Annotated in this window: 44 protein-coding genes and 1 pseudogene (1 of these 45 running past the window's edge); 19 read left to right on the top strand and 26 right to left on the bottom strand. The window is 67.2% G+C overall.

The genetic code is table 11. From position 1 onward, the window contains the following. From rplM to JWN03_RS27740, 3 genes are all read right to left on the bottom strand, one after another. Window positions 1-175: the 5' portion of a 50S ribosomal protein L13 gene (rplM, locus tag JWN03_RS27750; RefSeq protein ID WP_297621223.1), read on the bottom strand. Its footprint begins 269 nt before the window's first position; the window shows 175 of its 444 coding nt (coding positions 1-175); it begins with the start codon at window positions 173-175; its stop codon lies beyond the left edge, outside the window. A 211-nt stretch (window positions 176-386) separates the two neighbouring features. Continuing rightward, the gene (locus tag JWN03_RS27745) at window positions 387-2,468 is read right to left on the bottom strand and encodes a hypothetical protein (protein WP_297621221.1); all 2,082 of its coding nucleotides are present in this window, start codon (window positions 2,466-2,468) and stop codon (window positions 387-389) included. 64 nt (window positions 2,469-2,532) lie between these two features. After that, window positions 2,533-5,202, bottom strand: a complete 2,670-nt coding sequence (locus tag JWN03_RS27740; protein WP_297621219.1) for an FHA domain-containing protein — start codon at window positions 5,200-5,202, stop codon at window positions 2,533-2,535. Window positions 5,203-5,432: 230 nt separating this feature from the next. On the opposite strand from JWN03_RS27740, the gene JWN03_RS27735 reads away from it, so the two are divergent. After that, a complete protein-coding gene (locus tag JWN03_RS27735) occupies window positions 5,433-6,878 on the top strand; it encodes a metallopeptidase (protein WP_297621265.1) in 1,446 nt (481 codons plus the stop codon). Between the two features lie 63 nt (window positions 6,879-6,941). Here the strand turns inward: JWN03_RS27735 and JWN03_RS27730 are convergent, their stop codons facing one another. Next, window positions 6,942-8,351 (bottom strand): FHA domain-containing protein, encoded by a 1,410-nt coding sequence (locus JWN03_RS27730; protein ID WP_297621217.1) that lies wholly within the window; start codon window positions 8,349-8,351, stop codon window positions 6,942-6,944. 157 nt (window positions 8,352-8,508) lie between these two features. Between JWN03_RS27730 and JWN03_RS27725 the strand changes: the two genes are divergently transcribed. From JWN03_RS27725 to JWN03_RS27705, 5 genes are all read left to right on the top strand, one after another. After that, entirely contained in the window at window positions 8,509-10,074 is a 1,566-nt protein-coding gene (locus tag JWN03_RS27725) for a serine/threonine-protein kinase (protein WP_297621215.1), read from the top strand. 33 nt (window positions 10,075-10,107) lie between these two features. Next, window positions 10,108-11,328 carry a DUF7373 family lipoprotein gene (locus tag JWN03_RS27720; RefSeq protein WP_297621213.1) on the top strand — a complete coding sequence of 407 codons (1,221 nt, stop codon included), beginning with the start codon at window positions 10,108-10,110 and terminating at the stop codon, window positions 11,326-11,328. 15 nt (window positions 11,329-11,343) lie between these two features. Beyond that, window positions 11,344-12,555, top strand: a complete 1,212-nt coding sequence (locus tag JWN03_RS27715; RefSeq protein ID WP_297621211.1) for a DUF7373 family lipoprotein — start codon at window positions 11,344-11,346, stop codon at window positions 12,553-12,555. Between the two features lie 193 nt (window positions 12,556-12,748). Next, a complete protein-coding gene (locus tag JWN03_RS27710) occupies window positions 12,749-13,078 on the top strand; it encodes a WXG100 family type VII secretion target (RefSeq protein WP_297621209.1) in 330 nt (109 codons plus the stop codon). A 32-nt stretch (window positions 13,079-13,110) separates the two neighbouring features. Next, the gene (locus JWN03_RS27705; protein WP_297621207.1) at window positions 13,111-13,413 is read left to right on the top strand and encodes a WXG100 family type VII secretion target; all 303 of its coding nucleotides are present in this window, start codon (window positions 13,111-13,113) and stop codon (window positions 13,411-13,413) included. Window positions 13,414-13,825: 412 nt separating this feature from the next. On the opposite strand, the gene eccCa is transcribed toward JWN03_RS27705, so the two are convergent. Beyond that, window positions 13,826-17,851: a type VII secretion protein EccCa gene (eccCa, locus tag JWN03_RS27700; RefSeq protein ID WP_297621205.1), complete on the bottom strand. Its 4,026-nt coding sequence runs from the start codon at window positions 17,849-17,851 to the stop codon at window positions 13,826-13,828. Between the two features lie 165 nt (window positions 17,852-18,016). On the opposite strand from eccCa, the gene eccD reads away from it, so the two are divergent. Further along, on the top strand, window positions 18,017-19,477 hold the full coding sequence (eccD, locus tag JWN03_RS27695) for a type VII secretion integral membrane protein EccD (protein WP_297621203.1): 1,461 nt from the start codon (window positions 18,017-18,019) through the stop codon (window positions 19,475-19,477). A 17-nt stretch (window positions 19,478-19,494) separates the two neighbouring features. Further along, a complete protein-coding gene (gene mycP / locus JWN03_RS27690) occupies window positions 19,495-20,976 on the top strand; it encodes a type VII secretion-associated serine protease mycosin (RefSeq protein ID WP_366914477.1) in 1,482 nt (493 codons plus the stop codon). 12 nt (window positions 20,977-20,988) lie between these two features. Here the strand turns inward: mycP and eccB are convergent, their stop codons facing one another. Next, the gene (gene eccB / locus JWN03_RS27685) at window positions 20,989-22,464 is read right to left on the bottom strand and encodes a type VII secretion protein EccB (protein ID WP_297621201.1); all 1,476 of its coding nucleotides are present in this window, start codon (window positions 22,462-22,464) and stop codon (window positions 20,989-20,991) included. Window positions 22,465-22,578: 114 nt separating this feature from the next. Here eccB and eccE point away from each other — a divergent pair, with 114 nt between their 5' ends. Then, a complete protein-coding gene (gene eccE / locus JWN03_RS27680) occupies window positions 22,579-24,225 on the top strand; it encodes a type VII secretion protein EccE (RefSeq protein WP_297621199.1) in 1,647 nt (548 codons plus the stop codon). Here the strand turns inward: eccE and JWN03_RS27675 are convergent. From JWN03_RS27675 to JWN03_RS27660, 4 genes and pseudogenes are all read right to left on the bottom strand, one after another. Beyond that, a complete protein-coding gene (locus tag JWN03_RS27675) occupies window positions 24,213-24,767 on the bottom strand; it encodes an NADPH-dependent FMN reductase (RefSeq protein WP_297621197.1) in 555 nt (184 codons plus the stop codon). The two genes, eccE and JWN03_RS27675, sit on opposite strands and share 13 nt — an antisense overlap. A 312-nt stretch (window positions 24,768-25,079) precedes the next feature. Then, window positions 25,080-26,204 carry an NAD-dependent epimerase/dehydratase family protein gene (locus JWN03_RS27670; protein WP_366914479.1) on the bottom strand — a complete coding sequence of 375 codons (1,125 nt, stop codon included), beginning with the start codon at window positions 26,202-26,204 and terminating at the stop codon, window positions 25,080-25,082. After that, window positions 26,202-26,465, bottom strand: a pseudogene (locus JWN03_RS27665) (NAD-dependent epimerase/dehydratase family protein); the annotation flags it as partial. The pseudogene JWN03_RS27665 and the gene JWN03_RS27670, both read right to left, overlap by 3 nt. Before the next feature lie 103 nt (window positions 26,466-26,568). Continuing rightward, a complete protein-coding gene (locus JWN03_RS27660; RefSeq protein ID WP_297621195.1) occupies window positions 26,569-27,384 on the bottom strand; it encodes an S-methyl-5'-thioadenosine phosphorylase in 816 nt (271 codons plus the stop codon). A gap of 70 nt (window positions 27,385-27,454) precedes the next feature. Here JWN03_RS27660 and JWN03_RS27655 point away from each other — a divergent pair, with 70 nt between their 5' ends. Beyond that, on the top strand, window positions 27,455-27,811 hold the full coding sequence (locus JWN03_RS27655) for a metal-sensitive transcriptional regulator (RefSeq protein ID WP_441343066.1): 357 nt from the start codon (window positions 27,455-27,457) through the stop codon (window positions 27,809-27,811). A 9-nt stretch (window positions 27,812-27,820) separates the two neighbouring features. Here JWN03_RS27655 and JWN03_RS27650 read toward each other — a convergent pair whose 3' ends face one another. The 15 genes from JWN03_RS27650 to JWN03_RS27580 all read right to left on the bottom strand — a co-directional run bounded on the left by JWN03_RS27650 (window position 27,821) and on the right by JWN03_RS27580 (window position 41,597). Continuing rightward, window positions 27,821-28,804, bottom strand: coding sequence for a nitrilase-related carbon-nitrogen hydrolase (locus JWN03_RS27650; RefSeq protein ID WP_297621191.1), 984 nt, complete (start codon window positions 28,802-28,804; stop codon window positions 27,821-27,823). Between the two features lie 113 nt (window positions 28,805-28,917). Then, complete coding sequence (locus JWN03_RS27645) at window positions 28,918-29,880, bottom strand: helix-turn-helix domain-containing protein (RefSeq protein WP_297621189.1); 963 nt, start codon at window positions 29,878-29,880, stop codon at window positions 28,918-28,920. A 141-nt stretch (window positions 29,881-30,021) separates the two neighbouring features. After that, window positions 30,022-30,897 carry a nitrilase-related carbon-nitrogen hydrolase gene (locus JWN03_RS27640; protein WP_297621187.1) on the bottom strand — a complete coding sequence of 292 codons (876 nt, stop codon included), beginning with the start codon at window positions 30,895-30,897 and terminating at the stop codon, window positions 30,022-30,024. Between the two features lie 68 nt (window positions 30,898-30,965). After that, window positions 30,966-31,949 (bottom strand): AraC family transcriptional regulator, encoded by a 984-nt coding sequence (locus JWN03_RS27635; protein ID WP_297621185.1) that lies wholly within the window; start codon window positions 31,947-31,949, stop codon window positions 30,966-30,968. 430 nt (window positions 31,950-32,379) lie between these two features. Beyond that, window positions 32,380-33,345: a helix-turn-helix domain-containing protein gene (locus JWN03_RS27630; RefSeq protein WP_297621183.1), complete on the bottom strand. Its 966-nt coding sequence runs from the start codon at window positions 33,343-33,345 to the stop codon at window positions 32,380-32,382. 271 nt (window positions 33,346-33,616) lie between these two features. Next, the gene (truA, locus tag JWN03_RS27625) at window positions 33,617-34,531 is read right to left on the bottom strand and encodes a tRNA pseudouridine(38-40) synthase TruA (protein ID WP_441343065.1); all 915 of its coding nucleotides are present in this window, start codon (window positions 34,529-34,531) and stop codon (window positions 33,617-33,619) included. A gap of 17 nt (window positions 34,532-34,548) precedes the next feature. Then, on the bottom strand, window positions 34,549-35,058 hold the full coding sequence (gene rplQ, locus JWN03_RS27620) for a 50S ribosomal protein L17 (protein ID WP_297621179.1): 510 nt from the start codon (window positions 35,056-35,058) through the stop codon (window positions 34,549-34,551). 51 nt (window positions 35,059-35,109) lie between these two features. Then, window positions 35,110-36,168, bottom strand: a complete 1,059-nt coding sequence (locus JWN03_RS27615) for a DNA-directed RNA polymerase subunit alpha (protein ID WP_297621177.1) — start codon at window positions 36,166-36,168, stop codon at window positions 35,110-35,112. A 113-nt stretch (window positions 36,169-36,281) separates the two neighbouring features. Further along, window positions 36,282-36,887, bottom strand: a complete 606-nt coding sequence (gene rpsD / locus JWN03_RS27610; protein WP_297621175.1) for a 30S ribosomal protein S4 — start codon at window positions 36,885-36,887, stop codon at window positions 36,282-36,284. Between the two features lie 25 nt (window positions 36,888-36,912). Then, entirely contained in the window at window positions 36,913-37,326 is a 414-nt protein-coding gene (gene rpsK / locus JWN03_RS27605; RefSeq protein ID WP_297621173.1) for a 30S ribosomal protein S11, read from the bottom strand. 9 nt (window positions 37,327-37,335) lie between these two features. Next, window positions 37,336-37,707, bottom strand: coding sequence for a 30S ribosomal protein S13 (rpsM, locus tag JWN03_RS27600; protein ID WP_297621171.1), 372 nt, complete (start codon window positions 37,705-37,707; stop codon window positions 37,336-37,338). A gap of 232 nt (window positions 37,708-37,939) precedes the next feature. Beyond that, complete coding sequence (gene rpmJ, locus JWN03_RS27595) at window positions 37,940-38,053, bottom strand: 50S ribosomal protein L36 (protein WP_067561702.1); 114 nt, start codon at window positions 38,051-38,053, stop codon at window positions 37,940-37,942. A gap of 120 nt (window positions 38,054-38,173) precedes the next feature. After that, window positions 38,174-38,395: a translation initiation factor IF-1 gene (infA, locus tag JWN03_RS27590; RefSeq protein ID WP_297621168.1), complete on the bottom strand. Its 222-nt coding sequence runs from the start codon at window positions 38,393-38,395 to the stop codon at window positions 38,174-38,176. Between the two features lie 1,276 nt (window positions 38,396-39,671). Further along, window positions 39,672-39,842 (bottom strand): hypothetical protein, encoded by a 171-nt coding sequence (locus tag JWN03_RS27585; RefSeq protein ID WP_297621166.1) that lies wholly within the window; start codon window positions 39,840-39,842, stop codon window positions 39,672-39,674. A gap of 1,437 nt (window positions 39,843-41,279) precedes the next feature. Then, on the bottom strand, window positions 41,280-41,597 hold the full coding sequence (locus tag JWN03_RS27580; protein WP_297621271.1) for a hypothetical protein: 318 nt from the start codon (window positions 41,595-41,597) through the stop codon (window positions 41,280-41,282). Between JWN03_RS27580 and JWN03_RS27575 the strand changes: the two genes are divergently transcribed. Together JWN03_RS27575 and JWN03_RS27570 are read left to right on the top strand one after the other, a co-directional pair. After that, window positions 41,569-42,987 carry a nucleotide-binding protein gene (locus JWN03_RS27575; protein WP_297621259.1) on the top strand — a complete coding sequence of 473 codons (1,419 nt, stop codon included), beginning with the start codon at window positions 41,569-41,571 and terminating at the stop codon, window positions 42,985-42,987. The genes JWN03_RS27580 and JWN03_RS27575 overlap by 29 nt on opposite strands. A 161-nt stretch (window positions 42,988-43,148) precedes the next feature. After that, the gene (locus JWN03_RS27570; RefSeq protein ID WP_297621163.1) at window positions 43,149-46,244 is read left to right on the top strand and encodes an NAD-glutamate dehydrogenase domain-containing protein; all 3,096 of its coding nucleotides are present in this window, start codon (window positions 43,149-43,151) and stop codon (window positions 46,242-46,244) included. Here the strand turns inward: JWN03_RS27570 and JWN03_RS27565 are convergent. After that, window positions 46,228-47,754 (bottom strand): PucR family transcriptional regulator, encoded by a 1,527-nt coding sequence (locus JWN03_RS27565; RefSeq protein ID WP_297621161.1) that lies wholly within the window; start codon window positions 47,752-47,754, stop codon window positions 46,228-46,230. The genes JWN03_RS27570 and JWN03_RS27565 overlap by 17 nt on opposite strands. A 141-nt stretch (window positions 47,755-47,895) precedes the next feature. Between JWN03_RS27565 and JWN03_RS27560 the strand changes: the two genes are divergently transcribed. The 7 genes from JWN03_RS27560 to JWN03_RS27530 all read left to right on the top strand — a co-directional run bounded on the left by JWN03_RS27560 (window position 47,896) and on the right by JWN03_RS27530 (window position 57,463). Next, a complete protein-coding gene (locus JWN03_RS27560) occupies window positions 47,896-49,326 on the top strand; it encodes an aminobutyraldehyde dehydrogenase (protein WP_297621158.1) in 1,431 nt (476 codons plus the stop codon). 42 nt (window positions 49,327-49,368) lie between these two features. Next, complete coding sequence (gabT, locus tag JWN03_RS27555; RefSeq protein WP_297621155.1) at window positions 49,369-50,709, top strand: 4-aminobutyrate--2-oxoglutarate transaminase; 1,341 nt, start codon at window positions 49,369-49,371, stop codon at window positions 50,707-50,709. A 13-nt stretch (window positions 50,710-50,722) separates the two neighbouring features. Continuing rightward, window positions 50,723-52,180, top strand: a complete 1,458-nt coding sequence (locus JWN03_RS27550) for an NAD-dependent succinate-semialdehyde dehydrogenase (protein ID WP_297621153.1) — start codon at window positions 50,723-50,725, stop codon at window positions 52,178-52,180. 139 nt (window positions 52,181-52,319) lie between these two features. Next, on the top strand, window positions 52,320-53,882 hold the full coding sequence (locus tag JWN03_RS27545) for an APC family permease (protein ID WP_297621149.1): 1,563 nt from the start codon (window positions 52,320-52,322) through the stop codon (window positions 53,880-53,882). Window positions 53,883-53,931: 49 nt separating this feature from the next. Beyond that, on the top strand, window positions 53,932-54,897 hold the full coding sequence (locus tag JWN03_RS27540; protein ID WP_297621145.1) for a nitrilase-related carbon-nitrogen hydrolase: 966 nt from the start codon (window positions 53,932-53,934) through the stop codon (window positions 54,895-54,897). After that, on the top strand, window positions 54,897-55,940 hold the full coding sequence (locus tag JWN03_RS27535; RefSeq protein WP_297621142.1) for an agmatine deiminase family protein: 1,044 nt from the start codon (window positions 54,897-54,899) through the stop codon (window positions 55,938-55,940). Before JWN03_RS27540 ends, JWN03_RS27535 begins: the two co-directional genes overlap by 1 nt. Before the next feature lie 161 nt (window positions 55,941-56,101). Continuing rightward, complete coding sequence (locus tag JWN03_RS27530; protein ID WP_297621139.1) at window positions 56,102-57,463, top strand: flavin monoamine oxidase family protein; 1,362 nt, start codon at window positions 56,102-56,104, stop codon at window positions 57,461-57,463. The last annotated feature ends 208 nt before the right edge of the window (window positions 57,464-57,671 follow it).

Here is a 57,671-nt window from a genome sequence, read left to right as displayed (position 1 = left end):
CGTTGATGATGATGACGAAGTCGCCACCATCGACGTGCGGAGCGTAGGTCGGCTTGGTCTTGCCGCGCAGCAGGTTCGCTGCCTGAACGGCGAGACGGCCGAGGACTACGTCAGTGGCGTCGATGACGTACCACTGGCGGGTCACGTCACCCGCCTTCGGGCTGTACGTAGGCACAGTCGTTCCCTGTCTGTCGTATGTGGTGCCAGCCAGGCATGTGGTCGAGTGATCCCCGGCGGCTGGTGGAGACCCGGGGCTCGCGCGACAGCCAGGAATGAACCCGGCCGTACCGCACGCCAACGAGCCACAGTACCAGCGCCGCCCCGCGGACCTGAAACCGGCCGTGGACCGACCGGCCGGAACCGGGCTCCGGCCGGTAGTAGCCCGGTCAGATCTGCATGGGAGGGCCCGGGTCCACACCGCGGACCGGGCCCGGAATGGTGTAGCGGAGCGTATCGATGCCGAGCGTGAGGCAACCTAGGTGCTGCGGATCATCGATGCTGGAGATGCCCGGCAGCGGTGTACCCGACGCCCACGGGGTCAGCGCGCAGACCTGATCGATCAGGTGGGTGTCGAGTCTGTCGGAGACACCGAACTGCCCGGACGCGAGCTGCACCGATTCGGCATCGGAATGCATCATGCCCATGGCCCCCAGCGCGGCGGCGCCGATGATGATGGGCGCACCGAACAGGTTGCCCTTCACCTTGTTCCACAGCTTGCCCTTGCGCTTCCCGTCACCACCGGAATCCGAATCAGGCTGTCCGGCACCTTCTTCCGGCGGCTGCGGATTCGGCTGACGCGACCCACTCTGCGGCATCGACCCACCGTACATCGCACCGGCCTGACCAGGAGCGTTTCCGGAAGGACCCGCAAAGTTCGCACCCGGGCCGCCGTAGTTGCCCGGGCCGTATCCGGCGGGCGGAGCACCGTAACCGCCCTGTCCCGGCTGGCCGTACTGGCCCTGCGCGGACCCGTCCTGCGGACCCGGGCCGTAGCCGGGTTGCCCCTGCTGCCCGTAACCGGGCTGTCCCTGCTGTCCGCCGGTCGGACCGTAACCCGGGCCGTACTGCACCGCAGGTGGATTCGGCTGACCCGCAGCAGGATTCGGCTGACCGGCAGCGGGATTCTGCTGCCCTGCACCAGGATTCGGCTGCCCGGGACCATAACCCTGCGGCGTATGACCCATCACAGCCGTCATCTGATCATCGGCCGGAGTCCCCGGCGGCCGGGTGAAACGTCCACCCACGCCCGCCAGCCCCGGCGGCAGTCCACCGCGCGACGCGGTCGGAATCTGCGCGAGATCCTCCGCCGTCACCCGCCGGGTTTCCCCGGCGCCCGCCGGATCGACCACCGGTTGCGCTCCGGTGACCGGACCTGCCGCATGCGGAGATTCGGTACGCGGGGCACCGGATTCGCTCGGCGGCACCACATTTCGCGGCCCCTGATCCACCGGCCGCGCCTCTGCGCCGACGGGTTCGGGCACAGCCGGGCTCTGCGGCACGACCTGTCCGTGCCGCGGGAACTCCCCGGTCGAGGGCCCGACCCGGCCACCGTGGTCCGCATGCCGTGGCGTATTCGGAGCCGAACCCTGTTGCGGCATCTGCGTTTCCGAGCGAGCCGCCATCGCTTCCGCGGTGAGCTCGCTGTCATTGACCAGTAGATGCGTAGCGCCGAGCACCAGCGCGTGCATCGGATGCTCCGCCACGTGGAACCGGTGCCCGAGATGGTTCTGGAAGGCCAGCCGCAGCGCGTCGTTGAAGCACACATTGCCGGCCAGCAGCACGGTGGAGGTATCGGCGCCGACGCCGCGCGCGGCCGCCATCACCTCGATGACCACATTGTCGGCGGCCCGCGCCTGGTGCAGGGCGTCGGCGGTAATGGCCACGCTCACCGATTCGGTGGGCTGATCGTCATCGCCGTGCACGGCCACCACCAGCACTTCGCGTCCATCGGAGTAGACGCCGGTGGCGCCGACACCCGGCCCGCGACCGGTGCCGCGCACCAGGCCGAGCGCGCGAATGTATCCGGAGAGCGCCACCGATTCCGGCAGCGCCTCGGCGACGACGCCGAGATTCTCGACCAGGCGCACGAATTCGTCGACCTTGGGGTCGGGCCACTCATCGGGGAAGGGCAGTGCGAGCACGTCGGGCTGCCCGCCCAGATGTTTGATCACCGCCGCCAGCGGATTGAACATGCGGGCCCGGAACACCAGGTCCGCGGGCCAGGTCGCCCCGGCCACCACGATCTGCGGATGCCCGAGGATGTCGCGCACATCGGAGATGGCGATACCGACGTCGGGACGCCGGTCCACACCTGCGGTATGCAGTCGGCCGGATGAATCCGCCAGCAGATAGGCGGGCGGCGTATATGTGCCCTCGACCTGGACAGGACGTATCGACGCACCACCGCCACCGGCGGCCACCGATACCACGTCCCAGCCCAGATGCACTGCCCCAACTCGAGCTGTCACAGCCATCAGTGTGCCTGCTCGCCGAGGGAAGCGCGCGACTCCCCGTCCAACCGGGCCCCGGGCCTCATGTCGCGGACTTCTTCAGCCGCAGCCGCGACCAGGTGAACAGCGTCAGAATGACGGTGAGCACCAGCAGCATGCCGATATCCAGATACCAGATATTCGCCGCGTGCTTCCACAGCCGATCGGGCTGCGCGGTGGCGAAGAGTTCGCGAATATTGACCGTCGACGCCCCCGAGGCATAACCCCAGCGCGCCGGGAACAGCCACGAAACCTGTTCCAGCACAACACGGCCGGTGACCGGGATCATGCCGCCCGCCATGACCAGCTGCGCCATGATGGTGACCACCAGCAGCGGCATCACCTGCTCGTTGGATTTGGCGAGCGTGGACAGCAGCAGACCGACCACCACGCAGGTCACCGCGGTCAGCGCGATATCGATGTACAACTCGGCACTGCCCGCGGAGATCACCGCCCCCGGTCCGGGCCGCTTCTTGGCCGCCAGCACGATGCCCATCATCACGCCGGACTGCAGCAGGGCGGCGAAGCTGAACACCACGACCTTGGACATCAGGTAAGCGCCGGAACGCAATCCGACCGCGCGCTCGCGGTGGTAGATCGGACGCTCGCCCACCAGATCACGCACCGTCAGTGTTGATCCCATGAAGCAGGCGCCGAGTATCAGCACCACCAGCAGCGATTGCGCCTCACTGCCGCCGGTGGCAACGAAGGAGCCGTCGGGCATCTGGGTGAACCCGCCCTTCTGGAAGCCGTTCTTACCCGGCACCACCAGGGACAGCCCGCCCAGCACGAACGGAAGTATCAGCAGGAAGGCGAGATACCCGCGATCGGCGAGCACCAGCCGGAACTGCCTGCGCGACAGCGTCGAGAACTGCTTGAGGGCACTGGATTTCGGCGGCTTGGCCTTTCCGCCCTGCTGCACGGCCGGGGGTGGTGGCGCAAACGCCTGCCGGGAGCGGAAATTCGCGAAGGCGCGATCGGGATCACTGGCGACACGGGAGAAGATCTCCGCCCAGTCGCTGGTGCCGAGGAAGTCGCGCACACTGCCCGGATGCCCGCAGAACGCGGTCTTGCCGCCGGGCGCCAGCAGCAGCACCTGGTCGCACATGTCCAGGCACGCAACGGAATGCGTGACCACGATGACGGTGCGGCCGGCGTCGGCGAGCTCGCGCAGCATGGTCATGACCTGACGGTCCAGCGCCGGATCCAGGCCGGAGGTGGGCTCATCGAGAATCAGCAGCGACGGGCCGGTGAGCAGTTCCATGGCCACCGAGGCGCGCTTGCGCTGACCACCGGAGAGCCGATCCACCCGGGTGTCGGCATGCTGGGTGAGCGAAAGCTCGTCCAGCACACCGTCGATGACGCGCTGCCGGTCGGCCCTGCTGGTATCGGGTGGCAGTCGCAGCTGCGCGGCGAAGCCGAGCGCCTGTTTGACGGTGAGCTGCCGGTGCAGCACATCGTCCTGCGGCACCATGCCGATGCGCGAGCGCAGCGCTTCGTATTCGGCATGCAGCCCGCGGCCCTCGAAGGTGACCACACCCGAGGACGGTTGTGTCGTTCCCGCAATGAGTTTCGACAGTGTCGACTTGCCCGCACCCGACGGGCCGATGAGCGCGGTCAGCGTGCCCCGCCCCGCCTGCATGTTCACATCGACGAGCAGTTGCTTATTGCCCTCGACGGTGAAACTGACCCCGTGCACGTGCAGACCCTGCTCGGCGGGCGGGCGCTCCCGGCGCACCAGAGTGCCCTGCTGGACCTCGAAGTCGACATTGCCGACGGTGATGATGTCGCGGTCGCGCAGCACCGAACGCTGCTCACGACGGCCGTTGACGAAGGTGCCATTGGCCGACCCGAGATCCTCGATGGCCAGATTGCCGCGATCGGACAGCAGTCGGGCATGCCGGCGCGAGGCCAGCGGATCATTGACGACGATCTGATTGTCACTGGTACGGCCGATGTTCAAGCCGCCCGGCGGAATTCGATCCGCACGCGCGGCCGGACCGGTAGCCGAGCGGGCCCGCACCGGCGGCGCCGCCGAAATGCTGGCCTTGGCAGTCATATTCAGATTGTCCGGAGCGTCCGGGTGCAGCGGCACCGACGGTTGCACCGGCTGCGGCCGCGACTGCGGCTGGACCGGATGCTGCTGTCCGGACTGCGGCTGGACCGGATGCTGCGGCCCGGACTGCGCAGGACGCGACGGTACGTGCACCGGCGGCTGAGCCCCGCTGACAGGCGGACGTCCACCTTGCACGGGCGGCTGCTGCCCGGACACCGGCGGGCGCTGCTGCTGCGGCGTGGGTGGCCACTGCTGCGGAGGCTGCGGAGGCTGCGGGCGATTCTGTGCCGGCGGCACCCAGCGCTGCTGTGGCTGCGGCTGCGACGGCGGTCCCTGCGGAGCCACCACCCGCGGAATCAGGTGCAGCAGTGGACCGGTGATGGCATCACCGAGCCGGACCTGGGTCGGCCGGTCGATCGGGATCGGCTGGCTCAACCGGCGGGCGTCCACGAAGACGCCATTGGTGCTGCCGTTATCGGAGAGCACCCAGCTGTTCCCGCGCCAGGCCAGGGTCGCATGCACGCGGGAAACCAGCGGGCTGTCGACAAAAACTGTGACTTCCGGGGCCCGGCCCATAGTGATCTGCTGGCTCGCGTCGAAGACCCGATCGGTTCCTTCATGACGCACGGTGATCTGCTGCGCCCCCGGTAAAGACATGGCCCGGATACTACCGGCTGCATCGCCGCGGACCCGGGGAGTATCGGCCCGTCCGCGCAGAGCCCCGGCGGTAGGCATCGATACGGTCGCAACCGCCCGGAACCGCAGGTAACCCGCACGCCGCAATGGCGGCCCGGCAGATAATATGCGTGGGGCTCGGGCAGCGCGGTATGCCGCAATGTCCGATCCGGGGTGGATTTATGGTCGGCCGTGAGGGAGTAGACGTGGGGATGCGCGGGCGCCGGGCGACAGTGGCATTCGCTGTTCTCACCTTGATCGCGGTGCTGTTGACCGGATGCACACGAAATATCGGCGGCCGGGCGGTCTCGATCTACGACGATCCGTTCAAGGTGGCCGGGCTGCCCACCACCAGCGGTCCGAACGGACCGCGCGCCGGGGTGCCGGATTCGACGCTGACAGCGCAGAATTCCGACGGCGGGCCGATCGACAAGCTGGTACTCAATGCCCTCGACGATATTCAGACCTATTGGCAGGGTGAGTATCCGAAGGAGTTCGACGGCGCCTTCACACCCGTCGACAAGTTCATCTCCTGGAGCGCGAAGGCCCCGCGAGCGCAGTCCGTGCAGTTCTGTCAGGAGAGCACCTACCGGCTCGTCAATGCCGCGTTCTGCAGTCTCGACGGCTCCATCGGCTGGGACCGTACGGTGCTGCTGCCGACCGTGCAGGACACCTTCGGGAAGATGTCGGTGGTGACGGTGCTGGCGCACGAGTACGGCCACGCCATCCAAACCATGGCCAATATCGTCAATCGCAAGACCCCGACCCTGGTCAAGGAGCAGCAGGCCGACTGTTTCTCCGGCGCGTTCATTCGCTATGTGGCCGAGGGCAAAGCAAAGCATTTCACCATCAATACCTCCGACGGTTTGAACGCCATCCTGGCCACCACCGTCGCCATTCGGGATGAGAATCCGAGCGATCCGGGCAGCGTGCACGGTTCCGCGTTCGAACGCGTCACCGCCGTGCAGGTCGGCTTCACCGACGGGCCCAAGGGCTGTAAAGGCATCGATACCAAGGAGATCGAGCGCCGGCGCGGCAATCTGCCGCAGTCGCTGGGCAGTGAGACCACCGACAATGCAGCGGATGTGGACCAGCCGCATCTCGATCAGCTGACCAAGGAGATGGCCGCCATCATGCCGATCTCCAAGGAGCCGAAATACAGCTACGACAGCGCGAAGATGAGCTGCCGCAACGGAAAAGACACCGAGCCTGTCACCTACTGCCCGGCCACCAACACCATTGGCACCGATCTGCCCGCGCTGCACGATCGCGGCGTGGCCAATACCGATGAGCAGGACGGGTTGCCGGTCAAGGTTACCGGCGCCTTCACCGCCTACGTGGTGTTCATCTCCCGCTATGCGCTGGCGGTGCAGCAGAGTACCGGGCAGACGCTCAAGGGCGCGAAGACCGGTCTGCGCGCGGCCTGCCTCTCCGGCGTGATCACCGGAAAAATGGCCGACCCCAGCCGATCCAAGACCGACGGCGATATAGGTCTGTCCTCAGGCGATCTGGACGAGGCGGTGTCGGGCCTGCTCACCGACGGGCTGGCGGCCAGTGACACCGATGGAAACACGGTGCCCAGCGGCTTCTCCCGAGTAGACGCGTTCCGCGCCGGCGTCCTGGGAAACCAGAACACCTGCACCTCGCGCTATTCATAGGTCACTCGCCCTCCCCTACGAGGCCCCGTCATCCCGGCATGCTTTTGGCCGGGATCCACAGCATCACCCGAACGGCGGCGGTGCGACCGGCTCCAGCCTGAGCAGCCGATTACCGAGCATCATCTCGGTACCAGGAACCAGCGTCATAGGCTGATTCGGTTGCAGCCGAACCCAATCCCGATATCCGGGCAGCCGCGCCCGCGTGCCATTGGTCGACCCCCGATCCACCAGCGTGACATCCCAGTTCACCAAGCGGATTTCGGCGTGCGCCCGGGACATGCCACCGGAATTGTCGTCGATCTTCAAGGGCACCAGCCCCGCCCGCGCCGCCTCGGACTGCTCCGGGTCGCGGCCCACCACGGCATCGGCGGCCAGCATGTAGGTCATACCGTCGTCGAGCACCAGCATGCCCAGTGGTGGCCGGATCACCTCGGCCACCGGCTGGGTCTGATCCACCGGCATCCCGCACACACTGCAGAACGCGGACCGGGGATCGCTGGGATGCGCTCGCGCACACTTGAATCCGAGCACCTTGACGGTGAGCGCGGTGGCCTTGGCCGTTGCCTCGAGCCGGCGCTGCAGATCCGGATCGGGCTTCGGCGCCGGATTGGTGCCGCCTGTTTCGGCCGGTCGTGCGCCCATCTCGGTGGGCGCACGATGCGGGTCGTAATCGTCGGCGGGCTCGACCAGCGGATCGTAACCAGCTGTAGCGGGAGGTGATTCGAGCTGCCGTTCGTCGCTCACCGCGGGCGGTAGATACAGCCCGGCGGGAACACTGGTCGAGGTGCGGGTCGGAGTCAGGTTGGGATCCAGCGGAATCGGCCGCGAATCCGATTCGTAGGCGGCGGTCGGCGGCGGATCCGGCTCCTGCGGCTGTGCACCACTTCCGGCCAGCGGTTGCGCACCGCCCCCGGATAGTAGTGACCCTGCCGGCACCGCGGGTTCCCCGTCGAACCACACCACCGCGCCCCCGGCCTGCGCGACACCGGCCACGAGCGAACCGATTCCGCGTTCGGGTAGCGCCGGCACCCGGCGCTTGCCGTCCTCGACGAACAGCGCCGCCGCCCGCGCGGGATGCTCGGCGACCCGGTCCACGGTGAACGCGGCATCACTGCCGCGGTAGTACTCGACTGCCTGCCCGGCCAGTACCACGGTCACCGAACCGTGCAGGAAGATCGCGAGGCCACCGGTCTCGGCGGTGGTCAGGATGCCGAACTCGACCGGCTGTCCCGGCGAAATCCGCTCGGCGTCCTTCATGAGCCAGCGCGTGGCCTGCCGCGCCACCAGCAGGCCCGGACCCGCGGGCGACTGCCCGGCCGCCTCACTCACCAGATCGGCCAGCGCATTCGCCGCCGCGATGGCACGCGAACCCGAGGTCAGACGCTCCCGTTCCCGGTGCGCGACCAGCAGCACCGCCCCCGCGACCCGTATGAGCACATGGTTGCCCGCGACAACCTCGACCTGCCGATCCATCAACGGAACCGGCCCCTGGAATACGCGCGGCGCGGGACGTTCAGCACACGGACCAGGTTACGTGCACGCGCCTCCGCCAGGTCATCCCGGAGCGGGCGCAGTCGGTAAGCTCCGGCTGGCAGCCGCCCGTACCACCGAGTCGATCAGGAGTCCCAGCATGGCGATGAGTCCCGGCACCATCGTCGGCGGCTACCGGATCGTCCGGGTGCTCGGCTCCGGCGGTATGGGCACCGTCTATCTCGGCAAGCATCCGAGCCTGCCGCGCATGGATGCGCTGAAGGTGCTGTCCGCGGACCTGTCCCGCGACCAGGAGTTCCGGGCGCGCTTCGAACGCGAAGCCAATCTTGTTGCGGGCCTGGACCATCCGAATATCGTCTCGGTGCACAATCGGGGCGAGGAGAACGGCCAGCTGTGGATCGCCATGCAGTATGTGGAGGGCACCGACGCCTCCGCCGAAGCCAAACGCGATCCGGCCGCCATGACTCCGCTGCGCGCACTGAGCATTACCACCCAGGTCGGCAAGGGCCTGGACTACGCGCACCGGAAGGGCCTGCTGCACCGCGATATCAAGCCCGCCAACTTCCTGCTCTCCAGTGTGGACGGCGAGGACGAGCGCGCCCTGCTGGCCGATTTCGGTGTCGCCAAATCCACCGAGGACACCACCGAACTCACCCAGACCGGCAGTTTCGTGGCGACCATCGCCTATGCCCCGCCGGAACAGCTCTCCGGCGGCGCCCTCGACCATCGCGCCGATATCTACAGCCTGGCCTGCTCGTTCTACAAACTGCTGGTCGGCCAGAACCCTTATCCGGCAACACAACCGGCCATGGTCATGATGGGCCATCTACACGAGCCGCCGCCCCGCCCGACCGCGATCAATCCGCATCTGCCGGTGGCGCTGGACTATCTCTTCGCGCGCGCCCTCGCCAAGAATCCCGCCGATCGCTTCAACAGCTCCCGGGAATTCACCGATGCGGCGGCGAATGCGCTGACGCCGGGCTACAACCCGGTCTCCACCCTCACCTCGCCCACCTATCCCATTCAGGTGGCATCGCCCGGCATGCTGCACGCACCGGACAGTGCCGCAGTCACTTCCAAGACCTCGGTGACCGAGCGCAAGAGCCGCAAACGCATCTACATCGGCGCCGGAGCCGGAGCGGTGGTGCTGGCACTGGCCGCCGGGGTCGGCATCTTCGCCCTCAGCGGCAGCGACCACACCGACCCCGTGGCCGCGCCCACTTCGATAAACGCCGCCCCCACCTCGGCGAACAGTGGCCTGACGCCGATAGCCCAGGCGCGCAACAACAATCCCGCCTTCCAGGGCAAAGTCATCACCCTGGTGGACGTCAATCAGCAGGGCTCGACCCTGGGCCACTACTCGATCTATCTGACCGGCAGCCAGCAGGCGAAGTTCATGGAGAGCCTCGGCTTCGTCTACAACGTCGCCTACTCCCCCAATGGCGATGAGACCTCACCCCGGGCCTCGGACGGCTGGGGTTCATTGCAGGTCTCCGACAACTCCTACGTCGTCGCCGTACGCAGTGACGAAAAGGCCGGTGGCGGTGGACTACTCGGCCTGCCGAGCGAAATCACCAGCTCACGAGCCGTCGTGGTGCCACTCGACGATCCCGCCGCCGTCGCCGCCATGCGCAATTGGACCCCGGACTCGGAACAGGTTCTGCTCAGCAAATTAGTGCCCGTATTGCACAACCGTGTGAAGTAGGGTGGCCCGACTACGGGCTCACAGAGGGGAACCATGCGGAAACTGGGGCGGGTGGCGCTCAGCGCCGGGATAGTGCTGGCGATTGCGCTGACCGCCGCGTGCGGACCATCGCCGAAGCCCGTTTCTCCGGCCCACGTGGTCGTGAATCTGTCGACCCTCGATGTCGGAAACCTGACCACTCAGCCCAAGTACTACGACAAACCGACCGTCTTCGATATGGCCAAGCAGGTGGAGGCCATGCGGTTGGGCGGCTACATACCGCTACCGGTGGAGGTCGATCCCGATGTCAAATATCCGGCGCAGCCCATGAGCGGCCGGGTCCGCACCTTCGTCGACTTCGGTTCGGAGGCGATCACCTCCCGAGTCACTGCCGATCCAGCCGTATTGAAATCCCTCGCAAAGGGATTCCTCTCCGGATTCGTCAGCAGCGGCAAATCCGACGAGAAGATCAGCCTGTCCTACGAGCTGGAGAACGTCGTCCTGCTCTTCACCGATGAGAAGTCCGCGACCGATGCCGCGCAGGCGCTCGGACAGGCCGATTTCGACTCCACCCCCGGCGCTCAGCGCCTACAGATCGACAAGTATCCGGCCGCGTACGCCCTGGCGTCGAGCGACGACGGCGGTCCGGTCCGATCCTGGTATGCCACCGGCAAATTCGTCATTCTCACCAATATCTTCGACAGCGTCATGGCGGAGATCAAATCCGGGGACCTGCCCAAACAGATCGGCCGGGTGCAACGCAGCCTGGATGTGCTGCCACCCGCCCTCGCGAAATTCCCGGCCACACCGGTGGACAAGCTCATGGACATACCGGTGGATCCGGATGCTGTGCTGGCTCGCGCATTGAGCACCTTCGCCGACGATCCTTCGGAGTCCGGCATGCCGGGTGTCTACGACCGGCAGGGCGGCCTGCAGGTCGTACAGGGGCCCGGCGAGGTCAAGCTCTTCGCCGACGCGGGCGTGGACCGCGTGGCCTGGAAGGGCGATTACATATTCCGCGCCCGCGATGCCGCGGGTGCGGCCGCGATCGTTGCGGCGCACAGTGAAACCTCACGGCTGTACAGGCCCGTCGATTCACCGAAGAATCTGCCGAATGCCATCTGCCGCAAGTACATCGGCCCGGATACTTCGGCGATCGCCCATTACTGCTTCGTGACGTACGGCCGGTTCGCCGCCGAAGTGTCGGCGAGTCAGTTGCTGGATGCCCAGCAGCGCATTTCCGCGCAGTACGCCATGCTGGTCAACGCTCACTGAGCCGAGGGGACTGTGATGGGTTCACGACGAATTCGCGGCGCCGCCTTGGCTATTGCCGCACTGGTACTGGCCGGGTGCGGATCGCATCTCGACGGCACAGCACACCCTGGCGAAATCGATGTGCGCACACTCGATGTGGGCCCGTACTCCACCGCACCGATCGAGCAGCGGTACATCTACTACCCCGATATGCATAACGGCCTGAACCTGGCGGCCATGCGGCTGGCCGATAATGTGGTCAATGGTCCGGAGATCGATCCGATGTTCAAGTACGGCACCGGAATGAAGTCCTTCACCGACATGGACGATGCAACCATGCTCGCGGCGGTCGCCCGGCCGGTGCTCGCGAACAATGGCATGCTGATCGGCGTCAGCGCCAGCAATGCCGACCAGCCGCTCGATAAATCGAAACCGACATCGGACGATGTCTCGTTCACCGCGATGACCGTTGTGCAGTTTTCGGACGAGGCCGCCGCGGCCAAGGCCGCTACCGAACTGGACGCTGCCGACTTCGGGGTCGCCGCGGATGTCAATCAGCCGCTCACTCTGGCGAAATATCCGACGGCGCATGCACATTGGCGGCCCGGCGTCGCCTCGATGGGATCGACGCTGGCGCACGGCAACTATATCGTCGATCTGATGGTGGGCGGGAAGACGCCGGAGGTCGCGCAGCTGACCGGCCTCGCCGAGAAGGTGTACGACGCCGAGCTGCCGCTACTGGATGCCCTGAAACCCCTCAGCAAAGAGGACGCGCTGCGCCTGCCCTACGATCCCGACGATATGTGGCGACGGACGCTGAGTCCCAGCGCATTCGGCACGCCCGATCTGCTCACCCAGTCCCGCTACGAATTGCGCGGCTTCCTGAATCAAGTTGGCGATCAGGACTATTGGACGCACCTGATGAAACTCAGCGGAGTGGACCGCTTCTCGAAGAGTTCGGAAATGGCGAGCAACAGCATGCTGTACCGAACCCGGGATACCGCCGCCGCGGTCAAACTCGCCGGCGTGATTCTCGACAGGTCCTATCCGGGCCCCGCAGATGCGCCGGCGGTGCTGCCGAATGCGAAATGCGGCGAAAGTACCGTCCAGGACGATTTCGAGACCAAGCGGTTCCGGTGCGTCGTGACGTATCGCCAATACGTTGCGACGGTGGAGAGCGACCAGTTGGACGACGCCCATCAGCGGGCCGCCGCACAGTACGGATTACTGGCAAACAGCACCTGGTGACCCCGGTGTGACCGTACGCACTGGTCAGCGAGACCGATCCTTGGGTAGTGTGCTGGCCAATTGCTGTAACAGGGGTGGAACCGCCGGGCCGAGACCCTCGTCTAATCACTGTGTAAAGGTCGTCAGCCCGCGCTGTGTGTTCGACACCGTGTGTTCGAACACAGTGTCGTTCAACTAATCGAAAGGAGGCACCGTGGCCGGTGCATTCGAAGCCAGTAATGAGCTCATCCAGGCCAAGGCCCAGGAGTTCAAGAAGACGCACGACATGCTCATGCACGCCATTGCGGATCTGAAGCGCGATGAGGACAACATGACTGTCGGCTCGAACTGGCAGGGCGGGGCACGCGATGCGTTCAACGCCTTCATGGAGCGCTACTACTTCCAGGCCGACAAGCTCAATAACAAGCTCGTGGAGACCACCGAGAACCTGATCCGCGTCGGCTCGCAGTACGAAGAGCACGACCAGGATTACAAGGCCCAGATCAATGCGCAGGTCTCCAGCCTCGACCTGCCGGCTGTGTAGCCCCTCTTCTACTTCGGACAAAGGACATCACAATGGCAGCAGCAAACGGCCAGGTCATCTCCGCGCACTTCGAAGGTGTCGCGGACGGCGCGAACTCGGTCATCCGCCGCGCGGAGCACATTCGCGACCAGCTCGAGGCCTTCCACCGCAGCGTGGAAGAGTTCGTCACCAATAACTGGAAGGGCGACACCAACGACGCGTTCGCCGATCTCCAGCGCACATGGAACGTCCACGTAGGCCAGCTCAACGCCACTCTCAGCGGCGCAGGCACCCTGGTCCGCACCGGCAATGCCGAACTCCAGGCCAAGGACATCGCCCTCGCCGGCCTGTTCTGACCCACGGCACGACAAATAGCGCGCCCCGGCAAATATGTGCCGGGGCGCGCTGGCTTTCGCATAACCGGGCGCGCCGGTTCGCGGAGTCGTCGCCGCCCGCCCTCGTCGCCATCCAGAGGCAGTCCCCTCCGTCATCCCGGGGCAGTCCTCTCCGTCATCCCGGGGCAGTCCTCTCCGCCATCGCGGGGCAGTCCTCTCCGTCATCGCGGGGCAGTCCCCTCCGTCATCGCGGGGCAGTCCCCTCCGTCATCCCAGGGCAGTCCCCTCCGCCATCCCAGGGCAGTCCCCTCCGCCATCCCAGGGCAGTCCTCTCCGCCATCCCGGCAGTTTTTGGCCGGGATCCACTGTGGATCCCGGCCAAAAGCGCACCGGGATGACGGGGGGTGAATGGATGACGGGGTGAATGACGGGGCTAGGCCGGTGGGAGCCAGCCGAGTTGGATGAGGTCTTCGCCGGCGCGGGTGACATAGGTGCCGCGGCCGGGGGGCATGAGGGCGGGGCGGGCGTTGCCGAAGAGGATGCCCTCGTCGCGGCTGCAGCTCATGATCAAGGCCGCGGAGTTGAGTTCCTTCATACGGTTGAGGGTGGCCTCGTAGAGGGCGCGGCCCGCGCCGCCGGAGCGCCGGGCGATGATCAGGTGGAAGCCCAGGTCCCGGGCGTGCGCGAGGTGGTCCACGAGAGCGTGCAGCGGATTGCCGGTGGCGGTGGCGACCAGGTCGTAGTCATCGACGATGACGTAGAGCTCGGGTCCCTTCCACCAGGAGCGATCCTTGAGCTGCTGCGGCGTCACATCCGGGCCGGGCATGCGCTGGGTGACATAGGCGGCCAGATCGGTCATCTGCTGGGTGAATTGCGGTGCGGTGGAGCCGTACCCGGCGAGATAGCCCGGCGGCACCGTGCCGAGCATGGTGCGCCGATAGTCACCCATGATGATGCGCGCCTGGTCCGGAGTATTGGACGCGCAGATCGACTGGACGATCGAACGCAGCAGCGTGGTCTTACCACTCTCCGAATCGCCGATGATCACGAAGTGCGGGCTGACGGTGAAGTCCAATTGCGCGGGGGCCAGCTCGGATTCGGTGATACCGATCGGGAAACGCAGTGCCGGCTGATCCGAATCCACTGCGGCAGGCCAGTTTCCGGCCAGGGCGAGCAGCTCTTCCCGGGGCAGTCGCTCCGGGAGCATGCGCACACGCGGCGCGGGACGACCGGGAGTGCGTTCGGAGATCGCTGAAACAGCCTGTGCCACTCCGATTCCCAGCGTCTGCGGATTCGGGTCACCGTCGATCCGCGGCAGCGCGGTGAGCATATGCAGCAGATCCGCGGTCATACCGCGACCGGGCCTGCCCATGGGCACCAGGGCCGCGAACTTGCGCCCCAGATCGGAATCCATCGGATCACCGAGCCGCAGTTCGATGCGGGTGCCGATCTGGTCCTTGAGCGCGGGTCGCGCCTCCGGCCAGCGCGCCAGTGAGATCACCACGTGCACCCCGTACGAAAGCCCCTGCACCGCAAGGTTCATGACGGTCTGTTCGAGCGCCTCGAACTCCTGCCGGAAGCTGCCGTAGCCGTCGATCACCAGGAAGGCGTCACCGAACGGATCCTCGTGCGCCCCGGCAGCGGCCGAGCTCGCCGACGGATCGAGCGCCCGCAGCCGCCGGAACTCCGCCATGGATTCGATGCCGAGCTGCCGGAACCGCGCCTCGCGCTGCCGGACGATGGTCACCATCTCAGCGACGGTGCGCCGCACCTTATCGCTCTCGATGCGGCTCGCGACAGTGCCGACATGCGGCAATCCCTCCAGTCCGACCAGCGTGCCACCACCGAAGTCGAGCAGATAGAACTGCACCTGTTCGGCGGTGTGGGTCAAGGACATTCCCATGACCAGCGACCGCAGCGCCGTCGACTTACCCGACTGCGGACCACCGACCACCGCCACATTGCCGCGGGACCCGGACAGGTCCACCACCAGCGGATCGCGGCGCTGATCATAGGGGCGATCGACGATGCCGATGGGCGCGCGCAGGGCAGCGACCGGGTTCCAATCACCGGTGAGCACCGAGCGGGGCACGAGCTGATCCAGCGTGGGCGCCGCATCCAGTGGCGGCAGCCAGATTTCGTGCGCCGGCCGCCCGTGCTCACGCACCCGCGACACCAGCATCTGCAGGTTGGAGACCTGTTCGGCATCCGGCTGCGCCTGCACCAGTTCCGTCAGCGCGGGCAGTGGAATATGGTCCTCCGCACGGAAATCCACATGAATGGCGGTGAACGGGCGTGCGGTGATATCGATATCGCCGTCCCCCGCATCCACCGCGACATCACGCTGCGAGCCGACACCCACATAGGGCCCGGAAACATACGAGGACTGGAACCGCACGATCTCACCGGAGTCGGACTTCAAATAGCCGCCGCCGGGATTGCCCGGCAGATTGTAGGCATCGGGCACACCCAAAACCTGACGGGATTCATTGGCGGAGAACGTCTTCAACCCGATCCGATAGGACAGATGACTCTCCAGTCCCTTGAGCCGCCCCTCCTCCAACCGCTGCGAAGCCAGCAGTAGATGCACATGCAGCGAACGTCCCAGTCGCCCGATCATGGTGAAGAGTTCGGCGAAATCCGGGTGCTGCGACAGCAATTCGGAGAATTCGTCCAGCACCACGAACAGTGCGGGCATGGGATCCAGATCCGCACCGGCCGCGCGCGCCTTCTCGTACTCGGAGACATTGGCGAAATTGCCTGCCGCACGTAGCACTTCCTGCCGGCGGTTCATCTCACCGGCGAGGGCGTCGCGCATGCGGTCGACGAGGTCGGCCTCCTCCTCCAGGTTGGTGATAATGGCCGCGACATGGGCCACACCCTCCAGCCCGAGGAAGGTCGCGCCGCCCTTGAAGTCGACGAGCACAAAATTGAGCTGATCGGGCGAGTGCGTGGCAATGAGCGAAAGCACCAGTGTCCGAAGAAATTCCGACTTTCCCGACCCGGTCGCGCCGATGCACAACCCGTGCGGGCCCATACCGCCTTCGGCGGCTTCCTTGATATCGAGCACCACCGGCAGCCCGTCCGCACCGACGCCGAACGGCACCCGCAGCCGTTCCCGCCCGTAGCGGGGCTGCCATGCGCTTTCCGGGTTGAAGGCGCCCAGATCGCCGAGGCCAAGCAACTGCGACCAGCTCGAAATGACCTCGCCCTCGTCACCGGTATCGGTACCCGTGCGCTGCACGGCGGCCCGATACGGTGCGAGTCGCCGCGCCGCCTGCTCGGCCTCGCGGGCGGTAATACGGTCGATGACCGCGAACCGCTCCATGACGCCGGTGGCCCCGCGACCGGCGCATTCACCGTTCTCCACCAGCATCTGAATGCCGCGTGAGGCAGCCAGCCGAGGCGCGTACCCGCACAGGTCGATCACGGTGACGCCTTCGAAACCGTTCTCCCGCAGGGGATCTTCCTCGGCTTCGAGCAGTCCGCCGTCGACCACCAGCACGATCTGCGTCAGATTCGGATTGGGCGGTTGATTGCGCGAATAGCGAACCCTGTTGTACAGCAGTGAATGCAGGCTCGCATGCGCCTCACGAATGGATCCGTACACCATGCGCTCACTGCCGACACCGTCCTGCGCATCCGGATGCTGGGTGTGCGGCAGCCATTTCGCCCATTCCCATTCGCGGGCGGTATCGGGTCCGCAGACCACGGCGACAAGTACCTGATCCGGGCCCTGGAACATGGCGAGCTGCAGTAGCATTGCCCGCGTCATCTCGCGGGCCTGCGCCCGGTCTCCGGTGAGCTGAACGCTCGCGAAGCCCTTCACCGCGAGCGCTGTCGGCAGATCCGGGACCGTCGAGTGAGTCCGGACGAAGCGTCGCAGCGACACCGCAGCTATCGGCTCCAGCTCCTCCACCGGACCGGTCTCGGGGGCCACCAGCCGGGTGGCCAGACGCTGGCTCCCGAGCCCGATGCGGGCATGGCAGAAATCCTTGTCGCCAGGACGTCGCTCCCACATGCGTGTGGTGCCCGCGAGCATCCACACCACCCCGGGTTCGGGATGACTCCACTCGACTGCCGCGCGCTGCTGCCCGGCCGTCTCCTCGACATCCCGGCGGACCTGGTCGAGATAGCGCAGATAGTCCTTGCGATCCTCGTTGGCCTCCGCGGCTTTTTGTCCCTTTCCTCCCTGACCTGCGTACATGCCGATCATGGAGAAGACCATCATCATCGGGAACATCAGACTCATGGGATTGGTGGCGATGCCGCTGCCCGAGGTGAACATGAGCACGACCATGCCCAGCATGCCGACGCCCATGACCAAGGGCATGAGCTTGCCGAACAAGTTCGCTGGAATATTGCGCGGAATCTCCGGCGGCGGCTGGAGCGTCACCTCACCGCCCGGTGAGCGTGGAATCTCCCGGCGTGGACGGCGCTGGAATCGGACGGTGCTCATCGCGTGCAGAATCCCCCATCGGATGTCTGGAATGCGGGGCTCAGTGTACGTCCAGCGATCGCTATGACGTACAGTGCGGGCAGCATTTCTGCATATCCCGGCGCTGCGACCGTGGTTTCGCGCGCACTCACAGGGCACAAAGACGCACACCGAGGTGGGGGCAGCGTGACCAACGCGCGAATGGACCATATCGACGACGCACGCGGCACCGTCCGCGCGCCGGATCTCGCGCGCGTCACCCTGCTGGCCAAGCACACCCAGGTCGATATGGCCATTCCGATCGATGTGCCGGTCGCCCTCGTCATCCCCAGCGTGGTCGATATGGTCGCCCAGCACAGCCGCACCAATGACTTCGACAATGACGGCGAACACTTCGAACCGCACGAATGGGTGCTGGCCCGCATCGGGCAGCCGCCGCTGTCCAATTCCCTCAGCCTCGCCGAACAGGGCGTGCGCGACGGCGAACTGCTCATGCTGGAGAGCGCCGAACACACCGCGCCCACACCACTGTTCGACGACATCATGTACAACGTCGCCATTGCCGATGCCGACCACTTCCGCGGCTGGACACCCGGTACGGCCCGGCTGACCGGCTCGCTGCTGGCAGTGCTGACCATGCTGGTCGGCTGTCTCGGCCTGCTGGCCGCACCCGATGCCGTGTCCGGCTGGGTGAGCGGCGCCGTGGCGCTGTTCGTGGCCGTCTTGCTGGTGGTGTCAAGCATGGTGCTCAGCCGTATGTACCGAGACACCGCGAGCGCACTGGTCCTGGGCGGTTGCGCACTCCCGGCGGCATTCAGCGCGGGCATGCTCTTCGTACCCGATCACTACGGCTGGGCGAATCTGCTGCTCGGCGCGGTATTGGCTGGTGCCACAGCGATTCTCGCGTGGCGGGTGAGCGGCGTCGGGCTCGGCCTGTTCATCGGTGCGACCACGCTCGCCGTCTATATGGTTCCCGCAGCGCTCGTCGGACTGCTCACTCACCTCCCGTCGAAGGCCATCGGTGCGGGTGCCGCCGCGCTGGGCCTGGCCGGATTATCGCTCGCGCCAAGGCTTTCCATGCTGCTGGCCAAGCTGCCGCTGCCACCGGTGCCCGCACCCGGCACGCCGATCGACCCTACCGAGGACGATCCGGACGATCACCGCGCACTGCCCAGCCTGGAGGCCCTGCGCACCAAATCCGAACGGGCCCGCAAGTATCTGGCCGGACTGGTCGCCGCCACCACCCTCGTGGTCGCGGCCGGCGCGCTGACCGCCACCGACCCACATTCGGACAACACTTACTGGCCGGGTCTGGCGCTCGCCGTGGTGTGCGCCGTCGTTCTCATGTTCCGCAGCCGCACCTATGCGGGCGCGGAACAGGCCGTGATACTCATCGCCGGCGGCGCGGCCATGCTGCTGATCCTGTTGGGCGGCGCGGCTTTTCTGGTGGACCAGCCCCTCGCCGTCTTCGGCGCGGCCCTGATCCTGCTGGTGGCGGCGCTGGTGCTGGGCATCATCGTGCCGCGGCAGCAGGCCACCCCGCCGCTGCGGCGCGCGGTAGAGCTGCTGGAGTACGCCTTCGTGGCCGCCGTTGTGCCACTGGTGTTCTGGGTGAGTGGCCTCTACACGCTCGTGCGCGGACTCTGAGCCGAACGGGTAATGCGGTGAATACCAGGGGTTTCCATGCGAGGGCAGCCGGTCCAGCGCGGGCGTGGCACACCACCGGGCTGCGGACGGTCGCCGCCGCCGCGACGCTGGCATCGATGATGTCGTTCGGCATGGACTCCGGTATCGCGGCGGCCAAACCTGAGGCGGCCCACACCGAACGGCCCCCGGCCATCGACCCAGGCCTGCTGCCACCCGGAGGTCCCGCGGCCCCGCCGGGCAAAACAGAACACCCGGCCAACTCCCCCTGCATCAGCACCCAGGCCGGTGGCGACGGCCCGACCATCCCGCCCACCCAGCGCGCACTGGACCTGGAGCACGCCTGGCAGTTCTCCCGTGGCGCAGGCCAATTGGTCGCGGTCATCGACACCGGCGTCTCCCCGCACCCGCGCCTGCCCGGCCTCATTCCCGGCGGCGACTACGTCGCCAATTCCGGTGACGGCACCGAGGATTGTGATGCGCACGGCACCATCGTCGCCGGACTCATTGCCGCCAGCCAGGTCAGCGGCCAGGGCTTCTCCGGCGTCGCCCCGGACGCCCGGATCATGACCATCCGCCAGACCAGCGCCATGTACCAGGCCGAGGGCGCAGGCCGGGACAAGGGCCCCGACGATATGCCCGACGGCTACGGCAAGATCTCCGCACTGGCCTCCGCCGTGCGCCGGGCCGCCGATGCCGGAGCCCGGATCATCAATATCTCCCTGGTGGCGTGCCCTACCAGCCGACCCGAGAGCACCGAGATGGGCACACTCGGCGCGGCGGTGCGCTACGCGGCCGTGGAGAAGGACGTCGTCATCGTCACATCCGCGGGCAATACCGATAGTTGCAAGGCGAGCAATCCGGGCTTCGACCCCTTGCATCCGAACGAAGATCTCTGGGATCACGTCAATTCGTATGTGGCCCCGGCCTGGTGGGACGACTACGTGCTGTCCGTCGGCTCCATCGACGCCTTCGGCCAGCCCTCGAAGTTCACGGTCCCCGGTCCCTGGGTGGGGGTGGCCGCGCCCGGCGAGGACGTCATCTCTCTGGACCCCCGCAATACCGGCCTCACCACCGCCAAGGTCACCAACCAGGGCCAGGTGAACCGTTACAGCGGAACGAGTTTCGCCGCACCGTACGTCTCCGGTGTTGCGGCCCTGCTGCGTTCACGCTTCCCGGCCATGCCCGCGCACGATGTCATCGAGCGCATCGAAGCCACCGCGCATGCCCCCGGCGAAGGCTGGAATCCGTATGTCGGTTACGGCGCAGTCGATCCCGTGGCCGCACTCACCGCGGAGATACCGAACGAACTGCCGCCCAAGCAGCCCAGCGCCGCCAAGGATCAGCAGCTGGCGCTGCCCGCACCGAGTCCTGCACCGAACAACACCGCTCGCAATGTCGCGCTCATCGGCACGGGCATTGTCGGTCTTCTGCTGGTGCTCGGCTTCCTGGTGTCGTTCCCCCTGCGCCGCAGGTTCGGCATGCATTCCGACGACGCCTGAGGCAAATACAGCTCAGTTCTGTGCTTTGACAGGATCTTTCGCCGGATTCGGGTCGGGGACGACACCATCGTGTGCCACCATCGCGGACTCACGGCTCAATGTCGGCCCGGAGGCGATCAGACCGGCGATCGACCACGGCGCGGGTTCGGGACGCACCGATTCCGGGTCCATGCCAAGGGCTTTGGCCGACTCCAGATTCTTGATGCCATACCGGACGCCATAGTCCGAGACGAAGAACAGGCTGTCGCGCCGCTGGCTATCCGGTTCGATGCCGGTGGTCTGCACGTACGCGCCCGCGCCTGGCTTCATATAGAAGCTGTCGACCGCCGGGCCATTGCCGTCGGCCTGCGCCAGCGGCACCAGCCGGGCGCGGTCCGGAATGGGCACGGCATGGCCGGTCAGCACGGTCAGATCGGCGTGCCTACTGCCATCGGTTTGGTCGGCGGATTCGACCGGCCGCCAGGACAGGCAGTCGACCGGCTGATCCTTGCCGTCCACAATGCCCGGGGCCGTGTCCGGGTAGTTCGCGACCGGCAGCGCCGACGACACGGGTGCACCGGTGCGATCGGCCTGGCCGATGTGGTCGTCGGCGGCCGTGGACCGGTAGGCATTGCGGACGATATCGGCGGTCAGTGCCGACACCGGCTGCAGCCCGTCGGCGAGCACGACGTAGTTCTTGTTATCGGTGCGCACCTGCACCACATCACCGATGCGGTGGTCGCCGATCGAATAGTTCAGGGCCGCACCGACATCCGCGATCAGCGGCGGCACGATCGGCAGTACCTCCGGAATGGAGTCGAGCAGCCCCGGACTGATCGGCCGCGGCGTCAGGCCGCGAATATCGAGCGCGTCCACCACAGCGCGATCGTTCATATCCACCTGGGCACGCTGATTGTCGTAGACCAGATAGGTGTGATCACGCCCCTGCACGAGCAGACCCTTACCCGAGTCCAGCCCGGATACTTTGCCCTGCACCGGATCACCTGCCAGCACCGACGTGGTCAGGGTGCGACTGCCGTCATTGGCGAGCACATCGCAGATCGTCCAGGTGCGGCCATTGGACTTCGATTCGAAGGCGAGCGAGGCGGGAGCGCCGGGAATGCCGATGAGCTGCCCGCGCGGCTTCTTCGCGAGTTCGGTCTCCTTCACGGTGGCGGGTTTGGCGGCCTCCCCCGCCGCCAGGCGCGCCGAGGTCAGGTTCAGCGCCGGGTGCACCACATTGTCGAGGACCACGTAAACGGCCCCCGTGTCCTTACCAATGAGGATCTTGTTGGAACCGATCTTGTCCTGGGGCCGTAGCAGGGCAAGTACTCCGCAACCCGCCAATGCGACGCACGCGAGGATCAATCCGACACTGAAGGCCCGCGACTGCGACCGCATCGGGTCGTGCAGCATCCGCACGTCCCTGCGAACCAGGGCGTGTTCCATGCGACGAACCAGGAAGCGATAGCCGCTCACCTGCCATCGGGTCGTCGGTTTTGAAGGCATTGAAACTCCCCCGACCAGTCATTGCGCTCGCCGCACACAGTACAGTTCTGCACGATCTTCATTCGCACTCGGCCACGAAGCCGCGGGGCCGAACCGGGTTATTGGGGGACGACGATGGCCGCATCCGGCACCATTTCGCGCCCCTTGCTGGGCCGGATCACCCTGGCGAACCTGCTGGTCGCCCAGGTGACCGCAGTGGTCGTACTGGTCATCGCGGTGGTGTGCGGAATGCCGTTCTGGGTGGCCTTCGGGGTCGCCATAGCGTGCGGACTGGTCTTGTTGTTACCTCTGGGCAAACGAACAGTTTGTGACTGGCTCGGCACCCGGATCCGCTTCCGCGCCCGCCGGCCGCACCCGCGCACCGACCTCATCGACTTCCACGGCACTGACGGCCGCTCGCTCGGGCTGTTCCGGGACGGCAGCCGGGTCGTCGCGGTGATCGAGGTCCTGCCGCCCAGGGGCGGACTGACCCGGCTCGGCCGCTCCACCGTGCAGGCCTCGCATCTGCTGCCGCTGCCCGAACTCGCGAAAAGCCTTACCCAGCACGACATTCTGCTCGCCGGCGTCGATATCGTCTCGCACGGTCACCGCAGTCGCTCCGGCACGCCGGCTGGCGCCATCTACGAATCCCTGCTCGGCCCGCTGCCCGCGACCGCACACCGCACCGTCTGGCTGGCCATCGCCTTCGAACCGCTGCTGTGCCCCGATGCGGCGGCCCGGCGCGGCGGCGGACTCGACGGCGCCTGCCGGGCCGTCACCATCGCCACCCAGCGCATCCTGCGGACCCTGGAGGATGCGAACTGCCCGGCCCGCACGCTCACCGCCCCCGAGATCACCCAGGCGGCCCTGCAGATCACCGCGGGCCTGGACCCACGCGAGCTCACCCAGCACTGGCGCTACACCGAATTCGGCAACAGCGTGAATATCGGCGCGGCCGTGGACCCGGCGCGACTGGACTCCGAACAGCTGGCCCAACTGTGGGTGCCCGCCTCCCGCGGCACCACGGTGGCGCTGCGGCTGCGACCGGGCCGCACCGCCGACACCGTGCGCATCGGCGCGGCCTGGCGGCTCACCACGCGGGAACTGCCGCAGGAGCAGCTACAGCCGCACATGATCTCCATGAACGGCCGCCACCACGAGGGTCTGCTCGCCCACCTGCCGCTGGCCGTGCCCGGCGTGGACAGCGCCGTGCCCACCCAGGTGCGCGGCATCGAGGAGATCGGTGCGGTGCAGCTGGCCTCGGCCGGTTGCGGACAGCTGCTGGGCTCCGACGACGAGGGCAATGGTGTCGCGGTACGCCTTGTGGGCCAAGGCATTTCGAGCGTGTACGTGTCCGGGGAACTGTATCTGGCGCAGCAGCTGGTGTTCCGCGCGCTGGCCGTGGGCGAACGCGTCCTGATTCGCACCCAACGGCCGCACGCCTGGGAGCAGCTGCTCACGACCATCGGCAATCCCGAACGCCTGACCCTCGCCGCCGAAACCCACGAATCCGATGCGGGATTCACCGCGGTGCTGGTGGACGGTGTACTCGCACCCGCGCCGCACGCCGGTGTCACCACCCTCTACCTCGCGGGCGATCCGCTGGGCTGGCCGGGCGCGCGGCCGGATCTGTCCATCGTGCAGCCGGATGCGATGGGAAATCGCATCACCTTGCGCAGCGGCACGACGCAGGTGGAATTGAACCTGGTCTCCATCCCCCGGGAATCCACCTACATCGGGCAACCCCGCGCGGCGCACGCCCTGGCGGGTCAGCCCGGATAAGGTTCGGCGGCCGCGCGCAAAGTCCTTCCCCACCAATCGAGTTGCCGCAGCAGGCGCTGCGCCGCATCGACCGCCGCACCGTCCTGGGTTTCCCCCGCCGCATCGAATTTCCGCTTGGCTTGGTGGAAGCTGACGGTCTCGCGGATCGACACCATGTGCACCTCGGCGACCACCTGCCGCAATTGCTCCACCGCGCGCAGCCCGCCCGACAAACCGCCGTAGCTGACAAAACCGATGGGCTTGCCCCGCCATTCACGCTTGGCGGTGTCGAGCGCGGTCTTCAACGCTGCCGGATACCCGTGGTTGTACTCCGAGGTAACCACCACGAATGCGTCTGCGGCATCGATCCTTTCGAGATACGCGCGCACCTCGTCTGTCACGCTCAAATCCACCGGCAACGGCGTATCGATGAGATCGATGACCCCCACCTCGAACCGCTCATCCGCCCGCGCCACCCGCAGAAACCAGTCCGCCACCACCGGCGCGAACCGCCCCGCCCGCACACTCGCCACAATGACTTCCAGCCGCAACGGAGTACTCACGGCGCTATCTTCCCCTGCCCCCTCCACACAGTGCGCGCCCCACACCGCACAACGCGCGTCCCCGTCAAGCAGTCCTTACAGACACTGCTCGACACGAAAGCAGGCTGCGCGATGCGCCCGGGCATACCTATTGCATCGCACAGCGCGCGTCCTCGGCACACAGCCTCTGTAGGGGCGGCGTCATGAGTAAGCGGGCTGTGCGATGCACCCGAAGTCTTCGGCCTCGGCTTGAGAAGTCGCGCGGCCACTGCGCTGGTAGCCCTGGCCGCGAGGCGGATTCGGCTGGGCGCGGATTCGGCTGGGGTGTTGGCTTCAGCGGCTGTCGGCGGAATTGGCGGCGTAGGCGGCGAGGCCAGCGGCGGGGGTGATGCGGGCGGTGAAATCCAGTGCATGGCGGGCACGTTCGGGATCGGCGACCAGGTGCCGGATATCGGTGATCCGATAGTGCCCGGTCACGATGGGCGACGGACCGTTCAGCGCCTTCGACATGGTGGCGGCCACCTCCCACAGCGTGAGCGGCCGCCCCGAGGCGATATTCAGCGGCACGAACCCGGCCAGCCGCCGCTCGACGGCGGCCACGGTGGCGGCGGCGATATCGCGCACATGCACGAAATCCCTTACCTGCCCGCCGTCCTCGAAAACCTGCGGCGCCCGTCCGGCCCGCAGGTCCGCCCGAAACCGTGCCGTCACAGCCGATTCCGCCGACCGTATCCGCCGCGCGTCCACCGGCTCCCCGTACACATGGTGATACCGCAGCACCGTGGCCGCCGACCCGGTACTCGCGACCCAGGCCAGCGCATAGTGCTCCTGCGCCACTTTGCTTGCCGCATAAGCGCTCCGGGGCCGCAGCGGCGCATCCTCACCCAGCGGCTCCCAGGTCAGCAGCTCACCCGTGCGCGGCGCTCGATGATCGAACAATCCCCGATCCAGATCCCCGCGCCGCCGCAATCCGGGAAAGAACGGCCCGGACCGCCCCGCCCGATACCGCCCCTCGCCGTACACGGCCACCGACGACGCCAGTACCAGCCGCCGCACCCCGGTGCGCTCCATGGCCGCCAGCAATATCGCCGTCCCCGCGTCATTGTGGGTGGCGTACAGGGCAGCCTGCTGCATCTCCAAGGGCCCCGGCCGCGTGGCGCCGTGCCCGGCCTCCCCGACCGGCGCACGCACACACGGCCCGGCCCCGTGCCCGACATCCTCCCGCCGCCCGGTTCCGGCCCGGCCGCGCCCACCGGCGTGGCCCAATTCGTGTGCGATGTCGGATCCGCCGGCGGACTCCGGCCGCCCGTCGGATCCGACACGGCCATCGCCGTCACCGCCGGCCGAGCCGTCCGGATCGGGGCGATTACCGTCACCGCTGGGCGGCTGAACGGGTCGAGGCGATGCAGCGAGCGAGCCGCTCTCCGGGCCGGACCGCAGCGCCGACTGGTCCAGCACCGGAACCGCGGCGGCCAGATGGCAAACGACGTCCACACCGCGCAGCAGCGGCTCCAAGGCATCCGGATTGCGAATATCGACGAGGGAAACCCGCTCGGGCGCAGCGACATTCGGCCCGTGCACGACTTCGAGCATGGCATCCACGGCAATAACCTCATGGCCCGCGGCGAGCAGGGCGCGATGCACGTGGGCGCCGATATAGCCGGCCGCACCGGTCAGCAGTATTCGCGTCCGGTCGGCCTGCGGTCCGCCTTCGCTCATGACTTCCAGCGTAGGCGACCGGCACCGGTGCGTGCCCGGGAGAATGCCGAAGGCCCAGTCCGACCTGGGAAGATCGGACCGGGCCTGCGTTCCGGGGTCGGTACTACGGCAGTTCGAACGGCAACTGGACTCCGGTACCGGAGTGCACGGCGCAGTCCGCGCAGGTGTCATCGCCCTCGACGGCGGCGACGGCCCGGCGCACCAGCGCCTTGAACGGCACCAGGTTTCGCTCGAATTCGGCGAAGACATCGATGGCGCTGACACCGTGCCCGGATTCCACACCGGCATCCAGGTCGGTGACGAGAGCGATTGCGGAGTAGCACATTTCGAGCTCACGGGCGAGGACGGCCTCGGGATGCCCGGTCATATTGACCAGCTCCCAGCCCAGTCCGGCGAACCACTGGCTTTCTGCGCGCGTGGAGAAGCGCGGGCCCTGCACCACGACCATGGTGCCGTGATCCTTCAGCGGCAGTTCGGTGCCGGCGGCGGAAATGGCGGCGGTGCGCAGCTCCGCGCAGTACGGATCGGCGAAGGAGACGTGCACGCCGCCCGCGTCGAAGAAGGTCTGGTCCCGGCCGGAGGTGCGGTCGACCAGCTGGTCCGGCACGGCCACGGTGCCCGGACCCCAGTCGGCGCGCAGGCTGCCGACCGCACAGGGCCCGAAGATGCGGCGCACCCCGAGCGAGCGCAGCGCCCACATATTGGCCCGGTAGGGCACGGTGTGCGGCGAGAACTCGTGCTTGCGCCCGTGGCGCGGCAGGAAGGCCACGGAACGCCCCTCCACCTCGCCGATGGTGATGGGCGCACTCGGCGCGCCGAAGGGGGTGTCGACCTCCACCGTGGTCGCGTCGTCACCGAAGAAGTCGTAGAACCCGCTGCCGCCGATAATGGCCAGCGTGGCCCGAGGATCCGAACTCATGCCGCAATTCTTGCGCATGCGCGCATGAGTGGTGCTACCAGTCCCGGACCTGTACCCTAGGGGGGTATTGATGCCGGGAGTGAGGAAATCGTCGGTGACCAACGAAGAGACCACCACCGCCGAGCCGTCGACACACGACCACTCGACGCACGGCTACATCACCGCCAAGGACGACTACCTCAAGCGGCTGCGCCGGATCGAGGGTCAGTCCCGCGGCCTGCAGCGCATGGTCGAAGAGGAAAAGTACTGCATCGACATCCTGACCCAGGTCTCCGCCATGACCAAGGCCCTGCAGGCCGTCGCCATGGGCCTGCTGGAGGATCACATCAGCCACTGTGTGGTCGACGCTGCCATTGCGGGCGGCCCCGAGGCCGAGGCCAAGATCAAGGAAGCCACCGACGCCATCGCGCGTCTCGTGCGCTCCTGACCCGCCGGCTCAGCAGGCTGCCGTATCGCCCGGATACTGCCCGAGCGTGAGCGGCACCGCCCAGCGGTCCGCACCCAGGCGCCGCGCCGCGCCGGGACGCGCCGCCCGGGGAACCTGCTGGCCGGTCTTCCTGATCCGGTGCCGCAGCGTGAGATCCGAATCCGAATCCCCGGCGCGCGACGCGTCCAGTTCGAGGTCGGCGAACAGAATGCCCTCCGCGCCCTCGTCGAGCGGCGTGACGACATCGGTGCCGTCGGCCCCGTAGATCCGCGCCCGGCCACTGCGCGTGACGGCAGGGGCGCCGCCGCGCCCCGCCCAGCCCGTATCGGCGACCACCACGCAGGGCGCGACCACATACGCACCGGCCTCCAGCGCGTACATCCGGCTCACGGTGACACTCGAATCCGGTCCCGGCACTTCGCCGTTCAGACCGCCCGGCCAGGCCGCCACGTGGATCTGCTCCTCGTCGGCGCGCAGGGCACGGGTGAGCAGCGGGCGCTGATTCTCCTGTCCGGTCAGCGCACCCACCTTGCCGATGATGCTGTGATGCACGGTCGGGAGATTCGGTGTGCCGGAAGCGAATACCTTGCGCTCGACACTGTTGAGTCCGGCTTTTCGCCGAACCGAAATCAGCTGGCCCATTTCGTCTATGACGGCCTGTGCCATATAGATTCGGCGATCCTGTCGTTCCCCGAATCCGAGCACCACCTGGATGCCGTAGTCCCGTGCGGCGGCAGTGATTCGACGCATTTCCGCACCATCGCGAATCATCGAATTTTCGCGACAGCGAGTCGAGTAGTCGACGTTCCACTGATTGGATTCCACCCAGCGCCACCACGGATAGCCCGGGAGGAAGGTCTCCGGGAATGCGACCAAGCGCGCCCCACCCGCAGCGGCTGCGCCGATCAGTTCAACGACATGCTCGACACCTTCGGACAACCGCAGCCATTTCGGCTCGGCTTGGACCGCAGCGACTCGCACCGTATTCCTCATCCGACTTCCTTCATGGAAGGTCATGCTTTCGAATGGCCAACAACGGCACCATGGCAACATGTGCCGGATTACCGACTTTCCATGCCACTGCGATGTTCATACCAATAAACAGTTCAAAGCAATGTACGGAATGCGCCCGGCGTTGTCCCCATTTCCGTACGGAAGGATCGGTAGAAACTACGCTCGGTCAGGAAACCCGATTCCCGTGCAACCACAGACAGCGGCAACTGCGGTCCGGCGCGCAACAACTCGCAGGCACGTTCGATTCGCATGCGGCGCAACACCGCTCCCGGACCACCCTCGAACTCACCGAACACGCGATACAAGGTACGCCTCGACATTCGGCAACCCTCGGCGATTCGATCAACTCCGAGATCCGGATCTGCGCAGTTGTCGCGCATGAACGAGAGCACCCGTTGACGATTCAACGCATCCGCCGACTGGTCCCGGGCCACGCCGCCCGAGGCCGCGACCACGGCCGCGGCCAGCAGGTCCACCCCGGGCTCGGCGAGCAGCGCCGCGCCGCCCGGATCGGTGTGCTGCAATCGCGCGACACCGCGGAAGAATTGCGCCACGATTCCGGCCGAGCTTTCACCCGAAAAGCTGGTGGCCGTCGGCACTTCGGTACCGATCACTCCGTATCTTTCGCGGAGCTTGCTCATCGGGACCTGTAGCACGACCTGTTCCCACTCCTGGTCGAATTCCCAGTGGTAGGGCCGGGAAGTGTCGTAGAACACGATCCCGCCGGGACCGACTTCGGCGACCCGGTCGTCCTGATGCAACCGCGCGGTGCCCGCGAGCGGAATACTCGCGAGCAAGAACTCGTCCTCGGCCCGCGCTATCAGCTGACCGGTCCGCTGTATCACCTGCGGGGTCGATCCGACCACCGTCAGATCGAGATCGCCATATCGCGCATGCTCGATATGGCCACGAAAGACGTGGGTCGGTGTCGGCGAAACCGCAAGTGGCACATAGGCCGCGCTCACATGCGCTTCCCAGCGCTCGAAAGCCTCCACCGCCGACGCTTCCACTCCGGATCGCACCTCGATCCGATTGACTTCCGCAGACCTCTCCACTCCCCATCCCTCGACAACCATCGGCGGCCGCTGACCGGCCGAATACCGGGCAGTGTGTCAGATTCCGGAACACCGGGCCAATAGCCGCGAATCACTATCGCCCGTATTGCCGAACCGCCGCGACGCCACATCGGCGAGTCGCTATGCGGCGGACTCGCAACTCAGCTCGAGTTCGAGATCCGCGTACAGGATGCCCTCCTCGTGCCCACTCAGCGGAGCCGCCAGCTCCTCTCCCCCGGGTGCATAAATGCGCGAGTGCCCACCGGGGCCCCGCACCAGCTGTTTGGCAGGTTCCGCACCGCCACGGCGACTTTCGCTGCCCGCCACATCCATCACCGAGCAGGCGGCGACCACATTGAGATTGCCCACCACCGCGTACCAGAGGGTGGCCGCATTGTTCACCCGCACTCCCCAGTCCACATCCCGCGCGATGATGAAACCCGGCCACGACACGATGTGCACCTGTGCGCCCGTACGCTCCAGCTCCTGGCGCGCGGGCAGGTGCAATTGCTCCGATCCGCCCTGCACGCCGATGCGGCCGATATCGGTACGGAACACGTACGGCTCGGTCACCTCGCCGGAGCGAAAGATGCGGTGCTCCAACGGCGTCAGCTCGGGCTTGCGGCGCACACCCGCCAGCACACCGCGATCGTCGATGAGGCACTGCGACATGTACAGCGCACTGCCACAGCGCTCGCTGAAGCCCAGTAGCACATGTATCCGATGCCGGCGGGCGGCATCGGCGATGCGGCGGAATTCGGTGCGGCCCACCGTCATCGAATTGGTCCGGTACCGGGCGAAGAACCCCTGGCCCCAGCTGACCGAATCCAGCCACAACCACCACGGATAGCCGGGTAGAAAAGTCTCCGGGAAGGCAACCAACTGCGCACCGCCGGCTGCCGCCGTCTCGATGAGTTCGATGGCCTGCTGAACCCCCGCACGCAAGTCCAGCCAGCGCGGTTCGGCCTGGACGGCAGCTACGCGCACCTTTGTCGGCACCTCGGCTCCCTTCGACACGATGGGGATGATCTGTGCCATCACCCTTCGCCGAACGTCTGCCGCGTGCAGCGACATCCCGTGCCGAGCTACCGACCGGGTGTGCCTGGGTCCAATTGGGCGCGGAATTGACCGGGCGTCTGCCCGGTTTCCTCTCGGAACGCGCGATAGAAGTGCCGGTCCGTGGCGAATCCGGAAGCCGCGGCAACCGCCGCGAGGGGCCGGTTGAGATCGGCGCGCAGCAGCCGGCGCGCATGCTCGACCCGCATGCGCCGCACGAGTGCGGCGGGACCGCCGAAACCCTCGCAGAGGCGATACAGGGTGCGGCGCGAGACCAGGCACGCATGCGCCACCTCGTCCACGGTGAGCTCCGGATCGGTGAACCGGCGGCGGAGGTACGCCAGCACCTGCTGACGCGTGTACAGCGAATCCGAGGGGGCGGGCGAGTTGCGCCCGGTCGCCAGCAGCACCGCGGAGGAGAGCATGCCCGCGATCTCCGAATCCAGCACCGTCGCGGCCTGATTCGTCTCATCGGGCGGCAGTTCGGCCAGCCCGCGGAAGAAGCCGGCCACCACGCCGAGTGCACCCGTGGTCGGCATCGGCGTGGCTATCGGGAGTTCGTCACGCACCAGGCCCGCATGCTCGAGCACCAGGTGCATGGGCGCGCGCACGATGGCGGACACCGAATTCTCGGTGGTCCGGCTCTCGATCGGGCGGGCACTGTCGAAGAAGGCGATGGAACCGGCAGGACTGTCGGCGATCCGGCCGTTCTGCTCGGTTCGGTTCTCGCCCTTGACAACAATGTTCACCAGCAGGAATTCGGCGCTGGCCTGCTCGATCTGGCGTCTGGTGCGGAAGAGCCGCTGCGCACTGGCGGACATGAGCGTGAAGCTGGAGCGATCGAACTGCGTGGTACTGACCTTGCCGTGCCAATGTCCCCGGGCCAGCGGCTCGATCGTCGAGGGCAGCACGGCATCGCCGACGATCGCCTCCCACTGCTCGAACGCCTGACGAGCCGAAGTGTCCGAACTGGAGCAGACTTCGGCGGCGCTGGCGTTTGCCGCGTTACCCACTTCAGCATCATCCCACCCCGAAGCCCCCGGCAAACGAATTTGCATTCGTTTGAAACAGGCGAAACGGACTAGTTGCCGGGTATTCCGGGCAGTCCGCCTGCCCGGTCGTCGGCGGCTCGACTAACGACCGGGCGGCGTCTCCGCATCGCATGACCCGGTCCGTCGGCTTCATCGACGCCGAACCAGCGCTGGGATGTGCAGCGCTGACGTGCACTCGGCGCATCGCCTCGGGGCAGAATCGGACGAGGAGACCGCCGGTGCACGGGATCAACGAGTTGGCTCGGGAAGATCACCGGTATGAACCGGATGCTCCCCCAAGTATTCACATCGTTAGCCACGACGTGACTGCCCACTCGTGCCAGATCACTGACTATTCACGTCAGGTGGGTTTGACACTACATCGCACACAATGTGCCTCGCGGCGTGCGCATCACGCGTGCACGGTGCGGAATTCGCCTGGCGTCATACCCATCTCGCGCTTGAAGGCCCGATAGAACTGCCGCTCCGAGACAAATCCCGCAGCCCGCGAGATCGAGAGCAGCGGTCTTGACGGATCTGTCCTGATCAGGGCGAGTGCGCGCTCGATCCGGGTGCGCCGCAGCATGGCGGCCACCCCGTCCTCCCCGTTCTCGAACAGCCGGTACAGGGTGCGCCGCGACACCGCACAGGCATTCGCCACATGGTCCACCGTGAGCCCGGGGTCGGCGAAGTGTCGCTGGATGTATGCCAGCGCCGCCTGTTTGGTCAGCGCCTGCCCCGGCTCATCGTGCGGAGTGTCCCCCGCCGCCAACTGCACCACCGAGGCCAGCAGTCCGGTGCCGTGCCGTGCCAGCACCGCCGCCTGATCGGGCGCGGTCTGCTGCAATTGCGCCAGCCCGCAGAAGAATCGGCCGACGATGCCCGCCGCGCCCTCCGGCGGAAAGCGCACCGCCGTCGGCAGCCGATCCGAGGCCACCCCGGAGGCGCCCACCACCTGCGCCAGTGGCACCTGCACCGCGACCACACCCCAGGTCTGCTCGAAATGGGCGGTGAAGGGTCGCGAACTCACGTAGAGCATGAGCCCGCGGTCCGCCATGACCCCGACGCGACCGTCCTGCTCCAGCCAGCCGTGCCCGTGCGTGGTCACGGTGGCGAACAGAATCGGTTCGTCCGGTTCGTGGATCAGCCGCGGAACCCGCGAGATGTGCTGTCCGCTCGCGGTCAGGGTGGAAACGTCCATATCCTCGAAGCGGGACTGCACAATGCGGGCCTTGAACTCCCCCGTCCGCACCGGGGTGACCACGAGCGGCACATAGGCCTGTGCCACCGCAGCCTCCCACTGCTCGAAAGTCTCCTTCTCGGAAACTTCGGGTGTGGACTGCACCTCCACCACTGCGGGCTCAGAGCCGCCGGTCATTGGCCGATTGTCGCACTATCGGCGAGGCCTGAAGTCGAAATCCCTTCACATCGTCCAACTTTCGGACTTCAGGCCCGAATCGAGGCTGCCGTCCGAACACCTGTGCGCCGAATCAGCCGCCCGGCAGCGCCGCAGATTGCAACCTGCAGCGCGAATCTTCACGGCGGACTTGAGGATTCACGACGGCAAAGGTTTCTGCGACCGCAAAACAACTGCGACTCCAGAAGGTGTCCGAGTCAACGAATTCTGCTCCGCGATAAGCGAATTCGCGTCAGTCGCCGCAGCAGCCGGTGGAATCGGGCACGGTACGCATTTCGCGGGTCGCCATATTGCGAGCCGCAAGCTCCGAATCCACTGGATAGTCCACAGCAATGAGGCTCAGCCCGTGCGCGGGCGCGACCGCGACGGCGCTCGCACGCTCGCGTTCGTCCAGCAGCCCGCCGACCCACTCCGGCGTGCGCCGGCCCTCTCCGACCGACAGCACCGCGCCGACCAGACTGCGCACCATGGACCAGCAGAAGGCGTCCGCACTGACGTACGCGGTGAGCAGATCGCCTTCCTGCTCCCAGTCGAAACGCTGGAGTTCGCGAATCGTGGTGGCGCCTTCGCGGCGGCGGCAGAAGGCCGCGAAATCGTGCAGCCCCAAGAGCTTTCGGGAAGCCGCCCGCATGGCCTCCAGATCGGCGCCGGCGCGAACGGGCACCACATGGCGGGTCTGCAGTGGTTCCGCACCGTACGGGGCGGTGGTGAGGCGATAAGCATAGTGCCTGCGAATGGCCGAGAACCGTGCGTCGAATTCCGGCGGCACAAGGCGAACCCCGGTGACCCGCACATCCTTCGGCAGGAACCGGGCCAGCCGGTGCAGCAGCCGCGGGCCGTCCAGCTCGCCGTGCGTATCGAAGTGCGCGACCTGACCCTGCGCGTGCACACCGGCATCGGTGCGACCGGCCACCGTCAGCGCGATGGGTTCGCGCCGCACCTTGCTCAGCGCCTCCTCCAGCACGCCCTGCACGGTGCGCAGGCCGGGCTGGCGAGCCCAGCCGGTGAAGTCGGTGCCGTCGTAGCTGATGTCCAGCCGTACCCGAACCGAAACCGGCTCCGGCGTCTGATCCTCCACGGTCACAGCGATCTCCTGGTTAACATGAGTGAAGCCCGCCGACCCGGAGGGGACGGCGGGCTTCCTCATGGAATCCGATGGAAGACTTAGTCTTCCTTCTTCTCCTCGGCAACAGCCTCGGCCGGAGCGTCGGCAACGACCTCGGCCGGAGCGTCCGCGACAACCTCGGCCGGAGCCTCGGCGACGGCCTGCTGCGAAGCGGCGACACGACGGGCCCGATCGGCCTCGTTGGTCACGGTCTTCTCGCGGACCAGCTCGATGATCGCCATCGGAGCATTGTCACCCTTGCGCGGGATGGTCTTGATGATCCGGGTGTAGCCACCCTCGCGACCCTCGAACGCAGGTCCGATGTTCGCGAAAAGCTCGTGCACTACGTCCTTGCTACGGATCACCTTCATCACCTCGCGACGGTCGGCAAGGGAGCCGGCCTTCGCCTTGGTGACAAGCTTCTCGGCGTAGGGGCGCAGCGCCTTGGCCTTGGACTCGGTGGTCGTGATCCGACCGTGCTCGAAGAGCGCCGTCGCCAGATTGGCGAAGATCGCCTTCTGGTGCGACGCCGACCCGCCGAAGCGGCGGCCCTTCTTGGGCTTGGGCATTGGGGAATCTCCTGTGTCTAAGGCCTATTCGGGGCGCCTACCCCGTACGGCCTAAAGCTGTTCGGTCTCGGCGTAGTCCTGCTCGCCGCTGTCGGTGTCGCTGAACGAACCGCTGTCGCTCCAGGTGCCGCTCGCCGCGTCGTAACCGACGACGGAGGACGGATCGAAGGAAGCCGGGGAGTCCTTGAGGGACAGACCAAGCGAGTGCAGCTTGACCTTGACCTCGTCGATGGACTTCTGGCCGAAGTTACGGATATCCAGCAGATCGGACTCGGTGCGGGCAACCAGCTCGCCGACGGTGTGAACACCCTCGCGCTTGAGGCAGTTGTAGGACCGCACAGTCAGATCCAGGTCCTCGATCGGCAGACCGAACGAGGCGATGTGGTCCGCCTCGGCCGGGCTCGGGCCGATCTCGATGCCCTCGGCCTCGATGTTCAGCTCGCGAGCGAGACCGAACAGTTCGACCAGAGTCTTACCCGCCGACGCCAGCGCATCCCGTGCGGAGATCGAGTTCTTGGTCTCGACATCCAGGATGAGCCGGTCGAAGTCGGTGCGCTGCTCGACACGAGTCGCCTCGACCTTGTAGGTCACCTTCAGAACCGGCGAGTAGATCGAATCCACCGGAATCCGGCCGATTTCCGCACCCGACGCCTTGTTCTGCACGGCAGGAACGTAGCCGCGACCGCGCTCGACAACGAGCTCGATCTCCAGCTTGCCCTTGTCGTTCAGGGTCGCAATCTGCATGTCCGGGTTGTGCACGGTCACGCCGGCCGGGGGAACGATGTCCCCACCGGTGACGGTGCCCGGGCCCTGCTTACGGACGTACATGGTGACCGGCTCGTCCTCTTCGGACGACACAACCAGGCCCTTGAGGTTCAGGATGATGTCGGTGACATCTTCCTTCACGCCGGGAACCGTGGTGAACTCGTGCAGCACGCCGTCGATGCGGATGCTCGTGACAGCAGCACCCGGGATCGAGGAAAGCAGCGTGCGGCGCAGCGAGTTGCCGAGGGTGTAACCGAAGCCCGGCTCCAGCGGTTCGATGGTGAACCGCGACCGGTTCTCGGACACAACCTCTTCGGTCAGTGTCGGTCGCTGTGAAATCAGCATGGATTTCTCCTCCTTCGAGCGTCCACTATTTGACGCTCACGACTGGAAACTGTTCCCGCCCCAAAGCTTTCAGCAGAAGGGCGGCAACCAGCGATGCGCTTACGCGCACCTCATTACTTCGAGTAGAACTCGACGATCAGCTGTTCCTGGAGCGGAACATCGATCTGCGCACGCTCGGGAACCTGGTGAACCAGGATCCGGAGACGGCCCGGAACGACCTGCAGCCAACCCGGAGCCTTGCGGTCGCCGACGGTCTCGCGAGCAACCTGGAAGGGCAGCGTCGTCAGCGACTTCTCCTTGACATCGATGATGTCGTACTGAGAAACCTGGAAGCTGGGGACGTCGACCTTCTGGCCGTTCACGATGAAGTGACCGTGGCTGACGAGCTGACGAGCCGCACGACGGGTACGGGCCAGACCGGCGCGGTACACGACGTTGTCCAGACGGGTCTCGAGCAGACGCAGCAGGTTGTCGCCGGTCTTGCCCTTCTGGCGGTTCGCCTCTTCGTAGTACTTGCGGAACTGCTTCTCCATGACGCCGTACGAGAAGCGAGCCTTCTGCTTCTCCTGCAGCTGCATGAGGTATTCGGATTCCTTGATCCGCGCGCGGCCGTGCTGGCCGGGCGGGTAAGGACGACGCTCGAACGCCTGGTCGCCTCCAACGAGGTCAACACGAAGGCGACGCGACTTGCGGGTGATGGGGCCTGTATAACGAGCCATTGTTCTCTACCTTTTCCTTCCCGCTTTAGACGCGACGCCGCTTGGGCGGACGGCAGCCGTTGTGCGGCTGCGGGGTGACATCGGAGATCGTGCCGACCTCGAGGCCGGCGGCCTGGAGGGAGCGGATCGCGGTCTCGCGGCCCGAACCCGGGCCCTTCACGAAGACATCGACCTTCTTGACGCCGTGCTCCTGCGCCTTGCGGGCAGCGTTCTCGGCGGCGAGCTGCGCGGCGAACGGGGTCGACTTACGCGAGCCCTTGAAACCGACGTGGCCCGAGGACGCCCATGCGATGACGTTTCCGGCCGGGTCGGTGATCGACACGATGGTGTTGTTGAACGTGCTCTTGATGTGCGCGTGGCCGTGCGGGACGTTCTTCTTATCCCGGCGACGCGACTTCTGAGTCTTCTTCGGACCTGAAGTCCGGGTCTTCGGAGGCATGCGCTATCCCTACTTCTTCTTGCCGGCGACGGTCTTCTTCGGACCCTTGCGCGTGCGGGCATTGGTCTTGGTCCGCTGACCACGCACGGGCAGGCCGCGACGGTGGCGAAGACCCTGGTAGCAGCCGATCTCGATCTTGCGACGGATGTCGGCCTGAACCTCGCGGCGCAGGTCGCCTTCCACCTTCAGAGAGGAGCGTTCGATGTAGTCACGGAGAACCGTGAGCTGCTCATCGGTGAGGTCCTTCGAGCGCAGATCGACGCTGACGCCGGTCGCTTCCAGGATCTCCTTGGATCGGGTACGGCCAATGCCGAAGATGTAAGTCAGCGCGATCTCCATGCGCTTTTCGCGCGGGAGATCGACGCCCATCAGACGTGCCATGTGGCAGTTTCCTTAATGGTTGCGGAGGTCTGCTCCCTGGCCGTCCCCTCGTAGTGGGGCCCCGGCCTCCGTACCGGGGGAAGGCCGCCGTCCGCCCCGAAAGGGCTCGACAACGGCGACTGGCGCTGGGAGTTACTTCTTTATGCCTGCCAAATCCGAACTGCATTCGGTGCTTGGCTGGTGAGCGCCCGGTCCTCCTCGCGGAGTTCCGGAGACCCGGCCTAGACCGGGATCAGCCCTGACGCTGCTTGTGGCGCAGGTTCTCGCAGATCACCATGACCCGACCGTGACGGCGGATCACCTTGCACTTCTCGCAGATCGGCTTGACGCTGGGGTTGACCTTCACGTCAGATCCAATCTGGTTCCGTGTGCTCACTGGCCGTGAACACAGTTTTTCCCCGGCCGGAAATGGCCGGGGAAGACCCGGAGCACGTGGCCCCGGAAATCTAGCGTCCCCCGAGGGAAATCACTTGTAGCGGTAGACAATCCGACCACGGGTCAAGTCGTAGGGCGAAAGCTCCACGACGACGCGGTCCTCGGGCAGAATACGGATGTAGTGCTGCCGCATCTTGCCACTGATGTGCGCGAGAACCCTGTGACCGTTCTCCAGCTCAATCCGGAACATCGCATTGGGCAACGGTTCGACCACCCGGCCCTCGACCTCGATGGCCCCTTCCTTCTTTGCCATATCCTCCGCGATCCCGTTTTAGGCTGAACCTGGTTGGTTCGAGCTCACCACGTCTTTTCGGCCTGTGTAGTTTTTCGTGCACCGTGTTGGTAGTGCACTGCAGCCGACCTGGTGACATACTCGCTGACAGCAACGTGGCCGTTTCTTAATAGAGACATGCCACAGCCAGCAGGTAGGTGCACCGCCGACCTAGCCTACCCGTTTACGCAGGAGCGGCCAAATAGGGCCTGCTCTACGTGGGCCAGAACACCCCGCGGGGCATCAGAGGGGTGCAAGGCTACGAGGCCCGAGCACGGGACCGGGGGAGATCGCTAAACTACGGCCTGTCCCGCAAGACTGCTCCAGACACGGGGGTTGATGTGAGCCGCAACAACGACGGCCTCCCCATGCTTCCACCATGGCTGTCCGAAAGCGACGTCTCCCAATCCGGTTACGAAGCTCCGGTCGAGAACCTGCCCAATGACGACCTCATCCCCGAGAAGAAGTCGGCCCGCCGCCTGTTCGGCAACCGCAAGGCCCGCAAGGACGCCGGCCCCGACCTGCCTCCGGACGACGCCCCCACCTCGGACGCAGCTCCCCGAACACCCCTACCGGGCCGGTCACCGCAGGCTCCCACCACCACGCCGACCCTGGGCCCCCAGTTCAGCTCGTCCCCGGCGCCCCAGTTCAACGCGCCTGGGCCACAGTTCAACGCGCCGTCAAACGGCCATCAGCAGGGCCCACAGCCGGGTACACCCCCGCAGAACGGCACTCCCCCGCAGAGCTTGCAGTCCGGCATTCCTTTGCCAGGCCCTGCTGCGCCCAGCACGCCGGTGCCCGGCACCGCACCCACGCAGGCGCAGCCCACGACCCGGCCGGATCTGCTGCCGCCCTCTCCCGCAACGGAATCCGGCCCGCGCTTCAGCACTCCCCCCGCGCCCGCCACTCCACCGGCAGGCCCGCAGCCCGCCGCGCCCACCCCAAACCTCGCCCCCACCACCGGATCTGCACCCAAACAGCCGGCGCCGGGCCCGCGCCCAGACCTGCCACCGCCGCCCACTCAGCGCCCGGATCTGCCGCCGCCTCCGGGAGTTGATGGCGCACAGCCGTCTTCCGGGCCGAGCTTCGCCAGCGCGCCTGCTCCTGACGCACCGCGGAGTGCGCCGCAGCAGTCGGCATTCGTGCCGCCGCGCCACTCGACCCCGCTGCCACCGGCACCCCCCGGACTCGGACCGGATGCTTCGCGACCGCCTATTCCCGATGCGCCGCAACGGATTCCGCTGACCGGTGCGCAGGGTCAGGGTGCGACCATCCATACCGATGGGCCGACAACGCCGCCCGCACCCGGGCCGCGGGAGTCCGCGCCGCCGAAGCCGCGCATCCCGGATGCGCCGCCGCGGAGCGCCCAGCCCAGGCCTGCGCAGGGACCGCTGTCGGCTCCGCTGACGCCGCCTCCGGGCGTGCCCACACTGCCGCCGCCACCGCACCTCGGTCCGGCCGCGCAGCCGATTGATCAGGCCGGACCCGGCTCCACCGCACCTTCGACCCCGCAATTGCCCGGAACCGGTGTGCCCCCGGCCTTCCCGCTCCCGGGTACCCCCCTTGACGACATTCTCGCGCCGCCGAGCGGCCCCGTACCGCGGGTCCCGACCAGCACCGACAACCCGGCGGACATGACGGTCCGAGTGCCGCTGACTCCCGCCCCCGGCTCCACGGGTGACCGCGAAACACACTCAGGCACAGCGGCATCGACACACGGCACCGAACCCGCGGACCACGCCTCCGCCCCTGCTCGCGGCGCGACACACGGCGACCTCCACGACCCGAGCGTCGGCTCGGTGAGCGACGCCCCGCTCGCCCCGACAACGAATGGGTCGCGCACACCGGGCAAGCCGCCAGCGGCACGCAGCGACAGCGCCCCCAGCAGAGTCGACGCCCAACCTTCCGACAAGGGCCACGTCAACGCACCTGCCCCGGATCACAAACCCGCTCAGCCGAATTCACCGGCACCCGCCACACCCGAAGATTCGCCCACAGGCGCAGGACAGCCGCCCAACAGCGGCCGCCACCGAGCCCTGGACGCGCCCCTCCCGCCGCAGCACCACGCCAAGCCACCCAGCCTGGGCCAACCCGCCTCCCCCGGCACAGGCCAATCACCCGCCTCCGCCCCGCTGCAACCCCCAGCGCCCGTCCCCGCGCAACCCCCCGTGCCCGGCCCAGGACAACCACCGGCCTCCAGCTTCGATCAGTCCCCCGCGTCCGGCACAGGGCAATCTCCTGTGTCACGTACGGGCGAGGCTCCCGTGTCCGGTCCAGGACAACGACCGGCCTCCGGCCCCGGGCAATCCCCTGCATCAGGCGCGGGGCAACCTCCTGTGTCACGTACAGGCGAGGCTCCCCTGTCCGGTCCAGGGCAACCGCCCACGTCCGGTCCAGGACAGCCCCCCACGTCCGGTCCAGCGCAAGCGCCGGCATCCGGCCCAGCACAGCCCCCCGCATCCGGTCCAGCGCAAGCGCCGGCATCCGGCCCAGCACAGCAGCCCGCATCCGACCCAGGACAGCCCTCCTTGGCTGGTCCAGGACAGCCCGGCCCGTACGGTCCGCGGGGCGGACGGTCGCACGGCTCGGGGGCACCCAATCCTGTTCCGCCACAGCGTGGACCGCAGGGGTCCGGCGACGGCTGGCAATGGATGTCGCCGCCCTCTCAAGCGCCGGCCGCACACGGCCCAGCAGCCCCGCACGGACCCGGACAGCAGGGCAACCCGGTCGGCGCGCAGCCGCCTTCCGGCTCGGCCGCACCCATCTGGAACCAAGTCCCGCCGCAGCAGGCGGCTCCCGTTGCGCCGCAACAAGACCCGTGGCAGGTAGCTCCCGGACAGGTCCCGCCCGGCCAAGCGCCACACGGTCAGCTCGCACCAGTCACCGATGCACCGATCGGGTCCGACCCGAACGGCCCACCCGCCCAGCCGCCCGCCGACTCCTCCGCACCCGCCTGGAACCAGATCCCGCCGGAGTCGGCGGCTCCCGGTACGCCACAACAGAATCCGTGGCAGGTCGGCCCCGGACAGGTCCCGCCCGGCCAAGCGCCACACGGTCGGTACGCACCGGCTACCGGCGCACCGATCGGATCGAACCCGAACGGCCCGGCCGCGCAGCCTCCGGCCACTTCACCCGATTCGTCGAGTGCCACCTCGATGCGGCCGCCACTCGACTCTGCACCCATCGGGTCCCCCGCATCTGAAACGAATGGAGCGCCCAACGCTCCGGCACCGGGTCAAGTTGTCCCGCAGCCGAATTCGTGGCCGCAGCCTGGGCATGCCGACAATATCCACGGTGCACTCATCATCGGTGACGGCCTTCCTGTGCAAGGCAGCGCGGCGTGGCCCGGCAGTGGCGGCGCACCGTCCGAGCCCGCTCAGCCAGAGTTCGGCGGACCGGGCTCGGACGCACAGCAGGCGGATGCGAGCGCTAACGGTGGCCCGGGGTCGGTGCAGCCGGGCAATGGCCAAGCAGCGCAGGCAACTTGGGGCGCGCCCGGACAGTCGGGTCCACACGGCCAGGCGGGCCAGTACGGTCCCGGACAGCAGAGTCCATACGACCAAGGACAGCCCGGTCCGTACGGTCCGGGGCAGGCGGGTGGGTATACGCCGCCCTCGGGTCCTGTGCAGTATGGGATGGGTGGGCAAGGGCCCTCGCTCGATGATGTGCCGATGCGGCGGGCGAAGAAGTCTCCCGGGTCGGGGTGGCGGCGGGCTGTGCATCATGTGTCGGGTGGCGCCATCAATCCTGGATTGTCGGCCGAGGAGCGGCGACTGCAGGAACTGGTGGCCCGAATTCGGCAACCCGTGCGCGGGGATTACCGGATTGCGGTGTTGTCGCTGAAGGGCGGCGTCGGGAAGACGACGACGACCATGGGGTTGGGGTCGATCTTCGCCTCCATTCGCGGCGACCGGGTCATTGCGGTGGATGCCAATCCGGACTTCGGAACGCTGTCGCAGCGGGTGCCGTTGCAGACGCGGTCGACGGTGCGGGATCTGTTGCTGGATCCGACCATTCAGCGCTACTCCGATGTGCGCCGGCATACATCGCAGGCCTCGAGCCGACTGGAAGTGCTTGCGAGCGAACGCGATCCGGCAGCATCGGAGGCGTTCAGCGAGGACGAGTACCGCAATGTGGCGCGCATCCTGCAGCGCTTCTACAACATCATCCTCACCGATTGCGGTACCGGCCTGATGCATTCGGCCATGGCGGGCGTACTCGATCTGGCACATTCCCTGGTGCTGATCTCGTCGTCGGCCATCGACGGCGCGCGCAGTGCCGCCGCCACCCTGGACTGGTTGTCCCTGCACGGCCACGACCACCTGGTGCGCAATGCCGTCGTAGTGATCAACCTGCCGCGCCCGGGCGCGGCGAATGTCGGCATCAACCAGCTGCGCGACTACTTCCTGTCGCGTTGCCGCGCAGTGCATATCATCCCGTACGACTCCCACCTCGGCGAAGGCGCCGAGATCGATCTGACCCGCCTGCAGAAGGAAACCAAGCGCGCGTACGTCGAACTGGCCGCCACGGTGGCCGACGAATTCGCCGTCGACCATCGCCGCTATCGCGACTGATAACGGAAGGTTCGCCGACTCCACCGCCGCCGGGCATTCCGGCAATGGACGAGTCGGCGTGCCGGCCCCCACCCCACGCGCCTAATTGTCGACTGTGTCCTGCGTCTCTATAGGGCAGATTGGCTGCCGACCCATCCGGTGACGCGCAGGGAGTTGAACAGATGTTTCGCGGAGCAGCGATCGGCACGCTGGACGAGGATCGAATCGACGCCGCCCCGCGGCTCGAATTCGATTCGATCGATGCGCAGCGGCCCGGGGCGCGGCTGATCTGGCGCGGTGCGCCGGCCTCGCTGACCGAGCTGATCGATATCTTCTCCGCCCTGGGCCTGCACGTCACCACACACGATGTGCACACCGACGGCGCGGACACCGTGCACCGATTCACGTTCCGGCCCACGGCTTTCGAGCTGACGGAGCCGACCGCCGAACTGCTGTCCGAGGCGTTCGCCGCCGCGGCCACGGGGGTGCTGGAGATCGACGGTTTCATCGGTTTGATCGGCGCGGCCGGGCTGACCTGGCGCGACGCCCTGCTGATCCGGGCGGCCTGCCGATACCTGCGACAGGCCGGACTGCGACTCGGCGGTCCGACGATGACCGAGATCCTCACCGTCCATGCACAATTCGCGCGGGCGTTCGTGGCGCTGTTCCGTGCGCGATTCGATCCGGCGGGCGGCGGCGATATCGCGGCGGCGGATGCGGAGGCGCGCCTGCGGCTCGAGGCCGCGACCACGCTGCCCGAGGATCAACTGTTGCGCGGTCTGCACACCTTCTGCGCAGCGGTGCTGCGCACCAATTGGTTTCAGCCGAGCCGCCTGGTCGCCGCCTTCAAGATCGACCCGTCCCGCCTGTCGATATCGGGCCCGATCACGCCGTATCGCGAGATTTTCGTGCATGCCCGGCAGGTGGAGGGCAGCCATGTGCGCGGCGGCGTCATTGCCCGCGGCGGGCTGCGCTGGTCCGATCGCGCCGATGATTTCCGCACCGAGGTGCTGGGCCTGATGAAGACCCAGACGGTGAAGAACGCGGTGATCGTGCCGATGGGAGCCAAGGGCGCCTTCGTGGTTCGCGGCCCGATCGCCGATCCCGCCGCCGCCGCGAACGCCTACGCGGCCTTCATCGGCGGCCTGCTCGATATCACCGACAATATTGTGGACGGCACCATCGTCCCGCCCGCGCACACCGTCGTATACGACGATCCGGACCCGTACCTGGTGGTCGCCGCGGACAAGGGCACCGCCCGCTTCTCCGATCTGGCCAACAGCATCGCGATGGCGCGCGCCTTCTGGCTCGGCGACGCCTTCGCTTCCGGCGGCTCCACCGGATACGACCACAAAGCTCTGGGCATTACCGCCCGCGGCGCCTGGTGCTCGATTCGCCAGCACTTCGCCGAGCTCGGCCTGGACCCCGACACTCAGCCGTTCACCGTGGCCGGTATCGGCGATATGTCCGGTGATGTGTTCGGCAACGGCATGCTCGAGACCGACCGGATCCAGCTGGTGGCGGCCTTCGACCACCGCCACATCTTTCTCGACCCCGATCCCGAGCCCGAGCTTTCACACCGGGAGCGCCGCCGCCTGGCCGGACTGGAACGCAGCAGCTGGGCCGACTACGACCGATCCGTCATTTCCGAGGGCGGCGGCGTCTGGCCACGCTCGGCGAAATCGATTCCGCTGTCCCCGCGGGCACGCCGGTTGCTCGGCGTCGAAGCCACGAAACTGCCTGCACACGAAGTCATTCGGGCGATTCTGAGCGCACAGGTGGATCTGCTGTTCAACGGCGGCATCGGCACCTATGTGCGGTCGAGCGGCGAACTCGACTCCGAGGTAGCCGATCCGACCAATGACGACGTGCGGGTGACTGCGGATCGACTGCGCTGCAAGGTGATCGGCGAGGGCGGCAATCTCGGCCTCACCCAGCGCGCGCGGATCGAGTTCGCCCGGGCGGGCGGCAAGGTGAACGCCGATTTCATCGACAATGCCGCAGGTGTGGCCACTTCCGATCGCGAGGTCAATCTCAAGATCGCGCTGGCGTCCGCGGTGACCGAGGGCCTGGTGACCGAGCCGGAACGCGATCGCCTGCTCGCCGCCAATGCCGACGCCGTGGCGCAGGCGGTGCTGGCCGACTGCGACCGCCAGGCGCTGGCCATCAGCCTGGCCGAGGCCCATGCGCCGTTCCTGATCGACCGGCACGGCCGATTGATCGAAAACCTGGAGCAGGCAACGGATCTGGATCGTTCCGCCGAGTTCCTGCCCGCCCCGGCCGAACTCACCGCCCGGCGCCGCGCCGGAGCCGGTCTGGTCCGCCCGGAGATCGCGGTGCTGCTGGCCATGGCCAAGAATCTGGTGCGCGAGGAACTGCTCGCCTCCGACGCCCTCACGGATCCGGTCGTCGCGGGCACGCTGGCGGGCTATTTCCCGGAGGACTTCCGCATCCTGCTGGGTGAGCGGCGCTTGCGCGAGCATCCGGTGGCCCGCGAGATCGTGGCCGTGTCCGCGGCCAATCAGGTGATCAATCGGGTCGGCCCCGGCATGATCCACCGGCTGGACGAGCGGTTCGGCACGGGTACCGCACAGATCGTGCTGGCGTGCACGGTCGTCGATACCGTGCTGGATGTCGACCGCTGGTGGCGCGACGCGCTCGCGCTGCCCGGTGTCACCCCGCAGCTGCGGATGAGTGTGCTCAACGGTATTCAGGATGCGGTCGAGCAGTCCACCGCGTGGCTGCTGGCCAAGCGCACGGCCGTGTCCTGGTCGGCGGAGATCGAACTGCACGCCCCGGTGGTCGCCGAGCTGATCGCGGTACTCCCCCGCCCCGGCGGCCATCCCGGCCGGGATCTGGCGAATCTGCAACTGCTGGCGCAGGCGCTACCGCTGAGCGCTACCGCCCGGCGCACCGGCCTGCCGGTCGCCTTGATCGCCCAGACCTATCGGGAACTCGGCGGGTCCATCGGACTCGATTGGCTGGCAACAACTTTCGCCACAACGCCGACCGGAGATCATTGGGAGACGCTGGCCACGGCGGTGCTCGCCGACGAATTACAGTCCCGCTGGCACGCTTTGGCGGCCGCGGTGCTGGCGAACGCCGCACCCACCGACTCCGCGCACGATCTCGTGTCGGCCTGGCAGGCCACGCCGGCCGCGGTCCGGCTGCTGGATCTGGTGAGTCAGCTGCGCCGCTCCGCGACCGCCGATATCGCCCGATTGTGTGTGGTGAACGCGGAATTGGCCGCGGCGGCCGGGATCAGCGGCGGGCGATGATCGCCAGCAGCAGTTCGGCCCGCACCCGCGCCACATCCAGCTGACACCCGAGCACCGATTCGATCTTCGCGACCCGGCTGCGCAGGGTGTGCCGGTGCACACCCAGCGCGGTGGCCGCGGTCTCCCACTGGCCGTGCGCCTCCAGGTAGGCGCGCAGTGAGGCGATGAGGTCGGTGCCGTGCCGCTCGTCGTAGTCGGCGAGCGGCGCCAGCATGGCCTCCGATATGGCGCTCAGCATCCGCTGGGCTTCCGGGAGCGTCAGCAGGGTCTGCCCGGCGAGCGACGCGAGTTCCAAGGGGCGACCGCCGGGCAGGGCCGCCGAGGAGGCCAGCTCGGCATGCTCGATGGCTGTGGCGAAGCGCCGCAACAGATGCGGGGCGCTGAGTCCCGCCCGAATGGCGGCCCGCTCGCTGTCGGGCAGTGCGGCCAGCAGCTGTTCGGCCGTCTCCTCGGTATCGGAACCGGGCAGCAGCACCGCGACTCGATCACCCGAGATGCGGGCGAACAATTGCCGGTTGTGCGGATGCAGTTGTTCGTCGACGGCTTCGCCCACCTGCGCCGCCGCCTCCGGCGAAGCGCACCACAGCACCAGGGCGCGGACCCTGCCGGAGCGATCGGCGGCCGGGGCCAGGTGCCGCCACAGGGTTTCGAGGTCGCCCGGCTCGTTCAGCAGCATCGCGATGGCCTGAGAATTCAAGTGGTTCTGCGCGATTCGCAGCCGGGCCGGCTTTTCGAAGTCCAGGGCCAGCAGCGAGCTGGCATGCCCCAGCAGCACCTGATCGACCGAGCTGAGCGGCGTGGCGGTCACCACCGCCAGATGCCCGTGCACCGTCTGCCCGGCCGTAATGGCTTGCAGCGCAATGATTTGCCCCGAGGCGGTGTGGATGACACCGCTGCCCGCACCGTCGCCGCGAGTACTGAGGAATTCGCCGATGCGCTCGGCGACCTCGGTCGTGGCCCGGCCCGGATGCGAGTCGGATATCGCACCGTCCGCGCCGGCGACCACCACGGTGGCCGAAAGTGCCGCCGACAGTTCCCTGATCACCGCACCCATGCCCTGGATGGCAGCCCGGGTCATGCGCGGCTGGGCGCGGGAGGCCCGCAGCACCTTTTCGTACTCCTGCTCGGCGAGCCGCTGCATGACCTTCTTGGTGATGGCCCCGAAGGGTGTCGGCAGCGGCACCTCGAACAGCGGCAGGCCGAGCGCATCGGCCGCCTCGACCAGATCCGCGGGCACCGTCTCATGGGAGAGGCCGACGCCGAATCCGACCCCCGCGACTCCCGCCGCATCGAGTTCCGTCAGATAGCGCAGCCGATCGGCGCCACTGAGTGGCAAACCCATGCCGGTGGTCAGCACCAGCTCCCCGCCGGAGAGCCACTTTTGCGGTTCGGTGAGCTCGGAGGTGAGGGCCAGCGTGATGTTGCGACCCAGCCCGGCACTGCCGCCCTTCAGCACCAGATTCAGCTCGGGCTGGGACAGCACCCACCGGACCGGAATTCCCGTACTCACAGCGCTCCTACAGCAAACTGGACAAATCGTCGAAACCTGATTCTGCCGCCACTCCGATGCGGCAGGTGACGCGGGGGTGTGTCGCACAGCACACTGGCTTGCAATCGAGCAATACCGGAACGCAGGGAGAACTCGCACACTATGACGACGCAGCTGCTTCGCAACTACATCGACGGCCGGTTGGTCGCCGCCACCGCGTCGGAGTCGTTCGAATTGATCAGCCCGGTCGATGAGACGGTGACCGGCCGCAGCCCGATCTCCGATGCCGCCGATATCGATGCCGCCGTGGCCGCCGCCCGGCGCGCCTTTCCGGCCTGGCGCTCCGCCACGCCCAGCCAGCGACAGGCCGCGCTGCTGAAGCTGGCCGACGCCCTGGAGTCCAATTCCGAGGCCCTGGTCGAGGCGCAGTGCCGCGATACCGGCCAGCCCAAGCATCTGGTCGCCTCCGAGGAGGTGGCCACCGGAGCCGATCACCTGCGCTTCTTCGCAGGTGCCGCACGCCTGCTGGAGGGCAAGTCGGCCGGCGAGTACATGACCGGATTCACCTCGTACGTGCGCCGCGAGCCGGTCGGCGTGATCGGTCAGGTGACACCGTGGAACTACCCGCTGATGATGGCGATCTGGAAGATCGGCCCGGCACTGGCCACCGGAAACACCGTGGTGCTCAAGCCGAGTGACACCACACCGGGCAGCACTCTGCTGCTGGCCGAGCTGTCGAAGGGCATCCTGCCCGACGGCGTACTCAATGTCGTGCTCGGCAATGCCGCCAGCGGCGCCGCGCTGGTGGGCCATCCGGACCTGGACATGGTGGCCATCACCGGTTCGGTGCGGGCGGGCATCGCGGTGGCGACCGCGGCGGCCGAGCAGGTCAAGCGCGCGCACCTCGAACTCGGCGGCAATGCTCCGGTCGTGGTGTTCGGGGACGCCGATCTGGCGCTGGCCGCCGATCGCATCGGCGATGCCGCCTACTTCAATGGCGGTCAGGACTGCACGGCCGCGACCCGGGTGCTGGTGCACGAGTCGGTGCACGACGATTTTGTCGACGTCCTGACGAAGAAGGCGCAGTCGGTTCGCCCTGGCCTGCCCGACGATGTGGACGCCGCCTACGGCCCGCTGAACAATATCCGCCACTTCGAGTCCGTCACCGGCAAACTCGCATCGCTGCCGCCGCACGCCACCGTGCGCACCGGCGGCACCCGGATCGGCGATGCCGGTTTCTACCTGGCCCCGACCGTGGTCACCGGGGTGCGCCAGGACGATCCGATCGTGCAGGAGGAGATCTTCGGCCCGGTCATCACCGTGCAGACCTTCTCCGACGAGGCCGAGGCGATCCGGCTGGCCAATGATGTCGTCTACGGCCTCGCCTCCAGTGTCTGGACACGCGATCACGGTGTGGTGCAGCGGGTTTCGGCGGCACTGGACTTCGGTGCGGTGTGGGTGAACTGCCATATCCCGCTGGTGGCGGAGATGCCGCACGGCGGATTCAAACGCTCCGGCTACGGCAAGGACCTGTCCGCCTACGGCGTCGAGGACTACACCCGCATCAAGCACGTCATGAGCGCGCACGACTGATTTTCGAGTCGTCCCCAATCCCTCTTCCGCAGAAAGACTTTCATGACCGAGATCAGCTACCGGCTCCCGCAGCGGCGGGAATTGCACACCGCCCTGCCGGGTCCCCGCTCGCAGGAACTGACCCTGCGTCGCAAGGCCGCTGTCGCCGCCGGTGTCGGCTCGACCGTCCCCGTGTACGCGGCGGACGCGGACGGCGGCGTCATCGTGGATGTGGACGGTAATTCTCTCATCGATCTGGCCGCCGGTATCGCGGTCACCAATGTCGGCGCTTCGCATCCGAAAGTAGTTGCGGCGGTGCGTGATCAGATCGAGAAGTTCGCGCATACCTGCTTCATGGTGACCCCGTACGAGGCCTACATCCAGGTCGCCGAACAGCTCGCCGAGCTGACCCCGGGCGATCACGAGAAGCGCAGCGTGCTGTTCAATTCCGGCGCCGAGGCGGTGGAGAACGCGATCAAGGTGGCGCGCTTGGCCACCGGTCGCACCGCGGTGGTCGCCTTCGATCACGCGTACCACGGCCGCACCAACCTGACCATGGCGCTGACCGCGAAATCCATGCCGTACAAGGCACATTTCGGCCCGTTCGCCCCCGAGGTCTACCGCATGCCGATGTCGTACCCGTTCCGCGACGGCGGCCTCGACGGCGCTGCCGCGGCGCGCGAGGCGATCTCGCGGATCGAGAAGCAGATCGGCGCGGATTCGGTGGCGGCCGTCATTATCGAACCGATCCAGGGTGAGGGCGGATTCATCGTTCCCGCACCGGGATTCCTGCCTGCCCTGGCCGAGTGGGCGCGCACCAATGGCGCGGTGTTCATCGCCGATGAGGTGCAGACCGGCTTCGCCCGCACCGGCGACTGGTTCGCCTGCGATCACGAGGGCGTGGTCCCCGACATCATCACCATGGCCAAGGGCATTGCGGGCGGTATGCCGCTCTCGGCGATCACCGGCCGGGCCGAGCTGCTGGACGCCGTGCACGCGGGCGGCCTGGGCGGCACTTACGGTGGCAATCCGGTGGCCTGCGCCGCCGCACTCGCTGCCATCGAAGCCATTCGTGACCATGATCTACCCGCCCGCGCCCGCCACATCGGCGAAGTGGCGCTGGCACGCTTCGATGAACTGGCACACCATGTTCCGGCCATCGGCGACGTGCGCGGCCGTGGCGCCATGCTGGCGCTGGAGTTCGTGCGCCCCGGCACCACCGAACCCGATGCCGCGCTCACCGCCGCCGTCGCCGCCCGCTGCCTGGAGCAGGGCGTCATCACCCTCACCTGCGGCACGTTCGGCAATGTGATCCGCCTGCTGCCACCGCTGGTGATCAGCGACGAACTACTCGACGAGGCGCTGACGGTGTTGTGTACCGCCATCAGCGATCTCGCCGCCTGATCGAGGGAAAACGATGTCCGAATTCGACCGTATTCGCGCGCAGATCCCCACCGGCCTGTGGATCGACGGCGCAGCCGTTCCCGCGGCCGGCGGCGCGAGGTTCGCGGTGACCGATCCCGCCACCGGCGACCTGCTCACCGAGGTGGCCGACGCCGGGCGCGAGGATGCGCTGCGCGCCCTCGACTCGGCCTGCCGGGTCCAATCCGACTGGGCCGCAACGGCTCCACGGGAGCGCGCGGTCATTCTGCGCCGCGCCTGGGAGATCCTGATCGAGCGCACCGAGGACCTGGCGCTGCTGATGACCTCGGAGATGGGCAAGACCCTCCCGGAGGCGCGCGGCGAGGTCGCGTACGGCGGCGAGTTCCTGCGCTGGTTCAGCGAGGAGGCGGTCCGCATCGGCGGCCGGTACACCCAGGCGCCCGCCGGCAACGGCCGGATCCTGGTGACCCAGCAGCCGGTCGGCCCGTGCCTGGCCATCACACCGTGGAACTTCCCGCTGGCCATGGGTTCTCGCAAGATCGCCCCGGCCTTGGCCGCCGGTTGCACCGTGATCGTGAAGCCCGCCGAGGACACTCCGCTCACCATGCTGGCCCTCGCCGATATCCTCGCCGAGGCCGGACTGCCGGCGGGTGTGCTGTCGGTACTGCCGAGCAGCGATGCCGCCGAGGTCACCGCACCCCTGCTCGCGGACCCGCGCCTGCGCAAGGTGACCTTCACCGGTTCCACCCGGGTCGGCAAGCTGCTGCTGCGCCAGGCCGCCGACAATGTGCTGCGCACTTCGATGGAGCTGGGCGGCAATGCCCCGTTCATCGTGTTCGAGGACGCCGATCTGGACCAGGCACTGGCCGGGGCGATGGCGGCGAAGATGCGCAATGGCGGTGAGGCGTGCACGGCGGCAAACCGTATCTACGTGCACAATTCGATCCGGGCCGAGTTCGCCGCGCGGCTGGCCGAGAAGATCGGCGCACTGCGTGTCGGTCCCGGCCACGAGCCGGGTGTGGAGCTGGGACCGCTGATCAACGAGCGGCAGCGCAATAGCGTCACCGCCCTCGTGGACGATGCGGTCGCGGCCGGAGCCGTGGTGCGCACCGGCGGTAAGCCGATCGACGGGCCCGGCTGGTTCTTCCAGCCCACCGTGCTCGACGAGGTGCCGCGCACCGCACGCATGCACCGCGAGGAGATCTTCGGCCCGGTCGCCGCCGTCTACGGTTTCGACACCGAGGACGAGGTGGTGGCGGCCGCCAATGACACCGAATTCGGTTTGGCCGCTTACTTTTACACGCAGAATCTGGATCGGGTGCTGCGCGTGTCCGGCGCTCTCGAAGCCGGCATGGTCGGCGTCAATCGCGGCGTCATCTCCGATCCGGCGGCCCCGTTCGGCGGCATCAAGCAGTCCGGTCTGGGCAGCGAGGGCGGGTCCGAGGGGATCAGCGAATACCTCGACACCAAATACGTCGCGCTCACGCACTGACGTCATCCTCCGGCACACCGGCCCCTGCGCCGGACCACGTGCCCACCCGATCGTCTGGTGATCGGTTCTCCACCGCGGCGCGGTGCCGGTGGTAGCCACATGGCTTCCACCGGTACCAGACCCAGTACCGGGAGCTTGCATGCTCGTGCAGAATGCCCCAGAGGCGGACGCCTCGCCCCACAGCGGCAAGGGATTGGCAACCAACAAGGTCGGCACGCTCGCCGGCGCCATCCTGAGTATTGCGTCCATCGCGCCCGCCTACACCACGACGGCCAGCATGGGCCTGATCGTGGCCGCGGTCGGATTGAAGATGCCCGCACTACTGATCGCCGGGTTCATCCCGATGTTCCTGGCGGCCTACGCCTATCGCGAGTTCAGCGCCGAAACCCCCGACTGCGGAGCCTCGTTCACGTGGTCGGCACGGTCACTGGGCCCCTATATCGGCTGGATGGCCGGGTGGGGTTCGGTGATCGCGGTGGTGATCGTGCTGGCCAATATCGCGGCGGTGGGTGCGGAGTTCCTGTACCTGTTCATCGGGCGGCTGGCGCATTCGGAGTACATCGCCACGCTGGGTGACGACAAGCTGATCAATATCCTGACCACGCTGGCGTTTCTGGCGGCGGCCGGCTGGGCGGCCAGTCGCGGGATCAGTTCCAGCGAGCGGGCACAGTATGTGCTGGTCGGTTTCCAGCTCGCGGTGCTGCTGCTGTTCGCGGGTGTCGCACTCGCCAAGGCCATGACCGGGGATGCGCCGTCCGGGTTGAGTTTCAGCATGGACTGGTTCAACCCGCTCACCGGACTCACGCTGGGCGCCTTCGCCATCGGCCTGATCGGCTCGGTATTCATGTACTGGGGCTGGGACACCGCGCTCACCCTGGGCGAGGAGTGCAAGGATCCCAAACGCACGCCGGGCCGGGCCGGGCTGCTGTCCATCCTGACCGTGCTGGGCACCTATCTGCTGTTGGCGGTCGCGCTCATGTGGTACGCCGGTATCGGCGATACCGGTGTCGGCCTGAGCAATCCCGGAACCGCCAGCAATGTCTTCGGCGCGCTGGCCGAGCCGGTGATGGGCGGTGCGGGCGAGCTACTGCTGTTCCTCGCCGTGCTGGTCTCCACCATTGCCAGCCTGCAGGCGACCTTCCTGCCCGCGGCGCGCGCCATGCTCGCCATGGGTACCTTCAAGGCGCTGCCGAGCCGATTCGCCACCGTCCATCCGGCCTATCAGGTGCCCCGCTTCGGGACCGCGGTCGCCGCGGTGGTGGCGGGCGGTTTTTACGCGGTGACGGCGCTGCTTTCGGAGCATGTGCTGCTGGATACCATTGCCGCCCTTGGCATCATGATCTGCTGGTACTACGGGATCACCGCCTTCGCCTGTGTCTGGTACTTCCGCAAGCACTGGTTCGCCTCGGCGCGCGATTTCATGTTCAAGCTGCTGTTCCCGCTACTCGGCGGAACCATGCTGCTGGCGGTCTTCACCATCTCGGTGCGCGAGAGCCTGAAGCCGGAAGTCGGCAGTGGCGCTTCGATTTTCGGTATCGGACTGGTGTTCTACCTGGGCTTCGGGATTCTGGCGCTGGGTGCGGTGCTCATGCTGATCATGCGCTGGCGGCAGCCGGAGTACTTCCGCGGACAGACCCTCCCCCGGGCGGTATCGGGTGACCCCATGCCCGTACCCGCCGAACCGCACCTGAGCACGCTGTAGCGAAACCTGCTTTCTGCCAAACACTTCGACGATCAGATCCGGAGTAGCCGTGAACGTCATCACCTGTTTCGAACCGCCCGTCTCGCATGCCCGAGTCGCCGATCCGGTGCGCCCGCCGCTGCGGGTCGCCCTGGTCCAGCATCAGTGGCAAGCCGATGCCGGAGCCTTGCAGGCCGAGTTGCTCGAGGGCATCACCCGCGCAGCCGATGCGGGAGCCAAGGTGGTCTTCCTGCCCGAACTGACATTGAGCAAGTACCCGGCATTTGTGCGCGGCGGCGAGAACCCCGGAGCGAATGCCGAGGAGCTGGCCGGCGGGCCCACCTTCACCTTCGCCGCGAAGGCGGCGATCGACCACGGCGTCTTTGTGCACGCCTCGCTGTACGAGCGCGCCGAGCAGGGCGACGGCCTGGGGTACAACACGGCAATCCTGGTGTCCCCCACCGGAGAACTGGTCGGCCGAACCCGCAAGCTGCACATTCCGATCAGCGACGGGTACTTCGAGGACACCTACTTCCGCGCCGGCCCGGCCACCGACGAGGCCTACCGCCCGCACGGCCATCCGGATCTCGGTGACGCCCGCATCGGCATGCCGACCTGCTGGGACGAGTGGTTCCCGGAGGTCGCGCGGATGTATTCGCTGGCCGGGGCGGATCTCATCGTCTACCCGACCGCCATCGGCTCCGAGCCCAGCTTCCCGGCCTTCGACACCCAGCCGCTGTGGCAGCACGTGATCGTGGGCAACGGCATTACCGCCGGCACCTTCATGGTGGTGCCCAACCGTTTCGGCGACGAAGGCGACATCACCTTCTACGGCTCCTCATTCATCTCCGATCCGTACGGCCGCATTCTGGTGCAGGCCCCGCGCGACGAATCCGCCGTGCTGGTAGCCGATCTGGATCTCGACCAGCGCAAGGACTGGCTGACCCTGTTCCCGTTCCTGGACACCCGCCGCCCCGACACCTACGGCCGCCTGACCGCACCGGTGGATCAGGCGAACCCGTTCGGGCAGGCGTGATGTCTCAGGACGCGATCACGCAGTGGCGCATGCCCGCCGAGCACGCGCCGCACCGCCGCACCTGGATGGCCTTTCCCCCGGCGGGTTCGGAAATCACCGCCACCCCGGAGGCCGTCGATGAGGCCCGCGCGGCGTGGACCGCCGTGGCGCACGCCGTCGCTCAATTCGAACCGGTGTCGATGGTGGTCGACCCCGCCGATATCGCGGCGGCCCGCCGCATGCTTTCCGCGGCAATCGATATCGTCGAAGCCCCGCTGGACGACGCCTGGATGCGCGATATCGGCCCGACCTTCGTGCACGCCGCGGACGGTTCCGTCGCGGCCGTCGACTGGGTGTTCAATGGCTGGGGCCAACAGGATTGGGCGCGCTGGGACAATGACCGGCAGATCGGCAAGGTGGTTGCCGAGGCCGCCGGAGTGCCGGTCATCGATTCGCCGCTCGTGAACGAGGGCGGCGGTATTCAGGTGGACGGCGCGGGGACGGTCATCGTCACCGAGACCGTGCAGCTGGATCCCTACCGCAATCCGGGGCTGACCAAGGACCAGGTGGAGGCCGAGCTCCGGCGCACCATCGGCATCGACACCGCGATCTGGCTGCCGCGCGGCCTGTGGCGGGATTCGCAGCGCTTCGGTACCCGCGGGCACTCCGATATCGTGGCCGCGCTGCCGTCCCCGGGTGTGGTCCTGGTGCACGATCAACGAGACCCCGCGCATCCCGACCACGAGCTCAGCGGCGAGATCAGGAAGCTCTTCACCGCCGAGACCACCTCCACCGGACAGCCTTTCGAGGTCGTCCCGGTGCCCGCCCCGCGCGCCCTGCGGGACGAGGAGGGGTTTGTCGACTACAGCTATATCAATCACTACGTGTGCGACAACGCGGTGATTCTGTGCGGGTTCGACGATCCGAACGATGCCGAGGCGGCCGCGGTACTGGCCGAGGTTTATCCCGGTCGCACCATCGTCACCGTGGATGCCCGTCCGATTTTCGCCCGCGGCGGCGGCATCCACTGCATTACCCAGAACGAGCCACTACCCGTTCACTGACGACCCGGACGGCACACCACTGTGACGAATCACGCCACGGTGGCGAATGAGGGGCCGTCCGGTTCGCCAGACTGGCGCGGGCAAGCCCGTGACCGGACGCACATACTGGAATAGCAACCTTCGGGTTATCCGAGACACCCGATGTTCAACAAGGAGCTTTCGTGCCTGTCATCACTCGTGACGTCGTTGTCATCGGCGCCGGACCGTCCGGTCTGACGGCCGCCGCGGAACTGCACAAGGCCGGACTTTCGGTAGCCGTGCTCGAGGCGCGCGACCGTGTCGGCGGCCGCACCCGCACCGGCGATATCGACGGTGCGATGATCGAGATCGGCGGCCAGTGGCTGTCCCCGCATCACACCGCCGCGCTGGAACTGGTCGAGGAACTCGGCCTGCAGACGTTCTCGCGCTACCGCGACGGTAAATCGGTGTACCTGGCCGCCGACGGTGTCCGGCACCAGTTCACCGGCGACGTCTTCCCCGCACCCGAGGCGACCGCCAAGGAGATCGACCGGCTCCTGCAGCTGCTGGACGGCTTGGCCGCCGAGGTCGGCGCGGAGGAACCGTGGGCGCATTCGCAAGCAGCGGAACTGGATTCGGTGCCCTTCAGCATCTGGCTGGAGCAGCAGTCGGCGGACGAATACGCCCGCGAGACCGTCGCGTTCTACGTCGCCGGCGCCATGCTGACCAAACCGGCGCATACCTTCTCGACCCTGCAGGCGCTGCACATGGCCGCCGCACAGGGCTCGTACACCAACCTGGCCACCGATACCTTCATGCTCGACAAGCGCGTCATCGGCGGCATGCAGCAGGTATCGCAGCGGCTGGCCGCGGTGATCGGCGACGATGTGCACCTGAATTCGCCGGTGCGGCGAATTCAGTGGTCCGACAACGGGGTCACCGTCTTCGCCGATGGCGATCTCGAGGTGCGGGCCGACCGTGTCATCCTGGCCGTACCGCCGAACCTCTACTCCTGCATCAGTTTCGATCCCCCGCTGCCGCGCCGCCGCCACCAGATGTACCAGCACATGTCCTTCGGCTTCGTGGTGAAGGTGCACGCGGTGTACCCGACCCCGTTCTGGCGCGAAAAGGGTTTGTCCGGAACAGGTTTCAGCGATACCGATATGGTCTCGGAGATCTACGACAACACCAACCACGGCCTGGACAACGGCGCACTGGTCGGATTCATCGCGCACGAGCAGGCCGACACCTACTTCTCGATGGACCCTGAGGAGCGCAAGCAGGCGGCGCTGGACTGCCTGGTCCGCTACCTGGGCCCGGAGGCCGCGAACCCGGCCGTCTTCTACGAATCCGACTGGGGCGCAGAGGAATGGACGCGCGGCGCCTACGGCGTCAGCTTCGACCTCGGCGGCATGACCCGCTACGGCCACGACCACCGCGATCCGGTCGGCCCCATGCACTTCGCCTGTTCGGACCTCGCGGGCCACGGCTTCCAGCATGTGGACGGCGCGGTGCGCATGGGACGCCGCGCGGCCGCGGCCATCGTGGCGACACGCCCCGCCTGAATCATTTCGACAGGCTGAATCGGCTCAAAAGAAGACGCGGTCCGGACCACCCTCAGGTCCGGACCGCGTTTTCTTTTACCGCCTACCAAGCGGGAAGTCGACGCCTTCCGGCGAGCACATCACGCACGAGATCATCGTAGGCATCGGACAATTCAGCCAAATGGTGCCAAGTGCCATGCAGCATTTCATCATTGGCGTCGAGGGTCAT

The sequence above is a fragment of the Nocardia sp. genome, assembly GCF_025465275.1.
GTDB lineage: Bacteria > Actinomycetota > Actinomycetes > Mycobacteriales > Mycobacteriaceae > Nocardia.
This window is presented reverse-complemented; position numbering and strand designations above follow the sequence as displayed.

Excerpts from the sequence above, each read along its gene's own strand:
- JWN03_RS27740 (WP_297621219.1), bottom strand. The coding sequence starts at position 5,202 with ATGTCTTTACCGGGGGCGCAGCAGATCACCGTGCGTCATGAAGGAACC.
- JWN03_RS27735 (WP_297621265.1), top strand. The coding sequence starts at position 5,433 with ATGCGCGGGCGCCGGGCGACAGTGGCATTCGCTGTTCTCACCTTGATC.
- JWN03_RS27730 (WP_297621217.1), bottom strand. The coding sequence starts at position 8,351 with ATGGATCGGCAGGTCGAGGTTGTCGCGGGCAACCATGTGCTCATACGG.
- JWN03_RS27725 (WP_297621215.1), top strand. The coding sequence starts at position 8,509 with ATGGCGATGAGTCCCGGCACCATCGTCGGCGGCTACCGGATCGTCCGG.
- JWN03_RS27720 (WP_297621213.1), top strand. The coding sequence starts at position 10,108 with ATGCGGAAACTGGGGCGGGTGGCGCTCAGCGCCGGGATAGTGCTGGCG.
- JWN03_RS27715 (WP_297621211.1), top strand. The coding sequence starts at position 11,344 with ATGGGTTCACGACGAATTCGCGGCGCCGCCTTGGCTATTGCCGCACTG.
- JWN03_RS27705 (WP_297621207.1), top strand. The coding sequence starts at position 13,111 with ATGGCAGCAGCAAACGGCCAGGTCATCTCCGCGCACTTCGAAGGTGTC.
- eccCa (WP_297621205.1), bottom strand. The coding sequence starts at position 17,851 with ATGAGCACCGTCCGATTCCAGCGCCGTCCACGCCGGGAGATTCCACGC.
- eccB (WP_297621201.1), bottom strand. The coding sequence starts at position 22,464 with ATGCCTTCAAAACCGACGACCCGATGGCAGGTGAGCGGCTATCGCTTC.
- eccE (WP_297621199.1), top strand. The coding sequence starts at position 22,579 with ATGGCCGCATCCGGCACCATTTCGCGCCCCTTGCTGGGCCGGATCACC.
- JWN03_RS27660 (WP_297621195.1), bottom strand. The coding sequence starts at position 27,384 with ATGAGTTCGGATCCTCGGGCCACGCTGGCCATTATCGGCGGCAGCGGG.
- JWN03_RS27655 (WP_441343066.1), top strand. The coding sequence starts at position 27,455 with ATGCCGGGAGTGAGGAAATCGTCGGTGACCAACGAAGAGACCACCACC.
- JWN03_RS27650 (WP_297621191.1), bottom strand. The coding sequence starts at position 28,804 with ATGAGGAATACGGTGCGAGTCGCTGCGGTCCAAGCCGAGCCGAAATGG.
- JWN03_RS27630 (WP_297621183.1), bottom strand. The coding sequence starts at position 33,345 with ATGACCGGCGGCTCTGAGCCCGCAGTGGTGGAGGTGCAGTCCACACCC.
- truA (WP_441343065.1), bottom strand. The coding sequence starts at position 34,531 with ATGAGGAAGCCCGCCGTCCCCTCCGGGTCGGCGGGCTTCACTCATGTT.
- rplQ (WP_297621179.1), bottom strand. The coding sequence starts at position 35,058 with ATGCCCAAGCCCAAGAAGGGCCGCCGCTTCGGCGGGTCGGCGTCGCAC.
- JWN03_RS27615 (WP_297621177.1), bottom strand. The coding sequence starts at position 36,168 with ATGCTGATTTCACAGCGACCGACACTGACCGAAGAGGTTGTGTCCGAG.
- rpsD (WP_297621175.1), bottom strand. The coding sequence starts at position 36,887 with ATGGCTCGTTATACAGGCCCCATCACCCGCAAGTCGCGTCGCCTTCGT.
- rpsK (WP_297621173.1), bottom strand. The coding sequence starts at position 37,326 with ATGCCTCCGAAGACCCGGACTTCAGGTCCGAAGAAGACTCAGAAGTCG.
- rpsM (WP_297621171.1), bottom strand. The coding sequence starts at position 37,707 with ATGGCACGTCTGATGGGCGTCGATCTCCCGCGCGAAAAGCGCATGGAG.
- infA (WP_297621168.1), bottom strand. The coding sequence starts at position 38,395 with ATGGCAAAGAAGGAAGGGGCCATCGAGGTCGAGGGCCGGGTGGTCGAA.
- JWN03_RS27575 (WP_297621259.1), top strand. The coding sequence starts at position 41,569 with ATGCGGCCGCCACTCGACTCTGCACCCATCGGGTCCCCCGCATCTGAA.
- JWN03_RS27580 (WP_297621271.1), bottom strand. The coding sequence starts at position 41,597 with ATGGGTGCAGAGTCGAGTGGCGGCCGCATCGAGGTGGCACTCGACGAA.
- JWN03_RS27570 (WP_297621163.1), top strand. The coding sequence starts at position 43,149 with ATGTTTCGCGGAGCAGCGATCGGCACGCTGGACGAGGATCGAATCGAC.
- JWN03_RS27560 (WP_297621158.1), top strand. The coding sequence starts at position 47,896 with ATGACGACGCAGCTGCTTCGCAACTACATCGACGGCCGGTTGGTCGCC.
- gabT (WP_297621155.1), top strand. The coding sequence starts at position 49,369 with ATGACCGAGATCAGCTACCGGCTCCCGCAGCGGCGGGAATTGCACACC.
- JWN03_RS27550 (WP_297621153.1), top strand. The coding sequence starts at position 50,723 with ATGTCCGAATTCGACCGTATTCGCGCGCAGATCCCCACCGGCCTGTGG.
- JWN03_RS27545 (WP_297621149.1), top strand. The coding sequence starts at position 52,320 with ATGCTCGTGCAGAATGCCCCAGAGGCGGACGCCTCGCCCCACAGCGGC.
- JWN03_RS27535 (WP_297621142.1), top strand. The coding sequence starts at position 54,897 with ATGTCTCAGGACGCGATCACGCAGTGGCGCATGCCCGCCGAGCACGCG.